At 27.7% G+C, this 57,671-nt stretch carries 48 protein-coding genes, 1 other RNA gene and 2 pseudogenes (2 of these 51 cut by a window edge); 44 read left to right on the top strand and 7 right to left on the bottom strand.

Annotation, left to right across the window (positions count from 1 at the left end):
* The 5 genes in view from SCULI_RS05465 to SCULI_RS00310 are tightly spaced (at most 21 nt apart) and all read left to right on the top strand, a layout consistent with a single transcriptional unit that may run on beyond the window.
* Positions 1–172, top strand: the end of a protein-coding gene (locus tag SCULI_RS05465) for a F0F1 ATP synthase subunit delta (RefSeq protein WP_025362645.1). The gene continues 377 nt to the left of window position 1, outside the view; the window shows 172 of its 549 coding nt (coding positions 378–549); its start codon lies off the left edge, out of view; its stop codon occupies positions 170–172.
* A 9-nt stretch (positions 173–181) separates the two neighbouring features.
* Entirely contained in the window at positions 182–1,756 is a 1,575-nt protein-coding gene (gene atpA, locus SCULI_RS00295) for a F0F1 ATP synthase subunit alpha (protein WP_025362646.1), read from the top strand.
* A gap of 1 nt (position 1,757) precedes the next feature.
* Entirely contained in the window at positions 1,758–2,603 is an 846-nt protein-coding gene (atpG, locus tag SCULI_RS00300) for an ATP synthase F1 subunit gamma (RefSeq protein ID WP_025362647.1), read from the top strand.
* A gap of 21 nt (positions 2,604–2,624) precedes the next feature.
* A complete protein-coding gene (atpD, locus tag SCULI_RS00305) occupies positions 2,625–4,016 on the top strand; it encodes a F0F1 ATP synthase subunit beta (protein ID WP_025362648.1) in 1,392 nt (463 codons plus the stop codon).
* Positions 4,016–4,306 carry a F0F1 ATP synthase subunit epsilon gene (locus tag SCULI_RS00310; protein ID WP_025362649.1) on the top strand — a complete coding sequence of 97 codons (291 nt, stop codon included), beginning with the start codon at positions 4,016–4,018 and terminating at the stop codon, positions 4,304–4,306. The genes atpD and SCULI_RS00310 overlap by 1 nt, the downstream gene beginning before the upstream one ends.
* A 26-nt stretch (positions 4,307–4,332) precedes the next feature.
* On the opposite strand, the gene SCULI_RS00315 is transcribed toward SCULI_RS00310, so the two are convergent.
* Positions 4,333–5,298, bottom strand: a complete 966-nt coding sequence (locus SCULI_RS00315; RefSeq protein WP_025362650.1) for a 5'-3' exonuclease — start codon at positions 5,296–5,298, stop codon at positions 4,333–4,335.
* A gap of 12 nt (positions 5,299–5,310) precedes the next feature.
* A complete protein-coding gene (locus SCULI_RS00320; protein WP_025362651.1) occupies positions 5,311–5,901 on the bottom strand; it encodes an IMPACT family protein in 591 nt (196 codons plus the stop codon).
* Between the two features lie 235 nt (positions 5,902–6,136).
* Here SCULI_RS00320 and secA point away from each other — a divergent pair.
* Positions 6,137–8,899: pseudogene (gene secA, locus SCULI_RS00325) on the top strand (preprotein translocase subunit SecA); the annotation flags it as partial.
* 244 nt (positions 8,900–9,143) lie between these two features.
* Here secA and SCULI_RS00330 read toward each other — a convergent pair.
* Positions 9,144–9,605, bottom strand: coding sequence for a hypothetical protein (locus SCULI_RS00330; protein WP_025362653.1), 462 nt, complete (start codon positions 9,603–9,605; stop codon positions 9,144–9,146).
* A gap of 368 nt (positions 9,606–9,973) precedes the next feature.
* Between SCULI_RS00330 and SCULI_RS00335 the strand changes: the two genes are divergently transcribed.
* The 17 genes from SCULI_RS00335 to SCULI_RS00415 all read left to right on the top strand — a co-directional run bounded on the left by SCULI_RS00335 (position 9,974) and on the right by SCULI_RS00415 (position 30,270).
* Entirely contained in the window at positions 9,974–10,711 is a 738-nt protein-coding gene (locus tag SCULI_RS00335; protein ID WP_025362654.1) for an MIP/aquaporin family protein, read from the top strand.
* A 22-nt stretch (positions 10,712–10,733) separates the two neighbouring features.
* Positions 10,734–11,921, top strand: a complete 1,188-nt coding sequence (gene glpO / locus SCULI_RS00340) for a type 2 glycerol-3-phosphate oxidase (RefSeq protein ID WP_025362655.1) — start codon at positions 10,734–10,736, stop codon at positions 11,919–11,921.
* Complete coding sequence (locus tag SCULI_RS00345) at positions 11,902–12,615, top strand: glycerophosphodiester phosphodiesterase (RefSeq protein WP_025362656.1); 714 nt, start codon at positions 11,902–11,904, stop codon at positions 12,613–12,615. Before glpO ends, SCULI_RS00345 begins: the two co-directional genes overlap by 20 nt.
* Positions 12,616–12,633: 18 nt before the next feature.
* A complete protein-coding gene (locus tag SCULI_RS00350) occupies positions 12,634–14,037 on the top strand; it encodes an MFS transporter (protein ID WP_236621713.1) in 1,404 nt (467 codons plus the stop codon).
* Between the two features lie 20 nt (positions 14,038–14,057).
* Positions 14,058–15,560, top strand: coding sequence for a glycerol kinase GlpK (glpK, locus tag SCULI_RS00355; protein ID WP_025362658.1), 1,503 nt, complete (start codon positions 14,058–14,060; stop codon positions 15,558–15,560).
* A gap of 80 nt (positions 15,561–15,640) precedes the next feature.
* Positions 15,641–17,083, top strand: coding sequence for an MFS transporter (locus SCULI_RS00360; RefSeq protein ID WP_025362659.1), 1,443 nt, complete (start codon positions 15,641–15,643; stop codon positions 17,081–17,083).
* Positions 17,084–17,236: 153 nt separating this feature from the next.
* The gene (locus SCULI_RS00365; RefSeq protein WP_025362660.1) at positions 17,237–17,674 is read left to right on the top strand and encodes a hypothetical protein; all 438 of its coding nucleotides are present in this window, start codon (positions 17,237–17,239) and stop codon (positions 17,672–17,674) included.
* 134 nt (positions 17,675–17,808) lie between these two features.
* Positions 17,809–19,791 carry an excinuclease ABC subunit UvrB gene (gene uvrB, locus SCULI_RS00370; RefSeq protein WP_025362661.1) on the top strand — a complete coding sequence of 661 codons (1,983 nt, stop codon included), beginning with the start codon at positions 17,809–17,811 and terminating at the stop codon, positions 19,789–19,791.
* Between the two features lie 13 nt (positions 19,792–19,804).
* The gene (gene uvrA, locus SCULI_RS00375) at positions 19,805–22,648 is read left to right on the top strand and encodes an excinuclease ABC subunit UvrA (protein ID WP_025362662.1); all 2,844 of its coding nucleotides are present in this window, start codon (positions 19,805–19,807) and stop codon (positions 22,646–22,648) included.
* Entirely contained in the window at positions 22,641–23,732 is a 1,092-nt protein-coding gene (locus SCULI_RS00380; protein WP_025362663.1) for a bifunctional folylpolyglutamate synthase/dihydrofolate synthase, read from the top strand. The genes uvrA and SCULI_RS00380 overlap by 8 nt, the downstream gene beginning before the upstream one ends.
* A gap of 4 nt (positions 23,733–23,736) precedes the next feature.
* Positions 23,737–24,405, top strand: a complete 669-nt coding sequence (locus SCULI_RS00385) for a folate family ECF transporter S component (RefSeq protein WP_025362664.1) — start codon at positions 23,737–23,739, stop codon at positions 24,403–24,405.
* Positions 24,406–24,462: 57 nt separating this feature from the next.
* Complete coding sequence (hprK, locus tag SCULI_RS00390; protein ID WP_025362665.1) at positions 24,463–25,392, top strand: HPr(Ser) kinase/phosphatase; 930 nt, start codon at positions 24,463–24,465, stop codon at positions 25,390–25,392.
* On the top strand, positions 25,385–26,767 hold the full coding sequence (locus SCULI_RS00395) for a prolipoprotein diacylglyceryl transferase family protein (protein ID WP_025362666.1): 1,383 nt from the start codon (positions 25,385–25,387) through the stop codon (positions 26,765–26,767). The genes hprK and SCULI_RS00395 overlap by 8 nt, the downstream gene beginning before the upstream one ends.
* Positions 26,751–27,683, top strand: a complete 933-nt coding sequence (gene trxB, locus SCULI_RS00400; protein WP_025362667.1) for a thioredoxin-disulfide reductase — start codon at positions 26,751–26,753, stop codon at positions 27,681–27,683. The genes SCULI_RS00395 and trxB overlap by 17 nt, the downstream gene beginning before the upstream one ends.
* Positions 27,684–27,736: 53 nt before the next feature.
* Positions 27,737–29,098, top strand: coding sequence for a prolipoprotein diacylglyceryl transferase (locus SCULI_RS00405; RefSeq protein WP_025362668.1), 1,362 nt, complete (start codon positions 27,737–27,739; stop codon positions 29,096–29,098).
* Positions 29,099–29,106: 8 nt separating this feature from the next.
* Positions 29,107–30,045, top strand: a complete 939-nt coding sequence (gene whiA, locus SCULI_RS00410; RefSeq protein WP_025362669.1) for a DNA-binding protein WhiA — start codon at positions 29,107–29,109, stop codon at positions 30,043–30,045.
* A gap of 3 nt (positions 30,046–30,048) precedes the next feature.
* The gene (locus SCULI_RS00415; RefSeq protein ID WP_025362670.1) at positions 30,049–30,270 is read left to right on the top strand and encodes a helix-turn-helix domain-containing protein; all 222 of its coding nucleotides are present in this window, start codon (positions 30,049–30,051) and stop codon (positions 30,268–30,270) included.
* 35 nt (positions 30,271–30,305) lie between these two features.
* On the opposite strand, the gene SCULI_RS00420 is transcribed toward SCULI_RS00415, so the two are convergent.
* Positions 30,306–30,704, bottom strand: coding sequence for a rhodanese-like domain-containing protein (locus tag SCULI_RS00420; protein WP_053230315.1), 399 nt, complete (start codon positions 30,702–30,704; stop codon positions 30,306–30,308).
* 125 nt (positions 30,705–30,829) lie between these two features.
* On the opposite strand from SCULI_RS00420, the gene secG reads away from it, so the two are divergent.
* The 6 genes and pseudogenes from secG (at position 30,830) to SCULI_RS00450 (ending at position 37,134) form a co-directional block, all read left to right on the top strand.
* The gene (gene secG, locus SCULI_RS00425; protein WP_025362672.1) at positions 30,830–31,123 is read left to right on the top strand and encodes a preprotein translocase subunit SecG; all 294 of its coding nucleotides are present in this window, start codon (positions 30,830–30,832) and stop codon (positions 31,121–31,123) included.
* A 43-nt stretch (positions 31,124–31,166) separates the two neighbouring features.
* Complete coding sequence (gene rnr, locus SCULI_RS00430) at positions 31,167–33,260, top strand: ribonuclease R (RefSeq protein ID WP_025362673.1); 2,094 nt, start codon at positions 31,167–31,169, stop codon at positions 33,258–33,260.
* Between the two features lie 19 nt (positions 33,261–33,279).
* Positions 33,280–33,720 carry an SsrA-binding protein SmpB gene (gene smpB, locus SCULI_RS00435; protein ID WP_025362674.1) on the top strand — a complete coding sequence of 147 codons (441 nt, stop codon included), beginning with the start codon at positions 33,280–33,282 and terminating at the stop codon, positions 33,718–33,720.
* An 8-nt stretch (positions 33,721–33,728) separates the two neighbouring features.
* Positions 33,729–33,977, top strand: a complete 249-nt coding sequence (locus SCULI_RS00440) for a hypothetical protein (RefSeq protein ID WP_025362675.1) — start codon at positions 33,729–33,731, stop codon at positions 33,975–33,977.
* A 272-nt stretch (positions 33,978–34,249) separates the two neighbouring features.
* Positions 34,250–36,013: pseudogene (locus SCULI_RS00445) on the top strand (PTS transporter subunit EIIC); the annotation flags it as partial.
* 167 nt (positions 36,014–36,180) lie between these two features.
* Positions 36,181–37,134: an L-lactate dehydrogenase gene (locus SCULI_RS00450; RefSeq protein ID WP_025362677.1), complete on the top strand. Its 954-nt coding sequence runs from the start codon at positions 36,181–36,183 to the stop codon at positions 37,132–37,134.
* A 59-nt stretch (positions 37,135–37,193) separates the two neighbouring features.
* On the opposite strand, the gene SCULI_RS00455 is transcribed toward SCULI_RS00450, so the two are convergent.
* Positions 37,194–37,496 (bottom strand): hypothetical protein, encoded by a 303-nt coding sequence (locus SCULI_RS00455; RefSeq protein WP_025362678.1) that lies wholly within the window; start codon positions 37,494–37,496, stop codon positions 37,194–37,196.
* Between the two features lie 99 nt (positions 37,497–37,595).
* The gene (locus SCULI_RS00460; protein WP_025362679.1) at positions 37,596–37,799 is read right to left on the bottom strand and encodes a hypothetical protein; all 204 of its coding nucleotides are present in this window, start codon (positions 37,797–37,799) and stop codon (positions 37,596–37,598) included.
* A gap of 97 nt (positions 37,800–37,896) precedes the next feature.
* Between SCULI_RS00460 and ssrA the strand changes: the two genes are divergently transcribed.
* From ssrA to trmB, 4 genes are all read left to right on the top strand, one after another.
* Positions 37,897–38,312, top strand: a transfer-messenger RNA (tmRNA) gene (ssrA, locus tag SCULI_RS05590).
* Between the two features lie 49 nt (positions 38,313–38,361).
* Entirely contained in the window at positions 38,362–40,305 is a 1,944-nt protein-coding gene (locus SCULI_RS00465; RefSeq protein ID WP_025362680.1) for an EAL domain-containing protein, read from the top strand.
* A gap of 16 nt (positions 40,306–40,321) precedes the next feature.
* Positions 40,322–41,782, top strand: coding sequence for a magnesium transporter (gene mgtE, locus SCULI_RS00470; protein ID WP_025362681.1), 1,461 nt, complete (start codon positions 40,322–40,324; stop codon positions 41,780–41,782).
* A gap of 3 nt (positions 41,783–41,785) precedes the next feature.
* Entirely contained in the window at positions 41,786–42,430 is a 645-nt protein-coding gene (trmB, locus tag SCULI_RS00475; protein WP_025362682.1) for a tRNA (guanosine(46)-N7)-methyltransferase TrmB, read from the top strand.
* Positions 42,431–42,434: 4 nt separating this feature from the next.
* On the opposite strand, the gene SCULI_RS00480 is transcribed toward trmB, so the two are convergent.
* Positions 42,435–42,992, bottom strand: a complete 558-nt coding sequence (locus tag SCULI_RS00480; RefSeq protein ID WP_025362683.1) for a hypothetical protein — start codon at positions 42,990–42,992, stop codon at positions 42,435–42,437.
* A gap of 374 nt (positions 42,993–43,366) precedes the next feature.
* Here SCULI_RS00480 and SCULI_RS00485 point away from each other — a divergent pair, with 374 nt between their 5' ends.
* The 11 genes from SCULI_RS00485 to SCULI_RS00535 form a co-directional block, all read left to right on the top strand.
* Positions 43,367–44,713 (top strand): type 1 periplasmic-binding domain-containing protein, encoded by a 1,347-nt coding sequence (locus SCULI_RS00485; RefSeq protein WP_025362684.1) that lies wholly within the window; start codon positions 43,367–43,369, stop codon positions 44,711–44,713.
* Between the two features lie 77 nt (positions 44,714–44,790).
* A complete protein-coding gene (locus SCULI_RS00490) occupies positions 44,791–46,323 on the top strand; it encodes an ABC transporter ATP-binding protein (RefSeq protein ID WP_038648219.1) in 1,533 nt (510 codons plus the stop codon).
* The gene (locus tag SCULI_RS00495; RefSeq protein WP_025362685.1) at positions 46,323–48,635 is read left to right on the top strand and encodes an ABC transporter permease subunit; all 2,313 of its coding nucleotides are present in this window, start codon (positions 46,323–46,325) and stop codon (positions 48,633–48,635) included. Before SCULI_RS00490 ends, SCULI_RS00495 begins: the two co-directional genes overlap by 1 nt.
* On the top strand, positions 48,622–49,545 hold the full coding sequence (locus tag SCULI_RS00500; RefSeq protein ID WP_025362686.1) for an ABC transporter permease: 924 nt from the start codon (positions 48,622–48,624) through the stop codon (positions 49,543–49,545). The genes SCULI_RS00495 and SCULI_RS00500 overlap by 14 nt, the downstream gene beginning before the upstream one ends.
* A gap of 73 nt (positions 49,546–49,618) precedes the next feature.
* The gene (locus SCULI_RS00505; RefSeq protein WP_025362687.1) at positions 49,619–50,425 is read left to right on the top strand and encodes a purine-nucleoside phosphorylase; all 807 of its coding nucleotides are present in this window, start codon (positions 49,619–49,621) and stop codon (positions 50,423–50,425) included.
* An 81-nt stretch (positions 50,426–50,506) separates the two neighbouring features.
* Entirely contained in the window at positions 50,507–51,217 is a 711-nt protein-coding gene (gene deoD, locus SCULI_RS00510) for a purine-nucleoside phosphorylase (RefSeq protein WP_025362688.1), read from the top strand.
* Positions 51,218–51,261: 44 nt separating this feature from the next.
* On the top strand, positions 51,262–52,218 hold the full coding sequence (tsaD, locus tag SCULI_RS00515; RefSeq protein WP_025362689.1) for a tRNA (adenosine(37)-N6)-threonylcarbamoyltransferase complex transferase subunit TsaD: 957 nt from the start codon (positions 51,262–51,264) through the stop codon (positions 52,216–52,218).
* A gap of 18 nt (positions 52,219–52,236) precedes the next feature.
* Positions 52,237–53,022 (top strand): MurR/RpiR family transcriptional regulator, encoded by a 786-nt coding sequence (locus SCULI_RS00520; RefSeq protein ID WP_025362690.1) that lies wholly within the window; start codon positions 52,237–52,239, stop codon positions 53,020–53,022.
* Positions 53,023–53,030: 8 nt separating this feature from the next.
* The gene (locus SCULI_RS00525; protein ID WP_025362691.1) at positions 53,031–53,921 is read left to right on the top strand and encodes a type I phosphomannose isomerase catalytic subunit; all 891 of its coding nucleotides are present in this window, start codon (positions 53,031–53,033) and stop codon (positions 53,919–53,921) included.
* A gap of 92 nt (positions 53,922–54,013) precedes the next feature.
* Positions 54,014–56,503: a fructose-specific PTS transporter subunit EIIC gene (locus SCULI_RS00530; protein WP_025362692.1), complete on the top strand. Its 2,490-nt coding sequence runs from the start codon at positions 54,014–54,016 to the stop codon at positions 56,501–56,503.
* A gap of 148 nt (positions 56,504–56,651) precedes the next feature.
* Positions 56,652–57,671 carry the 5' portion of an alpha/beta hydrolase gene (locus SCULI_RS00535; RefSeq protein ID WP_025362693.1) on the top strand. The gene runs 57 nt beyond the window's last position, so only the first 1,020 of its 1,077 coding nucleotides appear in the window; it begins with the start codon at positions 56,652–56,654; its stop codon lies beyond the right edge, outside the window.

Here is a 57,671-nt window from a genome sequence, read left to right on the forward strand (position 1 = left end):
GTTTGAGCAAAAATTTACAAAAAAACTAAATAAAAAAGTTATGCTAGTCAATGAAATCAAAACTGATTTGATTGCAGGAATTCGTGTCCAAGTTGATGGTAAAAAATATGATTCATCAATTCAAGGAAAAGCTCATGACATGAAAAGAAAAATTAAACAATATAGAAAATAGGGTGAGATTATGCCATTAAAAATTAATGAAATTTCTGAAGTAATTAAAAAACAAATCCAAGAATATGGAAAAGACTTAGTAGTTCAAGAAACAGGAACTGTTGCAAGTATTGGTGATGGTGTTGCCTTGTTATTTGGATTAGATAAAGTAATGATGGGTGAGTTATTAATTTTTAACGATGATATTTATGGTATGGCTTTAAATTTAGAAGATGGTGCTGTTGGTGCTGTTGTTATGGGGAATGATTCTCAAATTAAACAAGGAAGTATTGTTAAAAGAACTGGAAAAGTTGTTGAAACTCCAGTTGGCGATACTTTATTGGGAAGAGTATTAGATGGAATTGGAAATCCAATTGATGGTAATGGTCCTTTAGGAAAAATTAAGCATAGTCCAGTTGAAAGAATTGCTTCAGGAGTTATGTCAAGAAAATCTGTTGATCAACCACTTGAAACTGGAATTTTGTCAATTGATTCAATTATTCCAATTGGAAAAGGCCAAAGAGAATTAATTATTGGAGATCGCCAAACTGGAAAAACTGCAATTGCAGTTGATGCTATCATTAATCAAAAAGGAAAAAATGTTAAATGTATCTATGTGGCTATTGGTCAAAAAGAATCAACAGTTGCACAAGTTGTTGAAAAATTAAAACAAGCAGGAGCAATGGAATTTACAACTGTAATTTCTGCTTCAGCTAGTGAACCAGCTCCAATGCAATACATTGCTCCTTATACTGGAGTATCAATTGCAGAAGAATGAATGGAAAATGGTGATGATGTACTAATTGTTTATGATGATTTATCAAAACATGCGATTGCATACAGAACTTTAGCATTACTTCTTCGTAGACCACCAGGTCGTGAAGCTTATCCTGGGGATGTATTTTACTTGCATTCAAGATTGTTAGAAAGAGCTGCAAGAGTAAATGAAAAATTTGGTGGAGGAAGCATTACTGCTTTACCAATTATTGAAACTCAAGCAGGAGATATTTCAGCATATATTCCTACAAATGTAATTTCAATTACTGATGGACAAATTTTCTTGTCTGAACAATTATTTAATTCAGGAATTCGTCCAGCAGTTGATACAGGATTATCAGTTTCAAGAGTTGGTTCTGCTGCACAAATTAAAGCTGTTAAACAAATGGGAGGAACTTTAAAATTAGAGTTAGCCCAATATTATGAATTACAAGCATTTGCAAAATTTGGAAGTGACTTGGATGAATCAACAAAAGCAACTTTAGATCATGGTGCAAAAATTGTTGAATTATTAAAACAAAGACAATTTAGTCCAATCAATCAAATTGTTCAATCAATTATTTTATTGGCAATTAAGGAAAGATTGATTAAATGATTACCAGTTAATGAAATGATAAATTTCAAATCAGAATTAATTAAACATTTTAAATTAAATGAAAAAGCAAAAGCCTTGAAAAAATTATTAATTACAGAAAAGGCTTATGATGAAGAGCTAACACAAAAAGTTAAAAAAGAAGTTATTATAGTTTTAAAAAATGTAATCAAAAATATCACAGATTGAGATGCAACTAATTATGGTTCAATTGAAGAATGAAACGCTTTAAAATAAAATGGCCAATTTAAGTGAATTAAAATCACAAATCTCATCTGTAAATGACATTGGTAAAATTACTGGGGCAATGGAATTAGTTGCAACAGCTAAGCTAAAAAGAATCTCAAAAAGAGTTGGTGACATTCATCAATATTTAGAAGAAGTTTATAATGTTTTTAATTACATTATTAATCACTCTGAAGATTCAATCTATTTAAAAAAACCAAATCAAGAAATTAAAAAAACTCTTTGAGTTGTAATATCTTCAAATCTTGGTTTATGTGGAGGATATAATTCAAATATCTTCAAACTTATTAATAATAAAATTAAAAGCAATGATGAAGTTGTTGCTATTGGTTCAAAAATTTTGAGTCACTGTAATTCAAATAATTTGAAAGTTAAAAAATCACTATTAGATGTGGATGTTAACTTTACAAGTGATCAAGCAAAAAATTTAGCATCAGATTTATTATCAATTTATTCACAAGGTGAAGTTGATGCAATTAATATTGTTTATACAAAATTTATTAATAATGCTACTTTTGAACCATCAATTATAAATCTATTTCCAATTATTAAAGATAAAACAGTTACTTCAAGTGAAGATATTTTGTTAGAACCAGATCCAGAAACTATTTTGGCAACAAGTGTATCTTTATATTTAAATACAATAATATTTGGAACTATTTTAGAATCTCAACTTTCAGAACAAGCAAGTAGAAGAACTGCCATGGAAGCTGCAACAAAAAACGGAAAAGAATTATCACATACTTTAAATATTGCTTACAACAGAAAAAGACAAGAGAATATTACTCAAGAAATTTCTGAAATTGTTGGTGGTGCAAATGCACAAAATGATGAATAATTCTTAGGAGGAAGATAATTTATGAAAACTAGTGAAGGTAAAGTTGTTCAAGTTTTAGGTCCAGTTGTTGATGTTCGTTTTGAACCAAAACAAATGCCAGAACTTTACAATACAATTGAAGTAGATAATCAAGGAACAAAACTGGTATTAGAAGTAGTTCAACATATTGGAGACAATTTAGTAAGAACTATTTCTATGGGACCAACTGAAGGTTTAGTAAGAGGAATGAAAGGCTTTAATACAGGAGCACCAATTAGTGTTCCAGTTGGAGACAAAGTATTGGGAAGAATGTTTAATGTTCTTGGAGATCCAATCGATGAAAAACCACCAGTTGATTCTATTAGAATGCCAATCCACAGAAGTGCACCAAACTATGATGAATTAACAACATCTGCAGAAATTTTAGAAACTGGAATTAAAGTTGTTGACTTAATGATGCCCTTTTCAAAAGGGGGAAAAATTGGTTTATTTGGTGGAGCTGGAGTTGGAAAAACAGTTTTAGTTCAAGAATTAATAAATAACGTTGCAAAAGCCCATGGGGGAATTTCAGTTTTTGCTGGAGTTGGAGAAAGAACAAGAGAAGGAAATGACTTGTATTATGAAATGATTGAAGCTGGAGTTATTGATAAAACTAGTTTAGTCTTTGGTCAAATGAATGAACCTCCAGGAGCAAGAATGAGAGTTGCTCTTAGTGGTTTAACAATTGCAGAGTACTTTAGAGATGAAAAAAATCAAGATGTCTTATTATTTATTGACAACATTTTTAGATTTACACAAGCAGGAAGTGAAGTATCTGCATTATTGGGAAGAATGCCTTCAGCTGTTGGTTACCAACCAACTTTGGCAACAGAAATGGGTGCTTTGCAAGAAAGAATTACTTCAACTAAAAAAGGAAGTATTACATCAGTACAAGCAGTTTATGTGCCTGCCGATGACTTAACAGATCCAGCACCAGCAACAACTTTTGCTCACCTTGATGCAAGAGTTGTTCTTGATAGATCAATTGCTGCATTGGGAATTTATCCTGCAATTGATCCATTAAGTTCAAGTTCAAGAATGCTTGACCCAACTGTTGTTGGAGAAGAACATTATAGTGTTGCTTTAAAAGTGCAAGAAACATTACAAAAATATAAAGAACTACAATCAATTATTGCAATTTTAGGAATGGATGAATTATCTGATGAAGATAGAACTGTAGTTAATAGAGCAAGAAAAATTCGAAACTTTATGTCTCAACCATTTACTGTTGGAGAAAAATTCACAGGAAGAAGTGGGAAATATGTTCCTGTCAAAGATACAATTACATCATTTAAAGCAATTCTCGATGGTGAATTAGATCATATACCTGAAACTTTATTTATGTATGCTGGATCAATTGAAGAAGTTCAAGAAAGAGCTAAAAAGAATAAATAATGCCAATTAATTTAAAAATAATTACTCCAGAAGGAACTTATATTGATAATGTACCAGTTGACTGAGTCAATGTTCAAACAAATGCTGGAGAGATGACAATTTATCCTCGACATGCTCAACTTGTTTCAACATTAAAAATTGGAACTATTAAATTTACAAATGAACAAGGATTAAAATACATTCATGTTCATAGGGGAATTTTACAAGTTACAAAAGATCAAGTTAAAATATTGACACAATGATTATATGAGATTGATGCAAAAGGTAAAAAGATCGGTCCAAAAAAATAAAACAACGCTTTTTAAAGCGTTGTTTTTTAGTCTTTTAAGATATATTCATGTTTTAATTCTTCTAGACCATCAAGACGTTTTTTTCTTTCATCAATTTGGTTTAAAACTTTATTTTCAATAATTCTTGTAAATGCTCACATTTTTTCACGTTTTAAAAATCCCATAAAGCGAATATAGTTAACTCTTAAAGGTTTAAAATTAATGCGTCCAATACTTACATTTTTAAGAATTTTGGCAATTTTTTTATTTAAAAGAATTTGTTCTTTTGCTCTTAAAAGTTTTTCACGATGATCAATTGTAAAGTCATCTAAATTTTCAAAAATGTTTTCAACACAACCATATTTTTCAATTAATTTAATTGCAGTATTATAATGCATTCCTTTAACACCTTTGATGTTATCTGAGTGATCACCAATTAGACTTTTCATATCAGGAATTTGACAAGGTTTGCAACCAAAACGTTTGAAAACTTCTTTTTCAGTAATAACTTCTCTTGAAGTTTTTTTAGATTGTTGTGAAATAACACAAACATCTTTAGAAACTAATTGATAAGTATCTTTATCATTTGAAATGATATCAACGCGATATCCCAATTTAACAGCAACTCTAGCAACAGTTCCCATAATGTCGTCACCTTCATATTGACATTTTTCATATCATGGTATATTTGCAGAAGTTAAAAAATCTCTAACCAATTGCATTTGGGGAATTAAATCACAGGGTGTTTCTTTTCTTGTTGCTTTATATGCTGGATATAATTCTTTTCTTCAACATTCTTTTCCCACATCAAATGTAACAATTATTGTGTGATATTCATTTGACTCAATCATTTCGTGAATTTTGGCAACAAATACATAAACTGCATTGATTAAAACCCCATCACGATTTACAGCTACTTTTTTACGTTTAAGTGAACCATAATAACCTTTATGTAATAGATGATAGCCATCAACTATAACAATTTTTTTCTTTAATTCTTGTTGTATATCCATTTTTGTTAACTCCTAATAATAACCGTTAGCTATTGTTCTTTCTATAATTAATTTGTTGATTGAATTTAATAAGTTTAAGTCAAATAATAAAAATTCATAACTTACATTATCATTATCAAAGATTGAATTGAGCAAATCAATCTTATTTAAATGCACAAAATTGTTCACAAGTTTAATACTTGCAATATTAAAAACAATTGAGACTTTATTTGTTAAAATTAATTCTCTAGAAGTGATTTGTTTTAAAAGGTCAATAGCTCCGTTGCTATATGCTCTTTGTAAACCACCAGTTCCCAATTTGATACCCCCATAGTATCTCACACAAAAAATAATTATGTTTGTTAAATCATTAATTTGAATTAATTTTAAAAGTGGTTCACCTGCAGTCCCAGTTGGTTCACCATCATTGTTATAACCATATTTAATATCATCAACACCATATTGATAAGCTCAGCAATTGTGACGCGCATCAGGCTTAGAATATTTATTAATAAAATTATTGAGATCTTCTTTTGAATTTATGTAGCCTATGTAAGTAATGAATTTTGATTTCTTAATTGTTTCTTGGAAAACATATACTTGTTTGTTATCAAGAACTTTCATTTCATGAAATCCCCTTCGTTACAAATAATATTTTACCCTATTAAAGAAAAATTAAAACCCTAAATTAAATTTAATGTTAGTGATAATAATATATTTTTAAATCTAGTTAAAAACTACAAAATACAAAGAAAGTAAGCTTATTGCACTAATCATTTATTTGTTTTTAAAAACAGTTAAAAAACTATATAATTAATATGTTGTTTATACAAATAAAAACAGAAGGGAAGATGCTGTTATGGCACGTGATACTGGTATTATTAAAAAACATGGTAAACTTGCAGACTTAATTATTGCTCAAGATGAAGTTTATTCAAAATTAACAGATCAACAACTTAGAGATAAAACAGAAGAATTTAAAGAAAGATTAACAAAGGGAGAAACTCTTGATGATATTTTAATTGAAGCATATGCAACAGTTAGAGAAGCGGCATTTAGAGTTTTAAAAATGAAAGCTTATAAAGTTCAGTTGATTGGGGGTATTATTTTACACCAAGGAGATATTGCTGAAATGAAAACTGGGGAAGGAAAAACTTTAACAGGTTTATTTCCCGCATATTTAAATGCTTTAACAGGTTTAGGAGTTCATGTTGTTACAGTTAATGAATATTTATCTCGAAGAGATAGCGAAATTAACGGTCAAGTTTATAATTTTTTAGGTTTATCTGTTGGATTAAATGGAAGAGATTTACCAAAGGATAAAAAAAGAGCAGCTTATGCTCAAGATATTACTTATACAACTAACTCAGAATTGGGTTTTGATTACTTAAGAGATAACATGGTTTATAATTTTAACCAAAAAGTACAAAGAAAATTAAATTACGCAATTATTGATGAGGCTGACTCAATTTTAATAGATGAAGCAAGAACACCATTAATTATATCTGGGGGAAGTCAAAACAGAATCAATATGTACAAAGCAGCTGATGCTTGCGCCAAAACTTTAAAAGAAGTTGAAGATGTAGAAATTGATTTAGAATCAAAGCAAGTTTATTTAACAGATGTAGGAATTAAAAAAGCACAAAAATACTTTAGTATTGATAGTTTATTTGATGTTAGAAATACAGAAATTTTTCACTTGGTAATGAATGCACTAAGAGCTAATTTTACTTTTAGAGCAGAAGTTGAATATACTGTTCAAGATCGCGAAATTGTTTTAATTGATCAATTTACAGGAAGAACAATGCCAGGTAGAGCATATAGTGATGGATTACAACAAGCTTTACAAGCTAAAGAAGGTGTACCAATTGAAGAAGAAACTTCAACATTGGCAACAATCACTTATCAAAACTTCTATCGTTTATACAATAAACTTTCAGGGATGACAGGAACTGCCAAAACTGAAGAAGAAGAATTTATTAAAATCTATAATACTAGAGTAATTGTTTGTCCTACAAATAGACCTATAATTAGAAAAGATGAACCAGATTTAACTTTTGGAACTCGTCATGCAAAATTAAAAAAATTAATGGTAGATATTCAAGAACTAAATGATATTGGAAGACCAATTTTGATTGGAACAACAAGTGTTGAATCAAGTGAACAAGTGGCACGTTATTTAGAAAAAGCTGGACTTACATATGAAATGATTAATGCTAAAAATCACCATAGAGAAGCCGAAATTGTTGAAAAGGCTGGTCAATTAAAAGCAATTACGTTAGCAACAAATATGGCTGGTCGTGGAACTGACATTAAGTTAACTGAAGAAACAAGAAATCTTGGTGGACTATTTGTTATGGGAATTGAGCGAAACGAAGCTAGACGTATTGATAACCAATTACGTGGACGTGCTGGAAGACAAGGAGATCCTGGTAGTTCAAGATTCTATATTTCAATGGAAGATGATTTAATGGTAAGGTTTACTGCTCCAAAAGTTAGAGAAATGTTTTTAAAACTTGGTGATGACCACATTAAATCAAAAATGTTTACAAGAGCAATTACTAATGCTCAAAAGAAACTTGAAGGTTTAAACTTTGATCAAAGAAAAAATGTTTTAGATTATGACAATATTTTAAGTCAACAACGTGAAGCAATGTATGCTCAAAGAGATGACATTTTATTACAAGAAGATTTAAAAGTAGTATTGTCAAAATTCCAATACACAATTGCATATGAAATAGTAGAAGAATGTTCTGAACTTGTAAGAGGTGAAAGGACAGTTAATGTTGCTCAATTAATTGAAGCTCTAAATGAAAAATATATCATTACAAATTCAATTGCATCAACTGATTTATTAGGTTTAGAAAAAGCTGCAATGGCTAGAATTATTCAACAAAAAATGATGGAGTTATATATTGGCAAAACTGGTTCAGTTCCAGAAAATGTAATTCATGAAATGGAAAGAAGAACTATTTTACAAGCATTTGATAAACATTGAACTTACCATATTAACTTAAGTCAAAAATTGAGAAGTGGAATTTACTTGCAACAATATGCACAAAATAATCCATTGCATGAATATGTTGAAGAGTCATCAAGATTGTTTAACAAAATGAAAGTTAATATTGCTAAAGATTCACTTGAGCGTTTATATGATTCATTTATATCTAATGGACAACCTCAAGAAAATAATAGTGAAGTAAAAATTAATCTTAAAAAAGAAGCTCAACCTCAAAAAATAGTTAATGTTACAGAAAAAGACATTGATGCAATTTTAGAAGAGATTGGGATTGAAAAAGAAAAATTCTCAAGACCAAATGTTGAAAAACGTTTTGAAGAGTTAAGAGAAGAGGCCAAAGAAAAACCAGAAGTCTTACGTAAACTTGATTTACAATATCATGTTTTAAATGGGTTAATGACAAAATTAGATAATATGTTTGTTCAACAAAGAGACATGATGAAAAATTTAAGTCAAGAACAAATTGATGGTATTGTTGAAAAGTTTGGTTTAAAAGAAAAAAACTTTACTCCTCAAGATGTTAGAAATAGTTTTGAAAAACTAATGAAAGACATTCCAGAGAATGAACATGATAAATTAATTTTAGAATCACAAATTTTATTAGCAGTTTCTATTGAGCTTGCAAAAAAACAAAGTGAAAAAAATAAAGAGTCAAAAGATCCTGTAGATAATAAAGGTGAATTTGTAATTAAAGATAAAGAAGGAAATGTTAAAAAAGTAATTAAAACAAATCCTGATGGTTCAATTGCAGATGATGAAATTGAAGATACAGAAAAAATTGTTACAAAAACAAAAATAGGATAATTAAAAACCACTTTACTATAAAGTGGTTTTTATATTTTTTAGATTATTCAACAATATTGTGTTTTTTTAATATTTGTTTTAATCTCTTTATTTCTTCACGATGCATTGATTTTTCTTTTTCAACTTTTTCAGTCAGAATTTTTATTTGTTCATTCATTGATTTATACATATCAATACATTGCTGTGATATTTTTGGCATTTTTAATTCCACCTTTAAACTTATAAATCTGTTATAGGAAAGAATAAATTTATTTATAATTTTAATTTTTTTACTTTCCATTTGCATTATATCATCAATGGTTAATTCTCAATTAAATAATGTATGATTAAATTTAATTCCAAAAGTAGTTTCAATAAATTGTGTGAATAGATAGTGGTTTTTATCAGTATCAAAGTAATCTCCAGTGAATCATTGTTTAACTTCTTTATCAATTGGTTTACTTTGTTGGACAATTGCAGATAAAAATAGATTTTTATTTGATATTTGTTTTTTAAAACTTGTCATATTATTTTTCCCCCATTATAGTTATCGTTATAAAAAATCTGAAATTGTACAATAATTTTAAATTTAGAAGTTCCACATGATAGATCCACTTATAAGGAAACATTTTTAACCTTGCTTTTTTTTTTTTTTTTTGTATAAATAAGTTGAGCATATTTTTGATTAGAATCAAATACTAGGACATTTTATTATTTCTAGTATATTTTTAGAAACTATAAATTAATAATAAAAAACTTTAATTAATTCAGCTTTTGAGTGGTAAATTTAATACAAGATAGATCATAGTTTTAAGAATATTAAAAACCCTATTGTTTTTAATATTTTAGAGAATAATAAAGATTTATTATTAATTTACGATTTAAAGGAGATATATGGAAAATTGATTTATACATTTTGGTACTGAAATATTAGGCACAATGTTATTAATTATTTTAGGTAATGGTGTTGTTGCAAATATAATTTTAAAAGATACCAAAGGAGAAAATGGGGGATGAATAGCAATTACAGCAGGATGAGCTCTTGCTGTAATATTAGCTGCAACAATTGCTTCGGGTTTAGATGGAAAAGCACATTTAAATCCTGCAGTAACAATTGCAATGCTTATTAATGGATGAGAATCAAATGTGGGTGATTTAGGTTTAATACCTTTATTCTTTATTGGACAATTGATTGGAGCTATTTTAGGTCAAATCATTGTAGATATTTTTTACATTAAACATATAACACATACAATTTCTTCAGGAGCAGCTGCTAATGTATTAGGTATGCATAGTACTGGTCCAACCCATAGAAATGTATTCTTAAACTTCTTTGCTGAATTTGTTGGAACAGCTGTACTAGTTTGTGCAATATTTGCAACAACTGTATGATTTGGACTTAGTGGATGAATGGGTCCAATATTTGTTGGTCTAACTGTTTTTGGAATAGGATTATCACTTGGAGGTACAACTGGTTATGCTATTAATCCAATTAGAGATTTAGCACCAAGAATTGTACACCAATTATTGCCTGTAAAAGGAAAAGTAAAATCAGATTGAGGTTACTCTTGAATTCCTGTTGCAGCTCCACTAACTGCAGGAATTGTGGTTGGTGCATTATTTTTAATATAACAAGATAGAATGAGAGAAATTTATGAACAAAAATTTATATGACATTTGTATTATTGGAGCTGGAATAATTGGTGCTTCAATAGCAAGGGAATTATCTAAATTTGATATCAAAGTTTTAATTTTAGAATCTAATCTAGGATTTGGATTAGAAACAACATCGGGTAATTCTGGAGTAATACATGGTGGATTTGACCCAACTCCAGGAAAACTAAATGCTAAATTGAATCAACTAGGTAAAAAAAGATACCAAAATGATTGATTTAAGGAAATGGATTTTAAGCATGAACAAATAAATTCATTAGTATTAGCTTTTAATCAAGAAGAAGAAAAACATTTAGATATGTTAATTCAGAGAGGAATTAGTAATGGATGCACTGAGAGTGAAATTTATTTAATTTCAAAAGAACAAGTAAAAGCAATGGAACCAAAAATTAGTGATGAAGTTTCCAAAGCTTTACTTTGCAATAGTTCGGTTGTAATTGATCCTGCTGAATTAACAGGAGTACTTTTAAAAAATGCTAAAAAAAACCAAGTAGATATTATATTTAACCAAAAAGTAATTGAAATTACAGAAAATGAAACACAATATGAGATTAAAACTCTAAAAGATGTATTCTACTCACAAATGATTATTAATTGTGCTGGGCATTTTGCAGATGAAATTTCAAAATTGGCAGGATATGCAGATTTTGAATTGAGTACAAAAAGAGGAGAATATATTGTTTTAAAACCTTCTCAAAATAATAAAGTAAATAATGTTTTATTTATGGTCCCTTCAATTCATGGTAAAGGAGTTATTATTGCTCCTATGTTAGATGGAAATTTATTGGTTGGTCCAACAGCTGAAGATGGTGTTAATAAAGAGGCAACTCGCTTAATTACAGATGCAAAGTTAAATGAAATAAAACAAATAGGGAAAAAAATTATGCCTAATTTAGATACAGAGAAAATCACTTTACGATTTGCTGGTTCTCGAGCAATTTTTAAAGAGACAGATGATTTTTATATTGAGTATGCTAAATCTAATAACAAGTTTATTAATGTTGCTGGTATTAAAAGTCCAGGAATTAGTGCAGCCCCTGCAATTGCTGATTATGTAATAGAGATGGTAAAAAATGTAAGGCCCCTTAATTTAAAACCTGATTGAGATCCTTATGAAAAAAACATTTTATATAACGAAGGGAAGTTAAATGATGCTAATAGCGCATAGAGGTTTTAGAAATCCCAATGGTGAAAACAGAATGGTTGATTTTATAAAGGCTTTAAAAGTATGTAAAGGTGTTGAATTTGATATTCGAATGACAAAAGATAAAAGAATAATCATTTTTCATGATCATAATTTTAAAAGAATTGGCAATGTTGATAAAACAATTCGCAATTTTACATATGAACAAATTAAAGAACTACCTTTTTTTAAAAATAACCCTGAGTGATTGCCTCCTTTATTTATAGAAGATTTTATTGATAAAATTAGTGATCAATATAAAGTTATAAATGTTGAAATAAAACCTGACAGATATTCTGAGCAGGAATTTGAAATTATTAAAAATGCATTAAATTATTTGGCTTCAAAAACGAATGCAGAAATTATTGTTTCTTCATTTGGTCTTAATGCTTTGCAGTTTATTTCTCAATTAGATAATCATTTTAAAAAAGGATATTTATTTGAGTTTATTAGTCAAATTGATATGTCTTTATTACAAGAATTTGATTATATTCATCCTTATGTTGGTTTTTTAAAAAGAAAAAATAATATTGAATTTATAAAAAAACTTAATAAAAAAATGAACATTTGGACATTTAAAAATAATAATAATGATGTAAAAATCTTACATAAAATTTATGGTCCAGAACTTATATATGCTTATATAAGTGATATTCCAAATTTAGTTATTAATCCCTAAAAAAGGAGGAATAAAATTTTGGAGACAAAAGAAATTGTTAAAAAAAATAAAATGAGTAGAAAAACAATTCAAATAATTTCAATTTTAGCATTAGCTGATGTTTTAGTTATGGCTGTACCATTCTATTTAAAAAATGTAATGTCTTCTGTTTTAATTTCAGAATCACTTGGAATATTACCAAGTCAATTTTCTCAAGCTAATTCAATTTATGGCTATGTTGCTTTATTGAGTTATTTTGCAGGAGGTTATTTAGCTGACAAGATTAGTTTAAAAAAATTATCACTTGTTGGTTTAGGCTCTGTTGGAATTATTGGAATATGATATGGATTTATTCCATTTATTGAGTCGGGTAAAGTTGCCCAAGTGTATATTATCTTTTCACTATGATCATTTGTAACATGCTTTATATTTTGAAGTGCATTGTGAAAATTATTATCAGAACAAGGAACAAAAGAAGAAAATGGTACTTTGAATGGAGTTCATGGTAGTTTAAATGGATTGATAGGAAGTGCAATCATTGCGATTGCATATCTTGTATTTTGATTAATGAATGATATATGAAATGAAACATTAGGAGCATATGCTTTTAGTGCCTTAGTATTTGTTTTTAGTGGATTTATATTATTAAATTGTTTTTTATTATGGTTTTTTGTACCAGAACATAAAAATGAATCACAAGAAAATGGAGAAAAAGTTAAATTTGAATTACATACACTTATGGTAGTTTTAAAAAATTATAAAGTTTGACTTGCTACATTATTAATTATGGGTGTTTATATGTTTCAATCAGGATTAAGTGTTTTTGTAACATATATCCAAGATGCCTTATTAGTCACAGGTGTGGTAGTTGTTATATTGGGAATATGTCGAACTTATTTATTTCGAGCATTTTTCTCAGTGCCTGCTGGTAAAATGGCTGATAAAACGCAAAAATATGTTTTATTTATAACTATTGGTTTAGTTATCTCTTCAATTTTATGTGTTACAGCAACCCTTTTACCTGGTTTTACAGAAACTTCATTTACTGATATGTCAAAAGGAATACAAATTTTAATTCAAGTATTGGTTAGTGCTCTTTACTTAATGTTAGGTATCACTTGTTGAGCACTTGTTACAAATAGATGAGCAACTATTTATGAAATAAATGTAGATCACAAACAATATGCAACAGCTGTTGGGTTTATTTCATTTTTAGCATTCTCACCAGATGCATGATTTTGACAAATAGATTCAATTTTATTGAAAAATTTTGGAACAGAAAATGGATATCAAGATAATAAGTTAGCAAATCAGATTAGTCTTTTTATTATTACTGGAATCGGTCTATTGGCTGCAGTTGGAGGAATAATATTAATGATTTGTTTAAAAAATGAAAAGAAAAAAGTAAATCTAAAAAGTGAGCAAGTTGCTCAACATTCATAAAAGAAAGAAAGTGATGTTAGATGGAAAAATATATTATAACTTTAGATGAAGGTACAACAAGTGCTCGAAGTTTAATTTTAAATAAAAAAGGAGAAATTGTTGCTTTAAGTCAAAAGGAATTTCAACAAATATATCCTCAAGATGGTTGAGTTGAACAAGATGCAATTGAAATTTGAAACACTCAAAGAACTACATTGTTATCAGTCTTAAATCAAAAAGACATTTCTCCAGAACAAATTGCTGCAATTGGAATTACAAATCAAAGAGAAACTGTAATTGTTTGAGATAAAAATACAGGGAATCCAATTTATAATGCAATTGTTTGACAAGATCGCAGAACAGATGAATTTTGTATTGAACTTGCAAAAACACATAAAGAAATTATTCGTGAAAAAACTGGATTGGTAATTGATGCATATTTTTCTGCAAGTAAAGTAAAATGAATTCTTGATAATGTTAAAGGTGCAAAAGAAAAAGCAAAAAATAATGAATTGTATTTTGGAAATGTTAACACATGATTGATTTGAAAATTAACTGGTGGAAAAACATTTTTAACAGATCATACAAATGCTTCTAGAACAATGCTGTATAACATTAGCACTCATACATGAGATAAAGAATTATTACAATTATTTGATATTCCAGAGAGTATGGTTCCAGAAATTAAATCAAATAGTGAAATCTATGGATATACTTTCTCAGAATTGGTTTCTAAAAATTCAGATTATCAAATTCCAATTGCTTCTTCAATTGGAGATCAACAATCTGCTTTATTTGGACAAATTTGCTTAGATCCAGGTGAAATTAAAGTCACATATGGAACAGGTGCATTTATTATTATGAATACAGCAGATAAAAAAATCGTTTCAAACAATGGTTTATTAACTGTAGTTTCTTATATGATTGATGGTAAATTTACATATGGATTAGAAGGTTCTGTAATGATGGCAGGAGCAACTTTGCAATGATTAAGAGATGAGTTAAGAATAATTTACAAAACTCAATTAAGTGAATGATATTCAGAACAAGTTGATGATAATCGTCAAGTTTATTTAGTACCAAGTTTTTCAGGATTAGGTTCTCCATATTGAGATCCTTATTCTAGAGGAGCTATTTTTGGATTAGATCGTGGTGTTAAAAAAGAACATATTATTAAAGCAGCTCTTGAAGCTATTGCATTCCAATCCAATGATGTATTTAAAGTAATGGCAGAAGATTCAAAAATAGAGATTAAAAATATTAAAGTTGATGGAGGAGCTTCAAATAATAATTATTTACTTCAATTCCAAGCTGATATTTCTAAAACAAAAATTATTAGACCTAAAAATGTTGAAACTACAGCAATGGGTGCTGCATATTTAGCAGGATTAGCTGTTGGTTATTGAAAAGATATTGATGAAATTAGAGCCATTTGAGAAGTAGATAAAGAAGTTAAAGCTAATAAAGATATGTCAAAAATATTGAAAGGATGAAAAGAAGCAGTTTCAAGAACAAGAAATTGATTGAAAGATATCAATGAATAATAACTTAAAGAGATCTTTAATAAATTTTCTATAATCTATCATTTGTAAGTATTTTAAATAGAATTATGGAAATAAGATAAATGAAAAATAAATTAGAAAAAAAATGAGTTAGTAAACAAACCATGTGAATAATTTCACTTTTAGCTACTGCTGATGTTTTAGTCTTTATTTTTCCCTCATATTTAAAAAATGTTATTAACCAAGAAGTTATTGCAATGAATTTAGGTATATCAAATAGTCAATTGGGACAAGCAACAGCAATATATGGATATATTTCATTGGCAATTTATTTTTTTGGAAGTATTGTTGGAGATAAATTTAGTCTAAAATGATTAACAATTATAGGTTTATCAATTTTTGGTATATCTGGTATTTGATATGGAATGGTTGGTTTAACTTATGGAGGAGGAATAGTTTGAGATAATATCAATGATGTTGCCAAATTAAATTCTGGTGGTCAAACAGAACGTTTTGTTCAAGTGATGGTCATATATAGTATTTGAGCAGTAGGAAAAATTATATTTTGAGCTCCTCTTTGAAAATTATTATCACAACAAGGTAAACAAGAAGAAAATGGAATGTTAAATGGAGTTCATGGTAGTTTAAATGGATTTATTGGTACTATCTTTGTGGCATTTGGTTTTGCTCTTTTTACAGTGTTTACACCAATTTTTGTAAATGAAACTACTTACTCTACTTGAGCTTTTACAATAATGTGCTGAATATTTTGTGGATTAATAGGTATTGATGTAATTTTATTAATCCTATTTGTAAAAGAACAAAAGAGTGATAACAAAATTGTAAATGAATTTAGTATCAAAGATTTAAAAGAAGTCTTAAAAAATGGAAAAGTCTGATTGCTATCATTCGTTATTATGGGCGTATATATGTATCAAAGTGGATTAAGTATTTTAGTTCCATTTATGAATTCTACTTTAATCATTGCTACAATTATTGTTTTTGTAGCAGGACTATTACGTACATATCTTTTTAGGTTTTTCTTTTCAGCATGATCGGGAAAAATTGCAGATAGGTCAGGTAAATATATAAAGTTCTTAATGATTGGGACAATTATTGCAACTTTTCTAATTACAATATCTGCAATTCTGCCAGGATTTAAAACAGGTAGTTTTTATGATATGAGCAAAGGCTACAAATTATTTGTTCAAATAGTAGTGTTTATATTTTACTTAGTTCTTGGAGCAATTTGTTGAGCACTTGTTACAAATAGATGAGCAACTATTTATGAAATTGGTGTTAGTCAAAAACAATATGCAACAGCTGTTGGTCTAATAAGTGTGATTGCATTTTCTCCTGATGCATGATTTCAACAAGCAAATGCATCATTAACTAAAGTTTATAAAACCCCCGGTTTTGAAGGGATAACCCCAGATGGCTATAGTTATCAAATCGCATATCAATGATTAATGCTAATTATTGTGATTGGAGGAATCATAGGTATTGTTTCTGCTTTAATTTTAATGCAATGAATTAAAAGAGAAAAATTAAATAAAGCTTTGTAGACAAAATAAGCAGAAGTAAAAATATAAATCACATACAATTAAGTTTGAATTAAAATTATATGATAAATAAATCTTTAGAGAAATTTTAGTAACAAACTAAATTTACCTTTTAATGAGATAATAATTTTATAAATTAAAAGGAGAAATACAATTATGAGTGATTTAATTATGGATATACTATCAGCATATGACTGATTATTTGCAAAAAGAACAATAGCATATACAGAATTTACACGTAATTTTTGTGATAGTTTAAATGAGAAACTTAATTCAAATGTTATAAAACTTATACCAAAGAAAAAAGGTTATAAGCAAGCATATTTAGTATGCCAAGATTATAGATTAATGTTGAACAAACATAATCAAAATAAAGATGTTAATAAAGCTTTGTATAACATGTATTATTATTACAATTCACTTGTATTGAAGAAAAACTATTCAATTAATGAAGCTCTAATTAAAGCAATAATTGATAAAAAATTTCTTGAAGTATATTATAGAAATCTTATGACAATAACTAAAAAAGAGATGAGTTTTGAACAATTTGTAAAAAGTATGAATGAAAAAGATTTTGGATCAATTATTAAATAATTAAAGAGCGCTAAATATAGCGCTCTTTAAAATTTTTTTGAAAACATATTTTTTTAAATTTATGTTAATATCTATTCGTTGATATAGACAGGTCTAGGGCAAAACCCTAGAATTTTTACATAGGAGATTTTGTTATGAAAAAAGAGTTTCGCGAATTTGAACTAGTTACTGAATTTAAACCAGGTGGTGATCAACCAGCTGCTATAGCGCAATTGATTGAAGGTTTAAAAGAAAACAAAAAGCATCAAGTATTACTTGGAGCAACAGGAACTGGTAAAACTTTTACAATGGCAAATGTGATTAAAACTATTAATAAACCAACTTTGGTTCTTGCTCACAACAAAACTTTAGCTATGCAATTGTATATTGAATTAAAGGAATTGTTTCCCAACAATAGAGTTGAATACTTTGTATCAAACTTCGACTTCTATCAACCAGAAGCATATATTCCAGCTAAAGATTTATATATTGATAAAGATGCAAAAAGAAACAATGATTTAGAAATGATGAGACTTAGTGCAATGAATGCATTAACAATTCGCCAAGATACAATTGTTGTAGCATCAGTGGCAGCAATTTATGCAACTCAAGATCCAAAAGAATATAGTGAAGTGTTTTTTGAACTTGCAGTGGGACAAGCAATTTCAAAAAAAGAACTTTTAACTTTCTTAGTACAAACTGGTTATACAAGAAATGATGATAACTTGGAAATGGGATGCTTCTCAGCTAAGGGAGATGTTATTAAGATTGCTCCAAGTTGAACTGATGAATATCATTTAAGAGTTTCAATGTTTGGTGATGAAATTGAAGCGTTAGATATTGTTGATACATTAAATAATAATGTAAAAGATAGATTAAGATTGTTTACAGTTTATCCTGCAGCTGCTTATGTAACTAACTTTGACAAAATTAAAACAGTATGTGCCAATATTGAAAAAGAATTAGAACAAAGAGTAGCACAACTTTTAGAACAAGGCAAAATGTTAGAAGCAGATCGTTTAAATAAAAGAACACGTTATGATATTGAAACTTTATTAGAGTTTGGGATTTGTAGTGGTATTGAAAACTATTCTGCACATTTGGACTTTAGAGCATCAGGAGTTGCTCCATTTAGTTTAATTGATTATTTTGGAGATGACTTTTTGACAATCATTGATGAATCACATATGATGATTCCCCAAGTTAGAGGAATGTTTAATACTGATAGAAGTCGTAAAGAAACTTTAGTTGAGCATGGATTTCGATTACCAAGTGCATTAGATAATCGTCCACTTAACTTTGAAGAGTTTGCAAATAAATTGAAACAAGTAATTTATACTTCAGCAACTCCTGGAGATTATGAATTACAATTAACAGAACATAAAGTCGTTGAACAAATCATTAGACCAACAGGTTTAGTTGATCCAATTATTGAAATTAAATCAACAGTTAATCAAATGGAAGAAATTATTTCAATGATTCATCAAGTTTCTGAAAAGAAACAAAAAGTTTTTATAACAGCATTGACAATTAAACAATCAGAAGCAATCACAGATTTTTTAATTCAAAGAAATATTAAAGTTGCGTATTTACATTCTGAATTAAAAACTTTAGAACGAAATCAGATTTTATTTGATTTAAGAAAAGGTGTTTATGATGTAATTGTTGGAGTTAACTTATTAAGAGAAGGAATAGATGTTCCTGAAGTTAGTTTAGTATGTATTCTTGAAGCTGATAGACAAGGGTTCTTGAGAAATACAAGAAGTTTAATTCAAACTGTAGGAAGAGCTGCAAGAAACTCAGAAGGAAAAGTTATTTTCTTTGCAGATACTACTTCACCTGCAATGGCAGAAGCAATTGAAGAAACTTCAAGAAGAAGAGAAAAACAAATTGCATATAATAAAGAACACAATATTACACCAACAACAATTATCAAAAAACTTTCAGACTTTGGAATGTCTGCATCTGTAAAAAATCAATTAGATGCAATTAATAAGAAATCAAAAAAAGAAAGATTAACAGAAAAACAAAAATTAATTGAGGACATCAGAAAGCAAATGCTTGAAGCTGCCAAAGAACAAAATTATGAAAAAGCTGCTGAACTTAGAGATTTAATTTTAGAGTTATCTGCAGAGTAAAGGAATTAAAATTATGAGTATAAATAAAATAACAGTTAAAGGTGCAAGAGAACATAATTTAAAAAATGTTGATATTGAATTACCTAAAAATAAATTGATTGTATTTACAGGATTATCTGGAAGTGGAAAATCTTCATTAGCTTTTAATACAATTTATGCAGAAGGAGAAAGAAGATATATTGAATCTCTTTCTTCATTTTCTCGTCAGTTTTTAAAGTCAGTTGAAAAACCAGATGTTGATGAAATTGAAGGATTGAGTCCAGCAATTTCAATTGATCAAAAAACTACAAGTCACAATCCACGTTCAACTGTAGGGACAACAACTGAAATTCACGACCACTTGCGTTTATTATATGCCAATATTGGAACTCCATATTGTATTAATGGTCATGGAATTATTAAGTCACAATCTTTAAAAGAAATTATTAAAACAATTAAAGTTGAAACTCAAGAAGAAGAACAAATTTATATTTTAGCTCCAGTTGTGAGAGATAAAAAAGGAACACATAAAGATTTATTTTTAAGATTAAAAAAAGAAGGATTTATTCGTGTTCAAGTTAATGGAGAAATTCAAAATCTAGAAGATGAAATTGAATTAGAACAAAACAAAAGACACAATATTGATATTGTAGTTGATCGAATTATTTATAAAGCAGAAGATGAAGATTTACAATCAAGACTTTATTCTGCAATTGAAATTGGTTTAACTTATTCAAATGGTTTAATAAAAATTTATTATCCAAAACGAGATGGCTTTACTAGATTATATTCAACAAAATATTCATGTAATATTTGTGGATTTATAATTCCAAATTTAGAACCAAACTTATTTTCATTTAATAAAAAAAATGGTGCTTGTGATACTTGTGCTGGTCTTGGTGTTAACTTAGAAGCAGATCCAAGTTTATTAATTCCAGATCCAAAACTTTCAATTAGAGGTGGAGGAATTTTATATTATAAAAATTTAGTTGATTCACAAAATATTGAATGACAAAAATTTAAAATTTTATGTGATTATTATTTAATTGATTTAAATCAACCAATCTCTGCACTAAAACAAAAACAACTTGATATGGTTTTATGAGGTAGTGATGAACCAATCGAAATTAAAATTGAAACATCAAGTGGTAATGTTTTAAATTCATTTGATTACATTGAAGGAGTTGGGAGTTTAATTGAAAGAAGATTTGTAGAAACTAAATCTGAAGACAATAGAAAATATTATGGTAAGTTTATGACTTCAAAAATTTGTAAAACTTGTGAAGGAAAAAGATTAAATCCAACAGCTTTAAGTGTCAAAATAAATGATTTAAGTATTGCCGATTTTGTTGAATTAACAATTGAAGATGAATTAGAATTTTTATTAAACTTAAAGTTAACAGAACAAGAAGAAAAAATTGCTTCATTAGTTTTGAATCAATTACTTTCAAGAATTAGTTTCTTAAATGAAGTTGGTTTAAATTATTTAACACTTTCAAGAAGCGCAACAACTTTATCTGGAGGAGAATCACAAAGAATTCGTTTGGCAAAACAATTGGGATCAAAACTTTCTGGAGTACTTTATGTTTTAGATGAACCTTCAATTGGATTACATCAAAGAGACAATGATAAATTAATTGCAACTCTAAAAAAATTACGAGATTTAGGAAACACATTAATTGTTGTTGAACATGATGAAGATACTATGAAAGAATCAGATTGAATTGTTGACATTGGTCCTGGTGCTGGAATTAATGGTGGAGAAATTGTTGCTCAAGGAACTTATGATGAGATCATTGCACATCCAACTTCATTAACAGGAAAATATTTATCAAAACAATTATCAATTCCTGTTCCCAAAAAAAGACGTGGGGGAAATGGTAAGAAGTTAGAAATTGTTAGTGCAAGTGAAAATAACTTAAAAGATATTAATGTAACAATTCCTTTAGGAAAATTTATTACAATCACAGGAGTTAGTGGTAGTGGAAAATCAACCCTAGTTGAAGAAATTATTTATAAAGGATTAAGAAAAGAATTAGCACAAGAATTAATTAGTCCAGGTAAATATAAACAAATTAAAGGATTTGAAAACATTGATAAAATTATTTATGTTTCTCAAGATCCAATTGGAAAAACTCCAAGATCTAATCCAGCAACTTATACTTCTGTATTTGATGACATAAGAGATTTATTTGCAGAAATTCCTGAATCAAAAATTCGTGGATATAAAAAAGGAAGATTTAGTTTTAATGTTCCTGGTGGAAGATGTGATGCATGTCAAGGTGATGGAGTTGTACGTGTTGATATGCAATTCTTAGGTTTTGTTGAAGTAGTTTGTGAAGTTTGTGAAGGTAAAAGATATAATGATGAAACTTTACAAGTTAAATATAAATCAAAAAACATTTGAGATGTTTTAAGTATGACAGTTGATGAAGCTTGTGAATTCTTTGCCAACATTCCAAAGGTAAAAGAAAAGTTAGATACTATTCAAGCAGTTGGTTTAGGATATATTAAGTTAGGACAAAACGCAACAACTTTATCTGGAGGAGAAGCACAACGTGTTAAGCTTTCAACATTTTTAGCAAAACGATCAACAGGAAAAACTTTATTTTTATTAGATGAACCAACAACTGGTTTACATATTGATGATGTTAAAAGATTAATTGAAGTTTTAAATATTTTAGTTGAACAAGGAAATACAGTTTTAACAATTGAACATAATTTAGATTTCATTAAAGTATCAGATTATTTAATTGATCTAGGACCAGAAGGTGGAGCTGGAGGAGGGCAAGTACTTGCAACAGGAACTCCTGAGCAAGTGGTACAAGTTTCAACAAGTTATACTGCAAAATATTTGAAAGAATATTTAAATGATTAGTGTAAATGAAATTATTATTGATACCAATTTATTATTTAAACGTCAATATAATTTAAAAAAACTTTTAGTTGACCAAGGCAATCCTCAAAATAATTTCCAAGTCATTAATATTGTGGGAACTAATGGAAAAGGTTCGACATCAAATTATATTTATAAAAATTTAAATAAAAAATATCAAAACTATGGATTATTTATTTCACCAGCTTTTTTATATCATAATGAGCGTGTCCAAGTAAATGGAAAGTGAATTGATGATGAAACACTTTTAAAAATTATTGAAGATAATAAAGAATTATTTTTAAAATATGAATTAACTTTCTTTGAAATTTGAACTTACATTGCAATTATATATTTTAATTTAAAAAAAATTGAGATTGCAGTTATTGAAGCTGGAATTGGGGGAGTTAAAGATTCAACTAATTTATTTGAAAATCAAATCTTAGTTGGTCTAACTTCAATTGGCTATGATCATACAGAAATTTTAGGAGAAAGTATTGATTCAATTATTGAAAATAAAGTAAAAATTGTAAAAAAAGATAATCCATTGTTTACAATTGAAAAAAATTTAAAGTATAAAAAAATAATTGAGCAATATTGTAAAAATAAAATTATTTATTGTTCAAGTGTTGCAACTGAAACTGGCTATCAAAAATATAATAAAGGACTTGCAAAAGCAATTTTAAATTATTTAGAGATTGATTTTGATTTAAACACTGAAGCGCCATTAGGAAGAAAAACAATTTTAAGAACTAATCCTTCTTTAATAATTGATGGATGTCACAATCTTGATGGAGTTGAGGAATTAATTAATTCAATTGAAAATATATCAGAGTACAAAATTTTATTTGCAACAAGTAATCACAAAAATTATCAAGAAATGATTGATTATATTAAACAATATAATGATCAAATTTATATTTGTGAATTTGATCATTTCAAAACATGGTCAATTGAAAATGTTAAATATGAAAATAAAGTTAATGATTGAAAACAATGATTAACTGAAAATAAAGATAGTAAAATATTGGTGTGTGGAAGTTTATACTTTATCCCATTAGTCTATCATTGACTCCAAGGAGAATAAAAAAATGAATTGATATTTAATTACAAATATAGCCGCAGTTATTTTAACAATTGTAGTTTTGCTAATTGCTTTAGCAATGGAAGACTTTTCTTTTAAAAAAATAAGTTTAAAGCATTTGACTGTCATTTCAACATTTGGAGCTGTTAGTGTAGTATTAACAAATATTGTTGGATATTCAATTCCGATTTTGGGAAGTATTCGTTTAGCATTTGGAGATTGAATCATTTTCATGTTGGGAATGATGTTTGGTCCATTATGTGGAGTCATTAGTGCTATTTCAATTGACACTTTAGGAAGTGTCATTCCCAATTCATTTGGATATCATGCAGGATATATGTTTAATAAAACTATTTTAGGATTATTTGGATCATTAGTTTATTTTTCAAAATCAAATAATAGATTATTATTAAAAATAATTATTTTATATTCAATTGCCTATATTTTTCAAAGTTTATTATTCAACCAAATTTGAATGATGTCTTGAAAAGGACAAGCTGCATGATTTGATTTTGTTGCCAAAATTATTAAATTACCAGTAGTATTACCAATTTATATTACTGTTACTTATGCAACTTTTAGAACAATGTTACCTTTATTGAATCGTTGAACAAATGTTGAACAAATATGATGTTTTAGACATAAACAATTTAATAATCTTCAAACCAACATATAAAATATGTTGGTTTTATATTTTAGTAAATGTTATATAATACAAATAGTGAGGTTTGATATGAAAAAATTAACAGTTGAAAAAATAAAAAATAAATTTGCTTTAAATATTTTGTCTGGTTTTCAAAGCTTGGATAATATAATTGAAGTTTATGGACTAAATAGAGCTGGTCTTGAATTGACAGGATATTATGAAGATGGTCAAAAATCTCATAGACTAATCTTAATGTCAACAAAAGAATATAACTACATCATGAACTATGATGAAGAAGAAAGAAAAAAGAGATATAAAAATTTACTTTCAAAAAACATACCAGCTGTTATTGTAACTGAAAAGTTTATTGATAAAATTTTTTTTGAAGTTGGAAAAGAATTAGACTTTCCAATTTTACAAACCAACTATGAATCTACAAGTGACTTTACAAAAGATGTACTTGATTTAATGGATGATTACTTTGCACCAAGTACAGAAATGCACGCTTCATTTATGAATATATTTGGTAAGGGAGTAATTATTATTGGAGAATCAGGTATTGGTAAATCAGAATTAGCAATGGATCTTGTAAAATCAAACCACTTATTTGTGGGAGATGATCGTATTGTAGTTGCTAAAAAATCTGGTCAACTTTATGGAAGAAGTCACGAGATTCTAAAAAACTTAGTTGAAGTTAGAGGGATTGGAATTATTGATATTGCCAAAACTAATGGATATAAAGTTATTATGGATGAATCAACAATTGACATGGTAATTGAATTGTCAATTTTTAAGAAAAATGGTGTTGATGACTCAGACAGACTAGGACAAGGTTTTAATACTTATTCAATTTTGGGAACAGAAGTTCCATATATGAAAATTCCTGTGTCGTCTGGACGAAATATTCAAAATATTATTGAAACAGCTGTTTCAAAATTAAAAATAATTCAAAGTGGATTATATAAAGATGATGCAACTTTATTAACAGAGAGAGCGATGGAGTTCAGCGATGATTAATTTTTTAGCAACAGATAATCCAATCTATGATGCTGAAGCTGATTGATTAAGTTTTATGTATCCAATTCTTTTAACAATTGGAGCATTTTTAGTAATTGCAGCTTCAACAACTCAATTGGTAATGCGCAAAATTCCTTTAAAAGATTTTATGAATGCAATTTATATTGTTATTCCCTTAGGAGTTTTGGGTGGATCTATCTTTGGTAAATTGGGAACGGGAGTTCCTTTTTATGAAATATTTTATATTTGAGAACCAGGAATGAGTTTCTTTGGTGCTTTTGTAGCTGGTTTTGCTGGGGGATTTGCTTGATTGTGATCTCGTAAAGGCAATACTAAAATTTCAATTTGAACTTATGCAGATTGTATTGTTCCAAATGTTTTATTAGGACAATCAATTGGTAGATGAGGAAACTTGTTTAATCACGAAATTATGGGAAAAGCAACTGATATTGAAAAATGAAAGTGATTACCTGATTGAATGTGACAAAGATTTTTCTATTATATTGATCCATCAAATCCATATGATCAAAATGGTAATCCTATTTTTATTCCATTAGAATATCGTGAACCATTATTTTTATATGAATCAATTGCTACTTTAATGGCTTGAGTTTTAATTGTTTTTATTATTCCACTTATTTTTAAAGCAATTAGTAAAAAACCATGACAAATTGCACCATTAACATTTCCAGTTAATAAAGCAATCGCATTTGATGATATTCAAAATTTAACAACTTATATTGAAATTTATTATAAATCAGTTGAATCAGCTAATGGTGAAGAACTTTATTATATGTCAAAAAGACAAGCATGATTAAAAGCGTATTTTGCTTATGAAGCTGATTTAAAACAAGCAGAAATTTTACAAGAGCAGATTGATTTACATAAACAATCATGGGAAAAAAATAAGGAAAAATATTTGAGTTCTAAATATAAATTAAATGAAAAAATTGAACTATTAAACACAAAATTAAAGAAAGAGCAGATTGATAAAAAACAATATAAACAAGAAATAAAAATATTAAAATCGGAATTTAAACAGGCAACTGCAAGTTTAATTAAAAATAAATCAAGATTTACAAATTGGTTAACTTTAGATTCTAGTGAATTGTATAAATTGAATAATCCTCAAAATTATAAAGTGATGCATTCTGGTGTAATGGCTTCAACTTACTTTGTAATTTATTGTATTATTAGAATAATACTTGATTCATTTAGAAGCAATTATGAATTAGCTTTTAAATGAAGTCCAGTTATGAATTACATTTCAATCTCTTTAATGTTATTATTAGGAATATTGATTTTAATCTGTGCTCAATGAATAGCACCAAAAAAATGGAGAGAAGAAGGTTGACTATATGAAAAATCATATTAAGACAGATTATGATTTAATCATTGCTGGAGCAGGTCCAGCAGGCTTAACTGCATCAATTTATGCAGGAAGAGCTGGATTAAATGTATTAATTTTAGAAAAAGAAGCACCTGGAGGGAAAGTCATAAAAACAGGAGAAATTGAAAATTATCCTGGGTTTACAATGATTAATGGTCCAGATTTAGCAATGAAGTTTTATGAACAAGCAATGGCAATGGGAGCAAATCTTGAATATTCTGGTTTAAAAGAATTTAAAAAAGATGAAGTATTCTATGTATCTTTAGAAAACGGAAAAGAAGTTACAAGTAAGGCTTTAATAATTGCAACAGGAACAAAAGAAAATTTATTAGGTGTTCCTGGGGAAATTGAATTATATGGAAAAGGAGTATCTTACTGTGCTGTTTGTGATGGAAGTTTCTACAAAGAAATGCCTGTTGCAGTAGTTGGAGGAGGTTATTCTGCTGTTGAAGAGGCAATCTTTTTAACAAGATTTGCTTCAAAAGTATATTTAGTTCACAGAAGACAAGACTTTAGAGTTGATCACAAGACTTTAAACAAAGCAAAAAACAATGAAAAAATTGAATTTATTTTAGATACAGTTGTTGAAAAAATCAATGGAAGCAATAAAGTTGAAAGCATTGATATTAAAAACACAAATGATAATTCAACACAAAACATTAAAGTTGATGCTATTTTCCCATTTATTGGACAATATCCAATTACTCATTTTATTAAGCAAGCAGAAATTTTAAATGATGAAAAACATATTAAAGCTGATGAAAATATGAAAACTGCAATTGAAGGATTATTCACAGCTGGAGATGTTAGAAATACACCATTTAGACAAATTGCAACAGCTGTTGCTGATGGAGCTTTAGCAGGGCAAAATGCAGTTACATACATTGAAAACCTTGAATAAATAATTCAAGGTTTTTTATTTGTGTTAAAATTTAAAAGATTAGAGGTGAAGTCATGGAAGAGTGACAAGGAAGTTGGTTTAGTCAGCCAAGTGGTATTTGAAGTGTTGATAGTGAATGAGGTTTTATTCATATATATGCTTTAACAATGACATTAGGTGTGCTTGTTGCAATCGCAATGGCAGCTATCCAATTTAAAAGAAAAGGAATTAATACAAATGATCTTTTAATAACAGCGATTGTTGCTGTACCAATGGGATTATTTGGAGGAAGTTTCTTTGGTAAATTAAATGCCCAAGGTGTTGGTTCAAATGCTGGTGGTGTTGGTTTTTGAGGCTTATTTGCATTCTGAGAACCAGGAATGTCAATTCACGGAGCATTATTATTTGGTGCATTTAGTGGAATTCTAATTGTTTATATTATTGGAAGAAAAACAAGAGTAAGTACATATGTTTATATGGACTGCATTTTGCCAAATATTTTAATAAGTCAAGCAATTGGAAGATGAGGAAATTTCTTTAATCATGAAATTGTTGGAAAACCATTAGGTCTTTATAATGATTCAAGTGTTGCAAGTTGAATGCCAGCTTGATTAAGAGATAATTTGACTTTTAGATATACTGGTGGGGGACCTTCAACTTTAAATGGTGTTGAGATGATTAATGGAGAAAACTATGTAATGACTCCTTTATTCTTAATTGAATCAATAACATTTTTAGTTGCATGAATTATAATAGTTTTTATTATTCCAGGATTTGGAAGATGAATTAGTAAAAAACCATGAAAAATTAATTCACAAGAATTTAGTTTTTCATGAAAATACTCATGAAAACGTGCTTTTTTTGGGCAAAAAGAAGAAGGCCAACAAACTTATTTTGAAGTTTGAGACAAAGCATACTATAAAAATAAAAATGAACAATCAATTGAAGCTTATAAACAAGAGTATAAAAATATAAATGAAGATAATTATTTAAAACGTAAATGAAAACAAGGAGTCTTGTTAGAAAAATCAAATAATCCAGAAGGATATACAATTATTAAAGCTGGTGTTCAAGCTGGAATGTATTTCTTCTTTTGAAATCTAATTCGATTCTCATTAGAATTAGTTAGACCAATTGATCATTTATTCTTGAATAATTTACCAATGGCATCATATGTACTTGTAGGATTAACAATGGTATTTGGATTGGGATTAGCTATTTTATGTCAATTTGTAACACCATATTTATTTAGAAAACCAGGTTTCTTATTTGAAAAACAATATTTCTATACAGAAGAAGTTATTGATCAAATTATTAAAACTAATAACCCAAGTGGAGATAAACCAAAAGTTGAGAAAAATTCAATTGATAAAAAAGCATTAAAAGAACAGAAAGCAAAAGAAAAACTAGATAAGATTTTAAACAAAAATAAATAGGTGATATTATGTCGTTTGCAAGAGAAGTCAAAGAAGAAATTTTAACTCATACATTTACACAAGACCAGACGATAGCCTTATTGTCTGGTTTTATTAAGTATAATGGAGAATTAATTTACACCAATCATGGTGCTTGTTTGCGTTTGGCTTCATCTTCAAACAATGTAATTAGAAGATTGTTTAGTTTGATAAAAACAATTTATTCAGGTAATATTGAAATTTCGATTATTCAAACTCAAAAATTAAAAAAGAATAAAGTTTATGAATTATTATTAACAGATAATGTTATTGAATTTTTAACTAAATATTCTATATATGACATAGCTAAAAATGATAAAATAATAGAGATTAATTTAAGTGGGGATTTAAATCAAAGTCTAGTTAGAGCATATATTTCTGGTGTATTTATTGCAATTGGGAGTGTTAATTCACCAGAAACAACTAATTATCATCTAGAGTTTCAGACAAAAGAGTTAGAGTCTGCAAACTATTTAAAAGAAATCTTGGAACAATATGATTTCCATTTTAAAGTAATCGCTAAAAGAAGTAAGTATATTTGTTATATTAAAAAATCGTTAGCAGTCTCTGATTTTTTAAAGTTTGTAGATGCTCCAATAGCAGTAATGAACTTTGAAAATACAAGAATCAATCGAGACTTTAGTAATAATGTTAATAGAATGATAAATATTGATATTTATAATCAGCAAAAAACATTATTTACAGGAACAAAGCAAATAAATCAGATAAATCTTATTAAGCAAAAAAATCTTTTTAGTGAATTATCTGAAAAAGCGCAAATGTTAGCGAATATTCGTCAAAATAATCCTGAGGCATCATTTTCTGAATTAGAAATCATGATGAATGAAAAAGGGATTGCCATCACTAAGTCGGGAATAAGTAATTTATTTAAAATTATTTCAAAATTGGCAGAAAGCATTGGTGGATAAAAGATGAAAAAAAACGATGTAGTAGCTATTTTTAGTCAAAATATGAAAGAATTTAGAGTGAAAGCGGGTTTAACGCAAGAAGAACTTAGTTTTAGAGCAGGACTACACCGTAATTACATTTCAGACACTGAGCGTGGGAGAAGAAATGTTTCCCTAAAAGCTGTTGAAAAAATAGCTGAAGGGTTGGGAGTAGAGGTTTGTGAACTCTTTAAACATAATGAATAAAAAAACAAAATCATAAAAGCATGATTTTGTTTTTTTTATTTATAGATAAATAAACGTGTATGATTATCAACTTGAGGATTTTGGCATAATTGATCAAAATTAGTATAAAGAATATAAACTTTAAATCCTTTAACTTTTAATGTGTTGTAAATATCTAAGTTACTGCGATAGTTTTTATTAACTAGTAAAATTTTTTTATTTTTATCAATTTTTCGATAATAATTATAATTAAATCCCACAACAGGGACATTAATTGAATCAATAATATGTTTTTCTTGATAACTAACATTGTTTCTTAAATCAACAACTTGTCAGTTTTTACTTTTTAAGATTTTTAAAAATTTCTTTTCTGATTTTGTTTTGTATTTTCTTTTAAAACTATTTGTTTTAAAAATTCTTTCAATAAATTTTAAGACATAATCAAGTCATTGCATATTATCACCTATTAATTATTATAGCCTTCATTGGTTTTAAATTAAAGAGACAATAAAACTTTCTAATTTTACTAAAATTCAACTATGAAATGTAGTATCATTATAAGTGAATTGGGGGCAAAATTATGCTACAACTACTTGCAAGTGTTGCAGAAACTAGACTTGGAAACTGAATAATCTTTACATTAGAAATTACAGCTTTAGTTGTTTCTGTATTAATGATAATAGTGGGTATGATTCAAAACAAAACATCACAAACTGGTTTAAGTGCACTAAACGGGGGAAATGATGAACTATTTTCAAACTCAAAAGAAAGAGGTATGGATAAAACCATGTCAATCTGAATGTTTAGTTTGGGAATAGCAATGTTTATTATTACAATAGTAATTGGTATAATCACAAACACTGTTTTAGCATAATGGTGTTTTTTTATTAAAGAGAAAACATGGAAAAGAAATTACAATGAGAGAAAAAATATTACAGAAATTAGAAAAAGACGAACGAGTACATTTAAATGATTTATTAAAACTAAGCAATAGTGATCAAGAATTGGTAACAAATGCTTTAAAAGAATTACAAGCTGAATATCAAATTGCATGAACTAAAGAAAATGTTGTTTATAAAATTGGTGACAAATATAAAATTGGTTCTATTAAAATCAATGATAAAGGTTTTGGATTTGTAAAGGATTTAAATGATATTGAAAATGATTATTTTGTAGCTCCAAATGCAATTAATGGAGCAATTTCAACAGATGAAGTTGTCTTTACATTAGAAAAAGAAGCAGACGGTCGTTTAAAAGCAAACGTCGAAGAAATCGCTTTAAGAACCAAAACTTATTTAATTGGAGAAATCCATGAAAGTAAAGATGGTCGTTTTTTAGATTTCGTGGCAAATGAACCAGGGTTTAAAAATTATCGTATTGTCATGGTTAACTCAAAGGACTATAAGTTAAAAAAAGATTTAATTATAAAGGTAAAAATCCTTGATGTTAGAGAGCGAAAACTATTTACAAGAATTCAAAAAATTATTGGTGATGCTAATAAAGCCATTGATAGAATTATTTCAATTGCTTATGAATTTGATATTAAACCAGATTTTAATAAACAAACAATCGATAATGCACAAATGGTTGCAAAACCAATTGATTATAATGATCCTTTAGTTAAAAGACGTAAAAAAATAATTACAGATAAAAATTTAGTAACAATTGATGGAGCTGACTCAAAAGATTTAGATGATGCAGTTTATGTTGAAAAAACAGCAACTGGATATAAATTATTTGTAGCAATTGCTGATGTTAGTTATTATGTGACACCATTTTCTCCATTAGATAATACTGCTTTATTTAGAGGAAACTCAGTTTATCTGGCCAATAAAGTAATTCCAATGTTACCAGAAAAGTTATCAAATGGAGTATGTAGTTTAAATCCAAATGAAGATAAATTATGTATGGTTGCAGAAATGGATTTTGATATGAATGGAAATATGATTCACAAAAAAGTCTATGAATCAGTTATGAATTCAAAAGCACGTTTAACTTATAATGAAGTTAATGAATTATTTAGTAAAGGTACTTCTTCAAGAAGCCAAGAAATTATTGATATGTTAATGGTGGCCAAAGAATTACATGAATTAATTGATGCAGAGCGTTCAGCAAGAGGTGCCATTGAATTTGATGTTCCAGAACCAAAAATTATTTTAGATAAAGATAGTAATGTGATTGATATTGTTCCAAGAGGAAGAGGAGTTTCAGAAAAACTAATTGAAAACTTTATGGTTAGTGCTAATGAAGCAGTGGCTCAAGTAATTTTTGAAAAAGAATTACCATATGTTTATCGAAACCATGGAATTCCAAAAGAAGAAAACTTAATTGAATGACATACAATGATTAGAAATTTAGGGATCAATGTTAAATTAACTGATCTAGATAAAATTAATCCAAAAACAATTCGCAGTGCTTTAAAACAAATTGAAGAACAAGTTACAGATCAAACAGAAAGAGATGTTATTAATGTTACTTTATTGCGTTTTATGGAAAAAGCCGCTTATGAATTAGATAACATTGGTCACTTTGGATTGGCAAGTAGATGTTATACTCACTTTACAAGTCCAATTAGAAGATATAGTGATTTAATGGTACATAGATTCTTAAAACAATATTTAATTGATAAAGATTTAAGAGACTTTAAGTTAGAGCAAAATACTAAGTTTATTAATAAAGCATGTAATATAATTAATGAAACAGAAAAACAAGCAGTTAATGCTGAAAGAGAAGTTAATAAAGTGTGTATGGCTGAATATATGACCCATCACATTGAAAAAGAATATACTGGAGTTGTTGCAGCTGTTTTAAAATTTGGTCTATTTATTCAATTAGAAAATTGTGTTGAAGGATTAATTCATATTTCAGAATTACCAGATTACACTTTTGATGAAAAAGCCAATATTATGGTTGATAAACAAAATAAAATGTTTAGATTAGGACAAAAAGTTAAAATTAAAGTCAAAAATGCAGATGTTAAGAAAAGAATCATTGATTTTGTTTTAGCTTAAAAAAGTGAGGAATTAAAATATGGGAGAACATGTAATTTTAAAAAATAAAAAAGCATATTTTAATTTTGAAATTTTAGATACTTGAGAAGCTGGAATTGTTTTGACAGGTCCAGAAATTAAATCAATTAGAGCAAAAGAAGTTTCAATTAATGAATCATTTATTTTAATTAGACGTGGTGAAGTTGAAATTTTAAATATGAATATTAAAAAATATGAATTTGCTCATCATGTTAAACAAGATCCAATAAGAAATCGTAAATTATTACTTCATAAAGAAGAAATTAAAAAAATTTTAAAAAGAATTCAATTAGAAAACTTAACTTTAGTTCCTTTAAAATTGTATTTTAAAGGAAATTATGCAAAACTAGAAATAGGATTAGCAAAAGGTAAAAAGCTAATTGATAAGAGAGAGACTATTAAAAAAAGAGATGTAGAAAGAAAACTTAATAAAATTAAGTAGGTGGAAATATGAGTCAAGATCAATTAATTAATTTAATTTGTGCCGTTATATTTTACACAATTGCAGTAATTTGCTTAATTTCATTATTAATTGTTAAACGTAAGCAAAATGTATCAGGTAATGTTACTTTAAAACAAGCAAATAAAACTGGATTAAGTGGAATATGAGATTTTACAAAACGTAATATATTGCCATTTGCTACTATAGTTTGTTTTGTAATGGGTATAACTTTTACTATTATGATATTTAGTCTTTAAAAACAATATTTATATTTGTTATAAATATTGTTTTTTTTTTTTTTTTTGTAGTCTATAAGTGTATATCTAAGTATACGCTATAAATTAAAAAGATAAAAAATGGATAATATACTTATAATCTAAAGTTGGGTTTTGTTAATAATTCATTTTATCAGTGCTTTATTGGAAAATATTTCCTTTTATTACAATAAAATGAGTAAATATTTGAAAAATTTTCCAATTTGTATTAAACTAAATATGAGATTATTCTCAAAGAAAGGTTATTAACAATAATGGCAGAAAAAGTAATTAAAAAAGAAAAGGTTGCCAATACAGGTAGCGGTTGACATAAATTTAAAGCTGCAACTGGTGCAACATTTTCTAAATTAAGTAAAGCATTTCTACTACCAATCGCTTTATTGCCAATTGCGGGGGTTTTCCTTGGAGTTGGAGCTACAATTGCAAATGAAACTGCTGAAGGTTCATTTATTTGATTCTTAGGTAAAACAATGAATACTATGGGTGATGTTGCTTTTGGTAACTTACCAATATTATTTGCAATATCAGTTGCGATTGCTTATACTGAAGATTCAGGAGTTGCTGCAATTACTGCAGTAGTTGGTTTTTTAGTGTTAAATGGAATTCAAAAAGCTTTAATCGTAGAAACTGATGATGGATCATACAACATGTTATGATGAAAATCAATTCCTGCAGGATTAATTACAGCGAATGTTGGAATTACTTCTTTAAATACAGGAATATTTGCAGCAATCTTTGTTGGAGCAATTGTGGCATTTATGTACAATAAATTTCATAAAACACAATTACCACAATTTATTAGTTTCTTCTCAGGAAGTAAATTAGTGCCAATTATGACATTCTTTGCAGTTATTCCTTTATCATTTATTTTCTTATTTATTTGACCACCAATTGGTCTAGGATTAGAATGATTTGGAACTAACTCAGGGAAATTACCAGTTGGTCTTGATTCATTAGTGTATGAAATTATTGAAAGATCATTAGTACCTTTTGGTTTACACCACGTATTCTACGCACCATTGTGATGAACAAGCGCGGGGGGGTCAATCATTGATACTTTAAGTAAAAACCCAGATTACATGCTAGAATCTGGTATAAAAGCTTCTGAAGCTTTAACAGAAATTTTGGCTTTAGAAGATAAATCTCTTTTAATTGGGGATCAATATATGATGTATTGAGTAATGAGTGGAGATAACAAATGATTAACATTTACTGATTTACAAAATATGGGATTAAACTTAGGTAGATTCCAATCAGGTAAATTTGGATTTATGTTATTAGGATTACCAGCAGCTGGAGTTGCTATGTGATTAAATGTTCCTAAAGAAAATAGACGTAATGTAATGGGAATTTACTTCTCAGCTGCATTCACTTGTTTCTTAACAGGAATTACAGAACCAATCGAATTTACTTTCTTATTCTTAGCTCCATGATTATTCTATGGAGTACATATGCCGTTAGCATCAATTTCATTTATGCTAACTGGATTAATGAAAGTTCACGTATCAATGACTGTTAGTGGAGGATTTATTGACTTTGTTGTATTTGGATTAGTTCCAATGAAATTAGGAACAAACTGATTCCACGTATTATGAATTGCAGCAATTATGTCTCCTGCCTATTTCTTTGCATTCTACTTTGCAGTAAAATTTGGAAATGTAAAAGTTCCAGGTAGAGAAGATGGAGCAGTTGAATTATATACAAAAGCAGACGTTAAAGCTAAAAAAGGTGGAAACGCTGCATCAAATACAAAATTAGAAGATCAAATTACAAAAGCAACAAAAATTATTGAATACTTAGGTGGTGAATCAAATATTACTGCTGTAGATTCTTGTGCATCAAGATTGAGATTAACTGTTGTTGATGGAACAAAAGTTAACAAAGACGGTATTATGTCTCTTGGAGGATGTACAGGAATTATTATTAAAGGTACAAGTGTTCATGTTGTTTATGGGGGAGAACAAGAAGTTATTAAACCTCATATGAGAGAAATCTTAGCGCAACAAAGAGCTGCTAAATAATTTGATTAAATATACAAAATAAACTCTTTTTTATGGAGTTTATTTTATTTTTAAAAATTAGAAAAAAATTCTAAAAAGAGATATATTTTCAAAAAATTTTTAAGGGTCATACTTCATACTTGCTATGTTAATATGAAGGAGTAAATAAAAGGAGATATTCAAATATGACAAACGATAGAAAAATAGTTTTAGTTGGATGTGGAGCTGTTGGTACAAGTTTTATCTATTCAGCAATTAATCAAGGAATCGCACAACACTATGTGTTAATCGATGTAGTTGCAGATGTTGCTGAAGGAAATGCAATGGATTTAACTGATGCACATGCAGTATTGCCAAATCCATTTAGTACAGTTAAAGCTGGAGATTATTCAGATTGTAAAGATGCAGATATTGTTGTAATTACAGCTGGAAGACCTCAAAAACCAGGGGAAACAAGATTAGAAATGATTGCAGATAATTCAAAAATTATGAAAACAATCGCATCTGAAATTAAAAAATCAGGATTTAATGGAATTACTGTTATTGCTTCAAACCCAGTTGATGTTTTAACACATGTATATCAAAAAGTTACAGGATATCCTGCAAATAAAGTTATTTCTTCAGGAACAACTCTTGATTCATCAAGATTAAGAAAATTATTAGGAGAAAAATTAGGTGTAGCACCAAGATCTGTTAAAGCATATCTTTTAGGAGAACATGGTGATTCTTCAGTTGCTATTTGAAGTAGATCAACTGTTATGGGGAAAAGCATTTTAGAATATTTAGAAGAAGGTAAATTAACTTCAGAAGAATTAAAACAAGTAAAAGATGATGCAACTCATATGGCCTATAAAATTATTGAGAAAAAAAGAGCCACTTTCTATGGAATTGGTGCTTGTTTAACAAGAATAACAAAATCAATTTTAAATGATGAAAAATCATCATTAATGGTTGGTGCCTATTTAACAGGTCAATATGGACTTGATGATGTTTACATTAGTGTTCCATGTATTGTTGGAGCAAATGGTATTGAACAAATTATTGATTGAAAATTATCAGCAGAAGAGTTAGCAGGATTACAAGAATCTTCAAATCAATTAAAAGAAGTATTTGCAACTGCAAGCGAAGCTATTAAGTAATATAAAAAAAGAAAAAAAACAACTCAATTAATTGAGTTGTTTTTTAATGCATAAAATTATTATTCCATTGAACATCCAGATCATCTTTCAGCAAATGAATCATTTCCTGAACATAAGAACACGATGTCAATTACTCACATTATTCCAAATGTAAGTACTCAACAGAATCCCACTAAGAATTGCATCATTCATAATTGACCTGATTTATCTGAATTACTGAAGTCAACTCCAATAACTTTCATACCAAGGTCTGCATTACCTCTAGCTCATCAAATAAACATAACGATACCATAGATACCAAATGTAATAAATGTTAAACCAGTGTTAATTAATACTCTTAATAAACGTTTAAGTCCTCTCATCTCACACATTTCCTCCTTTAAAATATTATAATAAATTTTAAAGCCAAAATGGAAATAATTTCTATTTCTTCATTGAATTATTACAAAGTTTTTTAAATATTAGTTTTCTGGAATTAAAGTTAAAATTCCAGAAATAATATTTGTAAAAAATAGTGAACATACTCCAAAGGCAACATGTTCTTGACCATCACCAATAATTTTCTTAGATTTAATTGTCATAGGTATAGTTCAAATTAATGGAATTAGTACTATAGCAGTTGCTATAGTACTAATAATATTTAAAATATAAGCTGCTTTTCTCATTTTTTTCTTTCTCCTTCTATAAACGTGATTATACTTTTTTTTTTTTTTTTTTTTCAAGTTTATATAATTTTTGATATTTGTTCTATAATAAGGTTATGGGGGTGTCCCGGTTTCGACAGGATACAATCTAACCCATAACTGCAGTGGTTTGGTAGACCTTAATACTTCTAGGTTTGATAAAATGCAAACGAAGAAAAAAATGAATTTGAAATGCCAGCATTTATGATCAATAATGCATCAGCTGGAGTTGCTTTAGCAGCTTAATTAGACTTTAAGTTTAATAGCATTCAACGTTAATTAAGTGTCTTTGTACTTCATTTAGTAAACGTATTTACCCAAGTACAATAGGTGATGTGATTTTAGCAATAAGCATCATTGAAATTTTATTGCTAACACTATAAATTAAATCTAGTTGTTTCTGTTGGTTTATAGTGTAAGTTAGAAACAGCTAAACTGTAGACGTTATGGTTCGGAGTATTTTGGACGCGGGTTCGATTCCCGCCATCTCCACCATTTTTTTATGTTTAATTGAATTATAAGAAAGGAAAGTGAGCTACGCTTTATGAATATTGGTTCCGCTTTAATCGCTTGTCTTTCTTATACTTTAATTACAGCTTTTGTTTATACAATTACTTGAGGTTTATCTAGACATTTATTTACTAAGGTTAAAATTTATTATGAAATGATTTTAGGAATTAGTTTAGGAGTTATTTCAATTTTTGGAGTAATTATTTTGTCATTAACAATGGGAGAGAATAAAAATTTACAATTAACAATTCTATTGCCAATGTTTTTATTTTGAACTTCAATCTTTTTTATTTCAATTTATTCAACTATTGGTATTTTAGTTTCTAATATCTTGTCATTATTTGTTTTTTCTACAATCTTTCCTCAATACTTTGGAAAATTAGAAGATATGAATATGATTATTTTGATTGTTGTAGGTTATGTTGTGCCAATTATAATTTACTTCTTAAATGCATTTTGAAAAAAAATTAATGCTTGAAGTTCATGATCGCTTACAACCATAGCTTGTCTTGCAACAGCAATGGTGTTTGCATTTCCAACAATTAATGAAGGTGAAACTATTAGTTATTTAATGACAATCTTATTGTGGTTGGGTACTGGATACTTCACGTATGGATATATTACTTTAATTGATCAAATTTATATTCATGCTTTACAATTGCAAAATATTGTTGCCTATGATGATGTTTATTATTTAAATCAATCAAGTGCACACGAACAATTGTTAAAATTTATTCAAACTAATAAAGTTAGATCGGGATATTATGTAACATTCTTTATTAGTCACTATGATATGTTTGAAAAGAAAGTAAGTAACAATATTAAAGATATTGTTGTTAGTTCAGTTTCAAAACAAGCCTATGAATTATTTAATGAGCAATTTAAAGACTTAGTATTTTTTAAACCAAACTATAAAACTTATGGAGTTTTTATTCCAATTGAAAATGAAGTTGTTTTTTCAAAAGAAAAAAATGAAACTAACATTGAAAATATCATTAAACCAATCTTTTCAAAGATTGATAATAAATTTACAGTTGAAAATTTTAAAATTACAGTTAGTTTAAAAGCAATTGTTTCAATTTATGGACTACATTCTAATAACCTAGATAATTTATATGAACTAAATAATTATGTTAGAAATGATGTTAATTTAAATAATCAAGATTTAATTTTAGTTGACCCAAAAGAAGTTGTCTTAGAAAAAAATAAAAATAAAAAAATTCTAACTTTAAATGAAATTGTTTCATTGAACCATGTTAGTTCAATCTTTGACCCAATTTATGACTCAACTATTAATGATTTTGAATATTTGAATATTAACAGTATGGTTGAAGGAATTGAAATGAACTCAAGTTTATTTAAACCAAAAGCAAAAGATATAAATGAATATGGTTTAAGCTCGTTATTAAAAAGATATACAGCTTTAACTTCAATTAAAGATATTCATAAATATAAAATTACTAGTCAAAAAGTATTTTTAGAATATGATACAAATTATATTGCTACAGAAGAATTTGATATAAAAGTTTTTCTTGCGAAATTAAAGATGAATAAAATTAAATTAAATAATTTAATTTTAAAATTTAATATTCAAGACGAAATCGATAATAGAGAAATGTTGGCTAAAAATTTAAATGCTTTAAAAGAATATGGAATTAAAACAGCAGTTGATGATTTTGGTGCAGAAAATTGTGATTATAGTTTATTGTCAATTTATCAACCTGAATTTATTTTTTTACAAAAAACTATCTGTAAAAAAGTTAATATAATAAAAGAAAATGAAAAGATAATTAAGAATTCATTAAACATTGCTAATAAAATTGATGCTAAATTAATTGCAACCAATATTGATAGTTACATGATATTTAAAACAATTAAAGAATTGGGAGTTACTTTATTTACAGGAGAATTAATTGGATCAAGTGGAGAGCCAAAATTAGATATTTCAACTGAATTAAAATACTTACTAACAAAATAGAAAGAGGAACTAAGTTATGGATCACAATATTATAAATATTGAAGAACTTTCAAATAAAATTGAAACCTTAATTGATGATAATAAAGTTTCTCATTTAAGAGAATTAGTCGAAGATCACTATCCTGCCGATATTGCAGAAGCAATGTCAAAGTTAGAAGAGAAAAAAATTATTGTTGCGTTACGATTATTATCAACTGATGTAGTAGCAGAAATTTTTACTTACTTTGATTATGATATTCAAGAAGAAATTATTAATACTTATTCAAGTCAGCAAGTTAAAGAATTGTTTGAAGAAATTTTTACTGATGATATTGTAGATATTTTAGAAGAGATGCCTTCAAACATTGTTAAAAAAGTTTTACGTAACTCTTCTCCTGAGTCACGTTTACAAATTAATAGTATTTTAAAATATGAAGAACAATCAGCTGGAAGTATTATGTCAGTTGAATATACAAAATTGCGTACAACTTGAACTGCAAAACAAGCAATTGAAGTTATTAAAGAGCAAAGAGAAGAAACAGAAGAAATTAGTTCCTTTTATGTAGTTGATGGTTTAAATAATTTAAAAGGAATTATTGAATTAAAAACTTTATTCTTTGCAAAACCTGAAACTTCAATTTCTAACTTAATGGATGAAAGAATTGTTTATGTTTATACTTCAACAGATCAAGAACATGTTATTGAGCAATTCAAAAAGTATGACATTATAACTTTGCCAATTTTAAACAGTCAAAATAAATTAGTAGGAATTATTACTGTTGATGATGTAATTGATGTAATTGAAGAAGAAGCAACAGAAGATATTCACAAGATGGCAGGGATTAGTCCCACAGAAGATGCTTATTTTAAAACTAGTGTTTGAAAAATGGTTCGTTCAAGAAGTGTATGATTATTATTCTTAATGATTTCAGCAACTCTTTCTCAAATTGTTATTTCAGTTTTTATGAAAATTTATAATAGCAATTCTACAGGAGAACAACAAGTTGAACAATGAAGTATTAGTTACATTGTAACAATGTTGTTAACACCATTATTGACAGTTATTTCTGGAACTGCAGGAAATGCAGGAAGTCAATCATCAACGATGATTGTACGTGCCTTATCTTTACGTGAAGTTGAGACTAAAGATTTTGCAAGAGTAATGTGAAAAGAATTGAGAGTTGCTTCATTAACTGGATTAATTTTAGTAAGTGCAAACTTTATTAGAATGGTTTCAATTTATGCTGTTGAATATAAGGGAGATATTAATCATCCTGAATTATGATATTCAATTGCAACTCTTTCAATTGCAATGTATTTAACTTTAATTATTTCAAAATTAATTGGGGGATTATTGCCAATTCTTGCTAAAAAAATTAAATTAGACCCAGCAGTAATGGCAGCTCCATTACTAACAACAATTGTAGATGCACTTTCAACTGCAATCTTCTTTTCAATTGGTTTGATTTTCTTTTGACAACAAATACAAGGAGGATAGTTTATGAGATTAAGAAATAAAAATTGAACTAAAGATTATATTTTAGAAAATCAAAAATATATGATTGAAACTACAGCAAAAATTAATCCAAAACAATTCTTTAAAAATGAATATCCAATTTATTTAGAGATTGGATGTGGCAAAGGCCAATTTGCAATTGGCAATTCTTTGAAGTATAAGAATAAAAACTTTATTGCAATGGAAAAAGAAACAACTGTAATTGGAGTAGCACTTAAAAAAGCAATTACAACAATTGAAGACGATTTTGAAAATTTAAAGTTTTTAAATAAGTTTGCAGAAAATTTACTTGATATTTTTGAACCACATAGTTTTGATGGAATTTATTTAAACTTTTCAGATCCATGACCTAAAGCAAAGCACTATAAAAAACGCTTAACGTATATTAAGTTTTTAGATATTTATTGAGATTTATTAAAAGATAATGGAATTATTGAAATTAAAACTGATAATGATAAATTATATGAATTTAGTTTAGAACAAATCAATGATTCAAGATTTGAAATGTTATTTAATACAAATAATTTGTATAGTGATGAAAATAATTTAGTTGATAATGTAGCAACTGAATATGAACAAAAGTTCCATGCAATGGGAAAAAATATTAATAAAATCATAATTAAAAAGTAGTTGATTACTCAACTACTTTTTCTTTATTTTCAATTGTTTGCTTATTATTTTTTAAATTAGTTAAGTATTCATCTTTAAATTCTTTACTTTCATTTAATAAATAAATTAAAATGTAAAAATATAAGTATAAAAAGATAGTGTTAATTAAATATACTATTAAAAATAATCATCATTTTTGAGCTGCATATTGTGCAAAACTAATTTCACCAATCATTGAACCACTTGTTAAATGAATAAAAAAACATGCAATTGTAAAAATATTAATGAAGATATGTAAATATCGACTTGGTTTTACTTCAATACTTTCTTGTTTTTGTTCATCTTCAAAAACAAGAATATCTGTAAATAAGGAAATACTTGATCTTTTATTTCCTAGAATACAAGCAATTAAATAAACTAATAAAAAGTTTAATGTTATTTGACAACTAATAATTATTTTTTGATTCTTTTCCAAAGGAAGAGTCAATATAATAATTAATGAAATCATAATTAAACCAAAAATAATTGAACCAGTTCATAAAACTGGTTTTTTTAATAGTGGTTTTACTTTTTTAAAATCCATAACTATTCACCTAGTATGATTATATAGATTATTCTTAACTATAATATTTCAAAATTATATTTTATTGATATTTTGATTACTGCTGTAAAATATTCCAAAAATTTTTATAAGTTTAAGTTGTTTTTTCTAAAATAAAAGTTAAAATTAAATTGTAAATACAATAGAAGCTTGTATAAGTCAACATAAAGGGTTGATGTTTCTACGCTAGACCAATCTAGCTGCTATGGGTTAACGGAGGTTTTTAGTAAATTAATATATTAATTTCTAAGAAACCTCATTTTTTTATAGCTTTTTATTGTTGAGCTAGCTATTTATTTACACTAAAAAGATATATATAATACAAAGAAAAAAACTTATGGAGGAAATAATTAATTATGAAAAAATTATTATCTAGTTTAATGGCGGCAGTTGTCGTTGCATCAAGTGCATCAACTGTAGTTGCGTGTGGTGGAGGTGTAAATACTGATCCTATTACAGGTGAAAAAATATGATTAGTAACAGATGCAGGAAAAGTTAATGATAAATCTTTTAACCAATCTGGATTTGAAGGTGGAAATCACTTTAATAAAGAAATTTTAGGTAAAAATGAGGAAATTGGAAAAACTGAACCAAACGATTTAGCTGAATTAGTTTCTGCATATGAAAATGCAAAATTTGATGGAGCTGGAACATTAATCTTACCAGGATTCCATCATGCTGTTGAAGGTGAAAATAAAGCAGCTGATATTATGAATGGTGGAACAACTATTATTTTAGATAGTGATCATGCTGGTAAAGATAATCAAATAGGAATTATGTTTAGAGGAGACGTTTCAGGATTTTATGCTGCAATGTCATCATTAATTACATTATCAAACAAAGACGGATGAGATCAAAAAGAAGTAAAAGTAGCAACATTTGGTGGAAGTCATAATGCTGGTGCTGTTGATAACTTTATGGTTGGATATTTAGCAGCAATTGAAGTTTTTAATGAAGCTGTTAAAGATGCAAATTTAAAAGCAAATTTAGGAATTGGAGATAATGTTACTAGTGCTACAAGAGTTAAATCACAAATAGCTGCGCCAACAAGCGATAGCGATACAAAATGATTCACTAACTCATTTAATGCAGGAGATGGAAAAACAATTTCTGAAACTTTAACAAATAAAGAAAATGATGCAAACTTATTAATGGCTGTTGCAGGACCCCAAACAAAAGATTCATTAGATGTAATAAAAACAATGGATAATAAATTTGTTATTGGTGTTGATACAGATCAATCAACTATGTACTCAGATTATGATGGAAAAATTATTACTTCAGCAGAAAAAGCATTAGTTGATGCAACAGTAATTTCATTGGGTCACTCAAAACTTTACAATGAAATTGAAGGTGTTCAAGATAAAACAGTATCTTATGCAACAGAAAAAGCAGCATCATTTACAGTTGAAAATGAAAATGGTGAATTTGAAGCATATGATTTAGCTGCTAAAAAAGCTGAATTGTGAGAAGGAAAAACAATGTGAATGGGTGGAAAAGCATCTGTAGATGGAAAAAACCTTGTTACAGGAGATCTTTACAATAAGATGATTTCAACTATTACTGGATCAGTTATGGAAACTGCTTCAATTGAATTATTTAAAACAATTGCAAAAGATGGATCAGCTATAAATGTATTATCTAATGCAACAATTTCTGCATATGCAGACTCAATCTTAGATGATATTTTAACTAGTGAATAATATAATAAAATATTAGTAACAACAAAAAATGATATTTTTGAAACAAAATATCATTTTTTAATGAGGGGACGAAAAACGTGATAAAAGATAATAATATTATTGAAATGAAAAACATTTTAATGGTTTTCAATAAAAAAATTATTGCCAATGATGATGTTAATTTTTCTGTAAAAGAAGGAGAAATTCATGCATTAATGGGTGAAAATGGAGCGGGTAAATCAACATTAATGTCAATTTTATTTGGAATATATAATCCTACAAAGGGAACAATTAAAATTCGCGGAAAAGAAGAAGTAATTACAAGCCCCATTAAAGCAAATAAATTAGGAATTGGAATGGTCCATCAGCATTTTAAAATGGTTGATATTTTTCCTTTATGGAGAAATATTTCATTAGGTTCTGAAGAAACTATTGGAAAAACTATTATCAATTCAAAAAAAATAAAAGAAGATATAACAGAAATTATGGAAAAATATAATTTAAATGTTGATCTAAATATAAAAGCAGAAAATGCAACAGTTGGAATGAAACAACGTGCTGAAATTTTAAAAGTCTTATATCAAGGAAATGAAATTTTAGTCTTTGATGAACCAACAGCTGTGTTAACTCCTCAGGAAATAGATGGTTTCTTAGAAGTTTTATTAGAGTTGCAGAGAAACGGAAAAACAATTATTTTAATTACTCATAAACTACAAGAAATTAAAAAAGTTGCTAACACTGCGACAGTTTTAAGAAGAGGAAAATCTATTGGAACATATGATGTTGCTAAAACTTCTGTTGAGCAATTATCTGAAGCAATGGTTGGAAGAAAACTTGTAGAAATTAAAAATAATTATGATACACCTTCTAATGAAGTAGCATTAGAAATTAAAAATCTTTCTGCAACTAAATATGGTTTTAGAAATATTGATGCATTAAATGATGTTAGTTTTAATGTAAAAAAAGGTGAAATAGTTGCAATCGCTGGAGTTGAGGGAAATGGACAATTAGAATTGGCAAATGCAATTTCTGGAATGGTTCATGCTCATACTGGTGAAATAATTTTAAATGGAAAAAGTATTACTAAAGATAGCGTGTCAAAAAGATTTGTTGAACATAAGATGTCACATATTCCAGAAGACAGACATAAATATGGCTTAGCTTTAGATTGAAACTTAATCAATAATGCTGCATTTGAAGATATTGATACACCAGCTTTCTCATACAAAGGTTTAATGAGAAAAGGAAAAATACAACAGCATGCACAAGAGATTATTGAAAAATATGATGTTAGAAATGCAGATTTTGGTTTTGCAATAGCAAGACAACTATCTGGTGGAAATCAACAAAAAATGATAGTTGGTAGAGAATTTTCAAGGGATGCAGATTTCCATTTAATCTTTCAACCAACAAGAGGACTTGACGTTGGATCAATTGAATTTATCCACTCTCAAATTCTTAATTTAAAATCTGAAGGAAAAGCAATTTTATTAATTTCATATGAGTTATCTGAAATTATGCAACTTGCTGACAGAATTATTGTTATAAATGCAGGAAATATAATTGGTGAACTTCCTGGAAATAAAGCAGATCGAAATCAAATAGGTAGAATGATGATGGGGGCAGAATAATGAAATTTAAACTAAAAACATGAGTTAGAAATATGAAGTTGAATGCTCAATTAAATTCCCCAGAAATTAAAAAGACTGCTTCATTTTTTAAAACAAGTGTAATTTCAATTCTTGTTGGAACAATTTTAACAATGCTTTTAATTGCGGGACTTGGAGCTAATCCAATTGCTTTCTTTATAAAATCATTTGATGTTGTATTTACAAGAGATGTTAACTTACAAAATGCATTTTCATGATTTGCAGTCTATGGATTATTTGCAATTGGTCTTGCAATTGGTTTTAAAGTTGGACTATTTAATATGTCTGGTTCTGGACAAGCAATTCTTTCTATGGGTATTACTGGATTAATGTTAATTTCATTATTTGGAAATACTCAAGTGGAAATTAATAAAGCTGGAAGTTGAGTAATAATTTTGATTTTTATTGTTATGGTAACAATGTCAATGTTGCTTTCATCAATTACTGGAATATTGAAAGTATTTTTCAATATCCATGAAGTTGCAACTTCAATTTTATTAAACTGAACAGTTTGATATTTAATGAAATGAGCCTTTGGTTTAGAAGGATTTATTTCTTCTAGTCCAAGAATACCAACTGAGTGAATAGCACTTGCGGGTATTAAATGATTAATACCGATTATATTAATGACATTAGTATTTGTTGCTACATGATTTATTCTAACATTTACAACTTTAGGTTATAAATTTAAACTAGTTGGAACACAAAAAGATGCAGCGCACTATGTTGGTATTAATTACAAAAAATATATAATTAGTGCAACTGCTATACAGGGATTTTGTATAGGAATTGGTTCATTTGTGTATTGATGTGCAATCAAAGGGCAATATAGTTTAGGTAATGATATTATTCCTACAATTGGATTTGATGCAATTGCAATTAGTTTAATTGCTTTTAATAATATTTTAGGAATATTACCAATTTCATTCTTATGAGCAATTTTAACTGTAGGAATGCCTGTTGCTGTAACTTCATTTAATGAATTAGGAAGAGAAATTGCACCATTAATTTTTGGTTTCATAGTATATGCTTCAACATTTGCTTCATTATTTGCAAGATTGCAACCAATGAAATGAATAAGATTTAGCATATATTACTTTAGAGATATTCCTACTCAAATTGAAATTAAAAATATTAACAAACAAATTAAGGATATAAAACAAGAAATTAAAAATATTAATAGACGTAATTTTGAAAATCATTTACAATTAAAAGCATTGGTATCTGAAATTGAAAAAAATATTGAAGATATCAAAGACTTAAAATTTGAATTAAATAATACTAATAAACTTGATCCAACTAACGAATCAAAGATCAAAGAGCTTAAAGATAATTTCAGTAAACTTGTTGAAACAAATAAAAGATTGAGTGAACAATTTGAACATTCTAAAAAAGAAATTATTATTGTTTTAAATAGACATATAAAACAATTAAAAGGAGATATTCAATATCTTAAAGATTCAGGATCTGAAAAATACTTTAAATCAAGTTATTATTCAATAAAATCTTCATTTAAATTTAAAACAAAAAGAAATGCGTGAGATCTATTAAATCCTGCAGTTAAAGATTTAAATGCAATTGAAGAAGAAAAAATTAATATACTACTTGAAATAAAAAGATATAAAAAAGCAAAATTCAATTCGGAATTAAAATTTATTAAAGAAGTAAAAGCAAAATATAAATTAGATTTAAAACAATTAAAAACAGAATATCAATTAAATATTAAAAAAATAGCAAATGAAATAAAAAGTATTAAAAAAGAAGAATTAGAAAATAAAGATGCACAACTTGAAGTTCTTAGATTAAAAATAGTTGAATTAACTAGTGAATATAATCAAAAAATAGATTCACTAAGTAATGACTTAAATCAAAAATTAGTAATTTCTGATAATCAAAGAATTAAATTTGCAAAACAAGATGAAATTGATAGAGAAAATAAAATTGTTAGACTTGCACAATTGCATAAAGATTTTGAAGTTTGAAAAGAAAAAGAACAAGTTTTAAATCAAAAATGAGCTGTCAAAATTGCTAATTTAAAAGAAACAAATGTTCAATTAATGAAGAAAAAAGAAGAAAATTGAATTTTAGCAAAAACAGAATTAATTTCATTAGAAAATAATATTAAAGTATCGATTGAAAATACTAATAATCAAATTAAAATGAATTTAGAAAATGAAACAAATGAGCAAAGAATTTTAGACTTAAAACTTGAAAACAAAGAATTTATTGTCAATCAAAAGGCAATGAGATATGAAAAAATCTTAGAATTGGGTGAGAAATATGGATGTAATTAGTTTATTTCAATATACAGCTGAATTCTTTGTAGTAATTTCATTAGCAGCTCTTGCTGGAATGATAGCTGAAAGAGCTGGAGTTGTAAATATTGCAATTGAAGGTTTCATGACAATGGGTGCGTTATTATTTGCTATATTAGGAAATTTAACATATTCCCAAGATAAAAATTGAATGCAATTAATTTGATTTGTAGTAATCTTTATAGCTGGAATGTTAATGTCATTAATGCACTCATTTGTAGCCATTAGATTGAAATGTGATCAGATTGTTTCGGGTACTGCTATTAATCTATTTATGCAAGGTTTAGCATTATTTATAGTAACTGCTAAATTAGTTGGAAATGATGATACATTTATTTATGGAAAATATACAAATATGTCAATAGATTCAGGCCATATATTAAGTAGTTATTTAATAATTACAATATTAGTAACTTTAATATTGGGATTCTATTTTACATTTACTAGAACTGGAAATAGACATATTTCTGCTGGAGAAAATCCAAATGCATTAGATGCAGTTGGAATTTCAGTAATTAAATATAGATATCTAGCAACAGCTATATCAGGGGGGATTGCCGCAATTGCTGGTGTATTCTTTATAATAGTTGTTAAAGCCTCAACTTTTTATGGAAGTGTTGATGGATTTGGATTTATTGGACTGGCATTAATGATTATTGGGCAATGAAGAGTAAAATTCATAACACTGTTCTCATTATTGTTTGCATTTGTATTTGCTTTTGTAAGAATTGCGGGTGTAAGTTCAGGAATGCCAGAATTTATTTCTAAAAACAATATCTTATTAAAAGCGTTACCATTTATTCTATCTCTGGTAGCAATGGTTATTATTTCTAAATGAAGTAGACCTCCTGCTGCATCAGGAAAACATTTTGATAAATCAAAACGTTAAAAAATAATACTTAAAAAATCTATCTTTATGATAGTTTTTTTTATTACAATAGTAGTAAAGAGGACTTGAAAACATGAAAAAAATTGAAGAAATAGTAAATTATATTAACAAAGAATTTGATCAACCAATTGATATAGCAATGATTTTAGGAAGTGGTTTGGCAACTTTAACAGAAGAGTTTGAAGTAATTAAAGAAATTAGTTACATCGATATTCCTCACTTTAAAGCAAGTGAAGTTGTTGGTCATGCTTCAAAATTAGTATTTGCAAAGCATAACAATAAAAACATTTTATTTTTTAAAGGAAGATTTCATTACTATGAAGGTTATGAAATTGATGAAGTAGTTTTGCCAGTTAGAGTTGTAGCCCAATTAAAAGTTAAAAACTTAATTGTGACAAATGCTTGTGGGGGAGTTGCTGACTTTTTAAATCCAGGTGATTTAATGTTGATTAATGATCACATTGGTCTATTTTGTCCTTCACCACTAAGAGGGAAAAATTATGATAACTTTGGAACAAGATTTCCAGATATGAGTCAAGCATATGATAAAAACTTACAAACTTTAGCCTTAACTTGTGCAAAAGATTTAAGTATTGATTTAAAACAAGGAGTTTATGCATACTTTAAAGGACCAATGTATGAAACACCAGCAGAAATTAGAGCATATAAAGCTTTAGGAAGTGATGCTGTTGGAATGTCTACTGTTCCTGAAGTTATTGTGGCTCACCATGCAGGAATTAAAGTATTGGGAATTAGTTTAATTACTAATAAAGCAGCTGGACTTGGGGGAAATTTAAATCATCAAGAAGTAATTGAAGTTGCTGGACAATCTGAAGTTAAATTTAAAAAACTTGTTAAAGAAATTATTGAGAGAATTTAATAACTTGATTACTATTAAATTCATATTGTAAAAACAATATTTTAAGTTAAAATTTTAGTAATTATTAAAGGAGACAAAAGAATGACACCACATATTAGTGCAAAAAAAGAAGATATTGCAAAAGTTGTACTTATGCCAGGAGATCCACTTAGAGCTAAAAAAATAGCAGAAACATATTTAACAGATGTTAAATTAGTAAATGAAGTTAGAAATATGTTCATGTATACAGGAATGTATAATGGTAAAAAAGTAACCATTGCAGGAAGTGGAATGGGATGTCCAAGTATTGGAATTTATTCATATGAACTATACAAATTCTATGATGTAAACCATATTATTAGAATTGGATCTGCTGGAAGTTATAAAGAAGGAATTAATGTATATGATGTGTATAACGTTAAAGAAGCTTTTGGAGAAAGTGACTTTGCAAAAATAGCTGCTAATATTGATTCAAAAATTATTCCAGCGGGGGAAAAATTATTTGATTTAATTGAAGCAACAGCACAAGAAAAAAATATTAAAACACACAAAGGAATAGCACATTCATCTGATGTTTTTTATCGTTATGAAGATTCACTTGAATTTGCAAAGAAAAATAATTTAGACGTAGTTGAAATGGAATCATTTGCTTTATTTGCAAATGCAATTGCTACAAATAAACAAGCTGCTTGTTTATTAACAATTTCAGATAGTTTTATTACAAAAGAAGTAACAACTGCTGAAGAAAGACAAAACAACTTTATGACAATGGTTGAATTAGCTCTTGATACAGTTGTAAAAGTAGCAGACTAATCTGCTACTTTTTTTAAAAATATTTTGAAAGGAGGTTAGAAAAAATGAAAATACTTGCTATTGAATCAAGTTGTGATGAATTTAGTGTTGCTATAATGGTTGAAGGGCAGATTAAAGCAAATATCATATCTTCACAAATAAATGAACATACAAAATATGGGGGAGTAATTCCTGAATTGGCTTCAAGATTACATGTAAAAAACTTTTCTTGGGTTTTACAAGAAGCATTGAAAGAAGCACAAGTTGGTTTGGAAGAAATTGAACAAATTGCTTATACTGCAAGACCTGGATTAATCGGAAGTTTAATTATTGGAAAATTAGTGGCACAAACTTTAGCGCTCTATTTAAATATTCCTATTATGGATTTAGATCATGTACAAGGGCATATTTATGGAGCAAATATTGATGAAAAATTTAAATATCCTGTAATGGCTCTTGTAGTATCAGGAGGACATACTCAAATTCAATATTTAAAAAGTAGTTTAGATTTTCAAGTGATTGGAACAACTCAAGATGATGCCATTGGTGAATGTTATGACAAAGTTGCTAGAGCCTTAGGAATGGGATATCCTGGAGGTCCTAAAATAGATGAGTTAGCTCAACAGGGAGATGAAAATGCATATGCATTACCACTTGTAAAAAATGATGATACCTATGATTTTTCGTTTTCAGGCTTGAAAACTGCTAGTTTAAATTTAATTAATAAATTGAAACAAAATAATGAAGAAATTAATTTGGAAAATTTTTGTTCTAGCTTCCAAAAAACTGCAATTGATTGTTTATTTTTAAAGTTAGAAAAAGCCCTTAAAAACTATCCTGTAGAGACATTAACAGTTGCTGGAGGTGTATCTGCTAATAAAAATTTAAGAAAAAGAATTTTTTCCATTTCATCAATGTATAATATTGATAGATTAGTAATACCAAACATGGCCTATTGTACTGATAATGCAGCAATGATTGCAGAATTGTGCAATGAATACATAATAACTAGTGAAAAATAAAGGGGGTAGTACTTAAAAATGAGATCTTTTTTAAGTAAGTTAACTACAATTGATGACAAAGACTTGACTTTAAAGGAAAGAAAAATTGTCGACTACATTAAAACACATTTAAAAGAAATTGTAGAAACAAATATGAAAATTGAAAGAATGGCACAAGAAGCTGGTACAGGTTATAGTGCTATTTATGGACTATTAAAAAAATTAAATATTAAGGGATTTAGAGATTTTGCAATTTCACTTGCAAATGATGCAGAAAATCAAGAAATTACTATTGCAAAAAATGACGAAAATGTTGTGTCTGGATATATTAACTTAATCAAACAAAATTATGCTTTAATTGAAAAACGATCAATCTTTGATACTTTAAACATTATTAAAGATGCTCAAAAAGGAAGAATCTTTTTCTGCTATTGAGAAAACTTACTTTCTGGACCAGCACAAGAGTTATCAAACTTTTTCTATAAAGAAGGATATAATTCTTATTTATTAGATAGTGATCAAGAAATTTTAAAAGATAGAATTAATACATCTACAGAAAATGATATTTTTATTTTCTTTACACGTTATGGAAATTCTACAAGATTAGATGGGTTCATTGAAAAAATTGGAGAAATGAAAAGAAAAATTATTTATGTATCTGGAAAAATTGCATCAAATGATATAACAAAATATTTAAATTCAGTACATACATTAATTGTTGACAATCCAGACCATTCAATCTATGAAGGACATATTTCACATTCAGTTCCATTTAATTATTTTAATGATTTATTAATTTATCATTATTTAAATTCAGGAGTGTAAGTAAAACTATGAGTAATGTATTTAAAATTGAACCTCATTTTTCTGAAAGAATTTGAGGAGGAACCAAACTGAAAGAATTTGGTTTTGATATTCCAAGTGACAATATTGGTGAAGCTTGGGTAATATCTGCGCATCCTAACGGAATGGGATATTTAAATGTTGATAACAAAAGAATCAGCTTGAAAGAATTTTTTGAAACAAATGAAGTTTTTAAAAATTCTGGAACTGAATTTCCATTGTTATCAAAAATCATAACTGCAAATGATTATTTATCAGTACAGGTTCACCCAGATGATAAATATGCTTTGCAACATCACAATTCATTGGGAAAACCAGAAAGTTGATATATTTTAGATTGTCCAAGTGATGCCAAATTAATTTATGGACATCATGCAAAAACAATTGAAGAATTTAAAGATGCTATTGAAAATAATATATTGGATGTACTTGAATATGTTGAGATTGCTCCAGGAGATTTTATTTATGTTGAACCTGGAAAAATTCATGCAATTACTCCTGGAGTAACTTTGTTTGAATTGCAAAGATCAAGCGACATTACCTATCGATTATTTGATTATAATCGTCTTGAAAAAAATGGCGAACCAAGAGAATTACATATTGATCATTCGTTAGCAAATATTAAAATTCCCGATAGTGAAGGTTTAATAATTAGATCTGCAAAAGCTATGATATTTGAATCACAGTACTTTAATTTATTTTTACACGATAGTGAACATAAATTTGAAATAAAAAATCAAAAATGAATTCAATTTACAGTAATTGATAAAAATTGCATTGTTAATGGAATGGAATTTAAAACAGGAGAATCAGGGATTGCTATTATTGATAATAATTTCCAGATATCAGGTCAAGGCAAAACCCTTATTTCTTGGGTATAATGGAATATTTTTCCAAAAAAAGCAAGTGTTTTAGAAAAACACTTGCTTTTTTTTTTTTTTTTTTTGTACATTCAAATCATAGGAGGTAGGAAATGAAAATTTTAAAGAAGGAAAATGTGTTTTTAGATGTTGAAATAAAAAGTAAACAAGAAATGTTTGATTTTATTGCAACAAAAGCTGTTGAATTAAAAATTGTTAAAGATAAACAAAATCTAATTGATATGTTTAATAAACGTGAACAAGAAAGTTCAACAGCCTTTGAAGATGGTTTTTCAATTCCACATGCAAAAATTAGTGGAATTAAAAATGCATCTATTATTTGTGTAAGATCATCCAAAAATCTTGAATGAGAATCACTTGATGGTAAACCAACCAATATTTCTATTGCATTGATTATTCCAGAAGATGGTGCAGAAGAACACTTAAGTGTATTAAGTGATATTGCAACAAAATTGATGAGAGATGAAATAAGAAAAAGTTTAAAAGAAGCAAAAACAAGTGAAGACTTTGTTAATGCTTTAAATGCAAAGGTTGAAAAAAAAGCAACAGTTAAAAAAACAGATAAAGATTTAAAAATCGTTGCTATTACTGCGTGTGTAGTGGGGGTTGCACACACTTATATGGCAGAAGATAAATTATTAGAAGTTTTGGGAGCCGAAGGTTATAACATAAGAGTTGAAACTCAAGGTTCAAAAGGAGTTGGAACTCCTTTAACAAAATCAGAAATTGATCAAGCTGACATTGTAATTTTGGCAACAGACACAAAAGTTGATACTTCAAGATTTGTTGGCAAAAAACTATATTCAACTCATGTAGCAAGAGCTATTAAAGAACCATTAAAAGTATTAAAAGATGCTTTAGATAATGGAAAAATATTGGCTTCAACAACAGGAGAATTTTCAAATGAAAATGGTGTTGCTAAAGAACGTGAAGGTGTCTTAAAACACATTCTTGCTGGAATTAGTTACATGATTCCAATTATTATTTTAGGAGGAATTATGTTAGCTGCCTCAATTGGAATTGCAAAAGCAATTTGAGGATATGATGCTGGAACAAAAGGACCTGCAATTGAATTTGACCCAATAACTGGTGAAGCAATAGCATGAAAATATCCATGAAATCCATTAGCAATTATGGAAATGATTGGAGGAGCTTCATTTACATTAATGATTCCAATTCTTGGAGGATATATAGCTTATTCTATTGCTGGTAGAGCTGCGTTAGCTCCAGCAATGGTGGGTGCATTTATAGGAAATAGTGCTTCAAACTTCATGCCATTACCAGGAATGGATAATGTAACAACACCAATGGGATTTATTGGAGCAATTATTGCTGGACTTTTAGTAGGTTACTATGTTAGATGAGTAAATACTTGAAATGTTCCAAAATCATTAAGAGCTGCGATGCCAATATTCTTTATACCAATTACAGCTGGAATTGGAATATCAATCCTATTTATTTATGTACTTGGAGGACCAATTGGTTATGTAATGCAAGAATTTTCATTAGTAATTGAAAATGCATATACTGATCCTAAATTTGGAGTAGCATTAGGAATTGGTTTAGGTTTATTAATTGGAGCAATGGCTTCATTTGATATGGGAGGACCAATTAATAAAATTGCCTTTGTTACTTGTTCTGCATTAATTACTCAAGGTATTGCATATCCAATGGGAACAATGGCAGCTGCAATTCCAGTTGCTCCATTAGGAATGGGATTAACTTCATTAATCTTTAAAAGATTCTTTACAAAAGATGAACAAGGAATGGGAACTGCTGCAGTTATTATGGGAACAATCGGAATCTCAGAAGGAGCTATCCCATTTGCAATTCGTGATCCAAAAAGAGCCATCGCATGTAACATCTTAGGTGGAATGGTTGCAGGAGCAATTGCAGGAGCATTCAAAATTGAAGACTTTGCAGCACACGGAGGGCCAATTGTTGCCTTCTTAGGAGCAGTTCCATATGGATGACAAACTGTTGTTTACTTTGGAGCAGTTGCTGCAGGAGTTACAACTATTGTATTAGTTTATGGACTATGATTAGTAGCTTCATTAGGGAAAGTTGGAAGTTTAAAGGAAGCTCATGTAAATATGATTGAAGAGTTAATTAATGAAAGAAATGATGAAATTACCAAATTGAAAATGGAAATTTCAAATGCCAAAAAAACTATTAAAAATTCAACTGTGCAAAGTGAAATTGATAGTTTAAATAAATTAATTTCAACTAATATGGATGAAATTAAAAATATTAAAGAACAATTTAAAATAAAAGTAGAAACTGCAAAGACTGCTTATAAATCAATTAAACCTGAAGAGTTGAATTATTTAAAAGCAAATAAAGAAAATCTTAAATCATTTATGGATTTACAAAAACAAGAAAAAAATGCTCAGTTAGCAGAATTAAAAAATCAAAAAACACAAGTATTTAGTTCATTAAATCCATTGCAAAAAAAAGAATTTAATAAGAACTTTATAGTTTCAAAAGAAGCAATTGATATAAATTATACAAATAACCTTTATGAGAAACATGTTGAGATGAGTAGTAAATTTGTAAACCAATATAAAAACAATTTAAAATAGTTAAAAAACTGGTAGGTAGTGCCAGTTTTTTATTTTGGGTTAGTAAATATTTACTTAATGCTATGATAAAATCTATATGAAATTGTATTTTTAAAATAGTTGTTTAAAATGAGCAACTATTTTAAATTGAAAAGGAAGTGCCTCGGGAATGAAAAAGAAAATTAAAAAACCAAAAGTAACATTGATTAATAACATTAAAAAAGGTTTTAGAAGAATTTATGGAAATATGGAAAGACCTTTTAAACCTTCAAAAAAAACAATTAAAAAAAGTACTTCTCCAACTGTTGATCTTTTAACTACAAATAATATTTGTAAGAAATTTTATAAACGTCCTCAATTAATGATTGAAGATTTTGAAAATGTTAAGTTAATTGATTTTCAATCAAGAGATGGTTTAAAACTTTCTGGACTTTTATATACTCCAAATAAAGATAGTAATAAATGAGTGATTGCTTGTCATTGATTTGCAGGACACAAAAATTGAGGTTTACATCATGCAAAAGTATTTGCAAAACTTGGTTATAACATTATGGCTTTTGACTTTCGAGGACATGGTGGTTCACAAGAAGATTCAACAACAATGGGAGCTAAAGAACATTGAGATTTAATGGGAGCAGTTGATTGATTAAAAGCAAATCAAAAAATTGATTTATTGGCATTTATGGGAACAAGTATGGGAGCTTTTACTGTTAACTATTGTTCTTTAAAATATGCAGATGAATTAAAAGAAGTTAACTTTAAATTTGTAGTTTCAGATTGTACTTATGGAAGTATTTTTAGATTATTAATTCATGTAAGAAACATTTATTTGTGAATTATTCCAAAAAGAAGAATCAAAAATATTGTTAAAAAAATTATTGAAAAGCATAATAAAAAAGAAATTGAAGTTGATTTTAATCAAGCAAGTATTTTTGAGTTATTAAGAAATGGATACAAACCTCAATTTCCTACTTTATTTTTACATAGTAAAGATGATAAAGTCACTCCACCAACTGATACTTATGAGTTAATGTTGGAAAGAAGTAAATATATTGAAGATGATCATTTGGTATATTCATTTTCAATGCACACACAAGGAATTAGATATCATTTTAAAACTTTTAATTATAAAATAGCTGAATTCATTAAAAAAAATGATGATGAAGTTAATTTTGATCAAATTGTTGAT

It is taken from the genome of Spiroplasma culicicola AES-1 (assembly GCF_000565175.1).
GTDB classification, from domain to species: Bacteria; Bacillota_I; Bacilli_A; order Mycoplasmatales; family Mycoplasmataceae; genus Spiroplasma_A; species Spiroplasma_A culicicola.